The sequence below is a fragment of the Pseudomonas sp. JC1203 genome, from assembly GCF_056175065.1.
Window position 1 is genome coordinate 1 of record NZ_JBWCAM010000026.1, and the last position, 55,430, is coordinate 55,430.

Consider the following 55,430-nt stretch of genomic DNA (forward strand, 5'->3'; position numbering starts at 1 on the left):
AGCAATCGTTGGTTACATCTTTGATTTCTCGCGGAGTAACTTATGATGCTGATAATCTTTTTGACTATCAGTCTGAGTCACAAGCACCCACACGAATTGCTTGATTCAATTGTTAAAGAGCGGTTGGCTGATTCTTTCGTCTCAACCGAGGCGCGCATTCTACGCTTTCCTCAGAGTCTGTCAAGCGTTTATTTTGAAGTTTTTCAGAATTTCTCTTTCAGCTTCAACCACTTGACTCGCTTCGATCTCTCGTTAGCGGGAGGCGAATTCTACAGCAACCTGCGTTACTGTCAACCACCTTTTTCACCGCTTTCGACGTTAAGATCGAAACCTTTCGGAGCTGCTTACTTCGGTTAACTCTTTGAAACTCAAGGAGTTTTCCGTTTCGGTTGCGCCGGAAGTGGGGCGAATTATAGAGAGATCTGGGGGCAGGTCAAGGGTTAATTTCGAGGAATTGTCCTTAAAGTCAAAAGCATCCGGCAAACCACCGTATCAAGGCCACCAGGTGCATGCCGAGGGATCTTCAAGCCTCATGACATCGAGCGCCGCCCGCGCGGCGCGACCCGGCCTAACGGCCGGTGCTACCCGTTTGTTTCGGGCCAATTATGTCAGTGGCATCTCCCGGGTCCCCTTGGTGGTACTAATGGAGATTTGCAGTGACACAAAAAGGCGGGCCTCGCGGCCCGCCCTTCTCTTACCCTACAACCTTAGAGGCTGGGGAACGCAAACTGCGACGCCTCATGGCTCGCCCGCTGCGGCCAGCGCTGGGTGATTGCCTTGCGCCGAGTGTAGAAGCGCACCCCGTCCGGGCCATAGGCATGCAGGTCGCCAAACAGCGAGCGCTTCCAGCCGCCGAAGCTGTGGTATGCCACCGGCACCGGCAGCGGTACGTTCACGCCGACCATGCCCACTTCAATCTCGTCACAGAACAGGCGCGCCGCTTCACCGTCACGGGTGAAGATGCAGGTGCCATTGCCGTATTCGTGGTCGTTGATCAGCTTCATCGCCTCTTCCAGGCTGTCCACCCGCACGATGCACAGCACCGGGCCGAAGATCTCTTCCTTATAGATGCGCATTTCAGGGGTGACGTTGTCGAACAGGCAACCGCCCAGGAAGAAGCCGTCTTCATTACCCGGTACTACCAGGCTGCGGCCGTCCACCACCAGCGTGGCGCCAGCCTGCACGCCGTCTTCGACATAACCGGCAACCTTGTCACGGGCCTGGCCGGTGACCAGCGGGCCCATGTCCAGGCCGCAATTGGTGCCGGCACCGATTTTCAGCGCCTTGATTTGCGGCACCAGCTTCGCCACCAGGGCGTCAGCCACCTGGTCACCCACGCACACGGCTACCGAGATAGCCATGCAGCGCTCACCGCACGAGCCGTAGGCCGCGCCCATCAGCGCGCTGACGGCGTTGTCCAGGTCGGCGTCGGGCATCAGCACGGCGTGGTTCTTGGCGCCGCCCAGTGCCTGCACGCGTTTGCCGCGCTTGGTGCCTTCGCTATAGATGTACTCGGCGATTGGCGTCGAGCCTACGAAGCTCAGGGCTTTGACTTCCGGCGCCTGGATCAGCGCGTCCACCGCCACCTTGTCGCCGTGCACCACGTTCAGCACGCCAGCAGGCAAGCCGGCTTCCAGCAGCAGTTGGGCGATGAACAGCGTGGAGCTTGGGTCGCGCTCGGACGGCTTGAGGATGAAGCAGTTGCCGCAGGCGATGGCCAGCGGGTACATCCACAGCGGCACCATGGCCGGGAAGTTGAACGGGGTAATGCCGGCGACCACGCCCAGGGGCTGGAAGTCGGACCAGGCGTCGATGTTCGGGCCGACGTTGCGGCTGTACTCGCCCTTGAGAATTTCCGGCGCGGCGCTGGCGTACTCGACGTTCTCGATGCCGCGCTTCAATTCACCAGCGGCGTCTTCAAGCGTCTTGCCGTGCTCTTCGCTGATCAACTGCGAGATCTTCGCTTCGTTCTGCTCCAGCAACTGCTTGAAGCGGAACATGACCTGGGCGCGCTTGGCTGGCGGAGTGTTACGCCAGGCCGGGAACGCAGCCTTGGCCGAGTCGATGGCTTGCTGCACGGTTTGCAGGTCGGCCAGCTGGAGCTTGTGGATAACCTGGCCGGTCGATGGGTTGTAGACGTCGGCAGTACGGTCGCCGCCGGAAACCAGATCGCCATTGATCAGGTGCTGAATGCTGCTCATGTGAAACTCCTGGAATAGGTGCCAGGGAGCGGCTCGTGCCGCTCCCTATATATAGAGGGATCAGTCGATGGCGTTCAGGGCCTGGCCAACGGCATCGAACAGGCGGTCCATGTCCTGGGCCTTGGCGTTGAAGGTTGGCCCGAACTGCAGGGTGTCGCCGCCGAAGCGCACGTAGAAGCCTGCCTGCCACAGCTTCATCGACGCCTCGTAGGGGCGGACGATGGCGTCACCGTCGCGCGGGGCGATCTGGATGGCGCCGGCCAGGCCGAAGTTGCGGATGTCGACGACGTTCTTGCTGCCCTTGATGCCGTGCAAGGCTTTCTCGAAATGCGGCGCCAGTTCGGCGGCCTGCTGCACCAGGCTTTCCTTCTGCAATAGGTCCAGCGCGGCCAGGCCGGCGGCGCAGGCTACCGGGTGGGCCGAGTAGGTGTAGCCGTGGGGGAATTCCACCGCGTACTCGGGCGTGGCCTGGTTCATGAAGGTCTGGTAGATCTCGGTGCTGGCGATCACCGCGCCCATGGGGATGGCGCCGTTGGTGACTTGCTTGGCGATGCACATCAGGTCCGGGGTAACGCCGAAGGTGTCGGCACCGAACATGTTGCCGGTACGGCCGAAGCCGGTGATCACTTCGTCGAAGATCAGCAGGATGTTGTGCTGGGTGCAGATCTCGCGCAGGCGCTTCAGGTAACCCTTGGGCGGCGGCAGCACGCCGGCGGAACCGGCCATGGGCTCGACGATCACCGCGCCGATGTTCGAGGCATCGTGCAGCTCGATCAGCTTGAGCATTTCATCGGCCAGCGCAATGCCGCCCTCTTCCGGCGCGCCCTTGGAGAAGGCGTTGCTGGCCAGCAGGGTGTGCGGCAGGTGATCGACGTCCATCAATTGGCCGAACATCTTGCGGTTACCGTTCACGCCGCCCAGGCTGGTGCCGGCGACGTTCACGCCGTGGTAGCCACGGGCACGGCCGATCAGCTTGGTCTTGGTGGCCTGGCCTTTCAGGCGCCAGTAGGCACGCACGATTTTCACCGCTGTGTCGCAGCACTCGGAACCGGAGTTGGTGTAGAAGACGTGGTTCAGCTCGCCGGGGGTCAGCTCGGTGATTTTCTCGGCCAGCTGGAACGACAGCGGGTGGCCGTACTGGAACGCCGGGGAGTAGTCCAGCACGCCCAACTGGCGCGCCACCGCTTCCTGGATTTCCTTGCGGGTGTGGCCGGCGCCACAGGTCCACAGCCCGGACAGGCTGTCGTAGATCTTGCGGCCCTTGTCGTCCGTCAGGTAGCTGCCCTCGGCGGCGACGATGATACGCGGGTCGCGCTGGAAGCTGCGGTTGGCCGTGTAGGGCATCCAGTGCGCGTCGAGTTTCAGCTGGCTGGCGATTCCGTGCGGAGCGTTTTCGGGCAAGTTCATTCGTGCAAGACCTCGAATCGGAAGTAACGAGTGTTGTTGCAGCTACGTTGTCACGGCGATAAAGTCTGGAAAATCCTGTTTTTCCAATCTTTGGTTAGGCGATGACTAAACTATGAGCCGACGTCCCGATCCCCTGGCGCAGGTCAGCGATTTCGACATTCGCCTGCTGAAAATCTACCGCAGCGTGGTGGAATGCGGCGGCTTCTCTGCGGCCGAGAACGTGCTGGGCATTGGCCGCTCGGCCATCAGCCAGCAGATGAGCGACCTGGAGCAACGCCTGGGCCTGCGCCTGTGCCAGCGCGGCCGCGCCGGTTTTTCGCTGACCGAGGAAGGCCGCGAGGTCTACCACTCGGCGCTGCAACTGCTGAGCGCCATCGAAAGCTTTCGTACCGAGGTCAACGGCCTGCACCAGCACCTGCGCGGCGAGCTGAACATCGGCCTCACCGACAACCTGGTGACCCTGCCGCACATGCGCATTACCCACGCGCTGGCCCAGTTGAAGGACCGCGGCCCGGACGTACGCATCCAGATCCGCATGATCGCCCCCAGCCAGGTGGAACAAGGCGTGCTCGACGGCAGCCTGCACGTGGGCGTGGTGCCCCAGGCCAGCCCGCTGTCGGGACTGGAATACGCACCGCTGTATAGCGAGCGCTCGCTGCTGTACTGCGCGGTGGGCCACCCGCTGTTCTACGCCGCCGACGCCGACCTGGATGACCAGCGCCTGAACGCACAGGACGCTATCGCCCCGACCTTTCGCCTGCCGGCAGATATACAGGCGCACTACCAGGCGCTGCATTGCACCGCCAGCGCCTCGGACCGCGAGGGCATGGCGTTCCTGATTCTCACCGGGCGTTTCATCGGCTACCTGCCCGACCACTACGCCAGCTTCTGGGTGCAGCAAGGGCGGCTGCGCGCGCTTAAACCAGCGGAGCGGTTCTACGACTTGAGCCTGTCGTGGGTAACGCGCAAAGGCAGGCGCCCACATTTGGTGCTGGAGAGCTTCCTGGAAAGCCTGGCGGCCACACGCTAGTGCACGTTGCTAGCAACCGAGTGCCATTGGAACCTCGCCGACGCGGCCGTAAAAACTTTTAATCCGTTGATTTACAAGGGCTACAGGTTAAACAGCCATTTCAAACCTGAGCAGTTGGACAGCTTTTTGCAACAGGACGTGTCATCCGATACACGCCCCGTGCCGAGAGCTTCCCATGCCACCAGAATCATCGTCGCCCAACGAACTGATCTACGGTCTGAATGATCGCCCCAACCCCATGGCCGCCGTACTGGCCGCGCTGCAGCATGTGCTGGCCAGCTTCGTCGGCATCATCACCCCGCCGCTGATCATCGGCTCCGCCCTGGGCCTGACCGAGCACCTGCCCTATCTGATCAGCATGGCGCTGATGGTGTCGGGCGTAGGCACTTTCATCCAGGCACGTCGGCCATTCGGCATCGGCGCTGGCATGATCTGCCTGCAGGGCACCAGCTTCGCCTTCCTGGGCGCGGTGCTATCGGCCGGCTTCATGGTCAAGCAGCGCGGCGGCAGCCCCGAGGACATCATGGCGATGATTTTCGGCGTGTGCTTCTTCGGCGCCGCCGTGCAAATCGTACTCAGCCGCTTCATCGGCCAGTTGCGCCGGGTGATCACGCCACTGGTGACCGGCATCGTCATTACCCTGATCGGCATCAGCCTGATCAAGGTGGGCATGACCGACCTGGGCGGCGGCTTCAACGCGCCAGACTACGGCGCCCCCGGCAACCTGGCCCTGGGCGCGTTCGTGCTGCTGGTGATCATCCTGCTCAACCGTTCGAGCACGCCGTGGGTGCGCCTGTCGGCCATCATCATCGGCCTGGCAGTGGGCAGCATCGCCGCCTGGTTCACCGGCAAACTGGTGCCCCAGGCGCTACCGCCCCTGCCGCTGGTGAGCCTGCCGATCCCGTTCAAGTTCGGTTTCAATTTCGACTGGGCGGCGTTCTTCCCGGTGGCGCTGATCTACCTCATCAGCACCATCGAGACGGTCGGCGACCTGACCGCCAACTGCATGCTCTCGCGCCAGCCCATCAGCGGCCCCACCTACATTGCCCGGCTCAAGGGCGGCGTGTTGGGCGATGGCATCAGCTGCATGCTGGCGGCCACGTTCAGCGCCTTCCCCAACACCACCTTCGCCCAGAACAACGGCGTGATCCAGCTGACCGGTGTAGCCAGCCGCTACGTGGGCCTGTACATCGGCGCGATCCTGTTCCTGCTGGGCCTGGTGCCGGTGATTGGCGCAGTGCTGCAGCAGATCCCGAAACCGGTGCTGGGCGGCGCCACCCTGGTGATGTTCGGCAGCGTCGCCGCTGCGGGTGTGCGCATCCTGGCCCAGGGCCCGCTGGACCGCCGCAACATGCTGATCATCGCCACCTCGTTCGGCGTCGGCCTGGGCGTGGCGGCACAACCGACCCTGCTGCACCTGTTGCCCAAGCTTGTGCAGAACCTGTTCGATTCAGCCATCACCAGCGGCGGCATCACTGCCTTGGTCATGTGCCTGCTGCTGCCCGAGGGCAAGCCTGTGGCCACTACGCCGGCGGTTGAAAGCGAAGGACTTGAAACTCGCGTTTGAAGGTTTTCCGCGCCAGGCCTTGTCTGGATCGTGTGGGTGCGTTATCAACGCATCACGATGCACCCATACGATCTGTTCGGAACCGCCCATGACCCTCGAAGTCCCTGCGCACAGCGCCCATGCCACCGGCAAACCAGCCAGCCGTATCCGTCAGAAGAACGAAGACACCATCATCAAGGCCGCCGAGGACGAGTTCGCCCGCCACGGGTTCAAGGGCACCAGCATGAACACCATCGCCCTCAACGCCGGGCTGCCCAAGGCCAACCTGCACTACTACTTCACCAACAAACTGGGCCTGTACATCGCGGTGCTGAGCAACATCCTCGAACTATGGGACAGCACCTTCAACACACTGACCGTGGACGATGACCCGGCCCAGGCGCTGACCCGCTACATACGCGCAAAAATGGAGTTCTCCCGGCGCCAGCCGCAGGCTTCGCGTATTTTCGCCATGGAGATCATCAGTGGCGGCCAGTGCCTGAACGAATATTTCAGCCAGGACTACCGCGCCTGGTTCCAGGGCCGCGCCGGGGTGTTCCAGGCCTGGATCGACGCCGGCAAGATGGACCCGGTAGACCCCGTGCACCTGATTTTCCTGCTGTGGGGCAGCACCCAGCACTACGCCGACTTCGCCACCCAGATCTGCCGCGTCACCGGCCGCACGCGCCTGACCAAGCAGGACTTCGAAGAGGCCGGCGAGCAATTGACCCGTATAATCCTCAAAGGCTGTGGCCTCACCCCTGTCCAATGACTGTTTGCGCGGATTTGCCCTGAATGCCCTCGACCCTGCTCGGCCCTTGCGAATTTCGTGAAGAAATCCGCAAGAGCCGCTTCATCACCCTCGCCGCCCCCATCACCAGCGTGGCCGACGCCCAGGCGTTTCTCGACCAGCACAGCGTGCCCGACGCCACCCACAACTGCTGGGCCTGGAAGCTGGGCGAGCAATACCGTAGCAACGACGACGGCGAGCCAGGCGGCACAGCGGGCCGGCCGATACTTGCGGCTATCGAGGCGCAGGATTGCGACCAGGTGGTGGTGCTGGTGATTCGCTGGTACGGCGGCATCCAGCTGGGCACCGGTGGCCTGGCCCGCGCCTATGGGGGCGGCGCCAACAAGTGCCTGCAACAGGCGGAAAAGCGCGTGCTGGTGAGCCGCATCGCCGTGACCTGCTCGTGCAGCTTCAGTGAGTTGGCCCTGGTGAAGCTGCGCGTGGCCGAACTGGACGGGCTGGTGGTGCAGGAAGACTTCACCGCCAATGGCGTGGACCTGCAACTGGCCCTGGGCCGCGAGCTTGTACCGCGCTTGCAGCAGCAGCTGGCCGACCTGAGCCGCGGCCGTATCCTCCTGGAACTGCCCCCCACCCCGTAGCAGCTGCCGATGGCTGCGTCATGGCCCTGACGCGGCCTGCGGCCACTGCTACGTGGACTGAGTAAAACTGCCCACATCTACTGTGCACCCGGTTGTGGATAAGCTCTGCGCAACCAGCTCCAGCCCTTGTGGATCAAGGCCTGCAGGCTTCTGTACGTTATTTGATCAATTAGCTTATCCACAACGGAAAACAGCGCTCGATCAAACACTTATGCACAGTTATCGCCATTCGAAGATAGCCCGCCAGGGCTTATATCCAGCTTTTGCCCTTGCACACAAAAACTGTGGAGCACTCTGTGGATAACCCGTGCAAGCCTGCGCCAGCCGCAGGCTGCACGGCCTGCACAGGCAGCTGATCATTTTTTAACCAGCACGATTTCGATGCGCTCCTCCCTGCGCCGCCCTGGCTTGGTGCCCTCGCCTCAGGGTGAAAACCGCAGAAACGCAGGCGCCACGCTTTTCCTGACCCATTGGCCAGGAAATTGCTTATGCACCAGCGTCCCATTCCAACCGAGCCTGTCATGTCCAACCCTGCGAACACCCCGCGCCTGCAACTGCGCGCGATCAGCAAGCGTTACCCCGGCTGCCTGGCCAACGACAGCATTGACCTGAGCATCCAGCCCGGCGAGATCCGTGCGCTGCTGGGCGAGAACGGCGCCGGCAAAAGTACCCTGATGAAGATCATCTACGGCGTGACCCAGGCCGACAGCGGCAGCGTGCTGTGGCAAGGCCAGCCGGTGCACCTGCGCAACCCGGCCCAGGCGCGGCAACTGGGCATTGGCATGGTGTTCCAGCATTTCTCGCTGTTCGAGACCCTGACCGTGGCGCAGAACATCGCCCTGGCCATGGGCCCGGGGCAGACGCCGGCGCAACTGGAACCGAAGATTCGCGAGGTATCGGCACGCTACGGCATGCCGCTGGCCCCTGACCGCCTGGTGCACAGCCTGTCCATCGGCGAGCGCCAGCGCGTGGAGATCGTGCGCTGCCTGATGCAGGACATCCGCCTGCTGATTCTCGACGAGCCCACCTCGGTGCTCACCCCGCAGGAGGCCGACGACCTGTTCGTGACCCTGCGCCGCCTGGCCGCCGAGGGCTGCAGCATCCTGTTCATCAGCCACAAGCTGGGCGAGGTGCGTGCCTTGTGCCATAGCGCCACGGTGCTGCGCGGCGGCCGCGTGTCGGGCCACTGCGTGCCAGCCGAATGCAGCGACCTGGAACTGGCGCGGCTGATGGTGGGCGACGCCGAAGGCCTGGTGGCGCAGTACCCGAAAGCCGAGGGCGGGGCAGCGTTCCTCAACGTCACCCAACTGAACTGGAGCAACCTCGACCCGTTCGGCTGCTCGCTGCAAGGCGTCAGCCTGCAGGTGCGCAGCGGCGAGATCGTCGGCATCGCCGGTGTGGCCGGCAATGGCCAGGACGAACTGCTGGCCCTGCTCAGTGGCGAGCAGCGCCTGAAAAGCCGCGCCACTATCTGCTTCGGCGGCGAACCGGTGGCGCACCTGCGCCCGGACCAACGCCGTGCCCGCGGCCTGGCGTTCGTGCCAGCCGAGCGGCTGGGCCACGGCGCGGTGCCGGACATGAGCCTGGCGGACAATGCCCTGCTCACCGCCTTTCAACAGGGGCTGGTGAGCAAGGGCATGGTGCGCACCCGCAAGGTGCTGGCCCTGGCCGACGAAATCATCCGCCGCTTCGCTGTGAAAACCCCGGATGCACAGGCCGCCGCCCGCAGCCTGTCGGGCGGCAACCTGCAGAAATTCATCCTGGGCCGCGAGATTCTCCAGCAACCGCGCCTGCTGGTGGCCGCGCACCCCACCTGGGGCGTGGACGTGGGCGCGGCTGCCACCATTCACCGCGCGCTGATTGCCCTGCGCGATGCCGGCGCGGCGATCCTGGTGATCTCCGAAGACCTGGATGAACTGTTCCAGATCAGCGACCGCCTCGGCGCCCTCAGTGGCGGCCGCCTCAGCGCCCTGCAGGCCACGGCGCACACCACCCAGGTGGAACTGGGCGGCTGGATGGCCGGCCGCTTCGCCGACACCTCATCCCCCACCCCTGCCCTGGCCGGTTAACGGAGCCTTCCATGTTGCTTTCCCTCGAACCCCGCGGCCAGCAGTCACGCCTGATGCTCTGGTGCTCGCCGTTGCTGGCCGCGCTGCTCACCCTGGGCTGCGGCTCGCTGCTGTTCAGTGCCCTGGGCCTGGCGCCGCTGCATACCTTGCACACCCTGCTGATCGAACCCATCAGCGACCTTTATGGCGTCAGCGAACTGCTGGTGAAGGCGCTGCCCATCCTGATGTGCGCGCTGGGCCTGGCGGTGGCCTACCAGGCGCGCATCTGGAACATCGGCGCCGAAGGCCAACTGCTGATCGGCGCGTTGGGCGGCAGCGCCGTGGCGGTGAACATCATCGGCATGGACAGCCGCTGGGCGCTGGTGCTGGTGCTGCTGGCCGGCACCCTCGCCGGTGCCGCCTGGGCCGGGCTGACCGCCTGGCTGCGCACGCACTTCAACGCCAATGAAATCCTCACCAGCATCATGCTCAACTACATCGCGCTGAACCTGCTGCTGTATTTCGTCCACGGCCCACTGCGCGACCCCGCCGGGTTCAACTTCCCGCAATCGGCCATGTTCGGCGACGCCAGCCGCCTGCCGCTGGTGTTCGAAGGCGGGCGCCTGCACGCCGGGCTGTACTTCGCCCTGCTGGCGCTGGTGGCGGTGTGGGTGTTGCTGCAGAAAAGCTTCCTCGGCTTCCAGGTCAAGGTGCTGGGCCTGGACCAGCGCGCCGCCGGCTTCGTCGGCTTCCGCGAGAAGCGCCTGGTGTGGCTGGCGCTGTTGATCAGCGGTGCCCTGGCCGGCCTGGCCGGGGTGTGCGAAGTCACCGGGCCCATCGGCCAGCTGGTGCCGCAGGTGTCGCCCGGCTATGGCTACGCCGCTATCACCGTGGCCTTCCTTGGCCGTCTGAACCCCATCGGCATCGTGTTCTCCAGCCTGCTGATGGCGCTGCTGTACCTGGGCGGCGAGAACGCGCAGATGGCGATGAATCTGCCCCAGGCCATCACCGAACTGTTCCAGGGCCTGATGCTGTTCTTCCTGCTGGCCTGTGACGTGCTGATTCTCTACCGCCCGCGCCTGAACGTGCGCTGGGCCCGCCGTACCAATGCGGTCGCCACCGCTGGAGCGCTGTGATGGATATTGATCTGCTGAGCAACATTCTTTTCGCCATGGTGCGCTGCGGCACGCCGCTGCTGCTGGTGGCCCTGGGCGAATTGATCTGTGAAAAGAGCGGCGTGCTCAACCTGGGCCAGGAAGGCATGATGCTGTTCGGTGCGGTGGTGGGCTTTATCGTCGCCTTCAGCAGCGGCAACCTGTGGCTGGGCGTGGTGCTGGCGATGGTGGCCGGCATGCTGCTGTCGTCGTTGTTCGCGCTGGTGGCGCTGGTGTTCAACGCCAACCAGGTGGCCACCGGCCTGGCGCTGACGATTTTCGGCGTGGGCCTGTCGACCTTTGTCGGCGCCGGCTGGGTGGGCAAGCCGCTGACCGGCTTCGACCCGGTGGCGATTCCGTTCCTCAGCCACCTCCCACTGATCGGCCGCATGCTGTTCGCCCAGGACCTGCTGGTGTACCTGTCGTTCGCGCTGTTCGCGCTGGTGGCCTGGGTGGTGCTGAAGACCCGCGTGGGCCTGGTCATCCAGGCCGTGGGTGAAAGCCCCGACGCGGCCAGCGCCATGGGCCTGCCGGTGCTGCGCGTGCGCACCCTGGCGGTGCTGTTCGGCGGCGCCATGGCGGGGTTGGCGGGGGCGTACCTGTCGTTGGCGTACACGCCCATGTGGGCGGAAAACATGAGTGCCGGCCGTGGCTGGATTGCCCTGGCGCTGGTGGTGTTCGCCAGCTGGCGGGTGTGGCGCGTGCTGCTGGGCGCCTATCTGTTTGGCCTGGCGAGCATCCTGCACCTGGTGGCACAGGGGGTCGGCCTGTCGATTCCGTCGAACCTGCTGGCAATGCTGCCGTACGTGGCGACGATCGTCGTGCTGGTGCTGCTGTCCCGCGACGGTGTGCGCACGCGGTTGTATGCGCCGGTGTCGCTGGGGCAGCCCTGGCAGCCTGGGCGGTGATTGTGGGAGCTGGCTTGCCAGCGAGTTTTTAAAATCTCGCTGGCAAGCCAGCTCCCACAGATTATGCTGATGCTCTTTGCCTGCCAAAGGACATCCATCATGAGCAAGAACGCATTGATCATCGGCGCCTCGCGTGGCCTGGGCCTGGGGCTGGTGCAACGCCTGCGCGAAGACGGCTGGAACGTCACCGCCACGGTGCGCAACCTGCGCACCGCCGACGCCCTGCAGGCGGTGCCTGGCGTGCGCATCGAGAAGCTGGACATGGATGACGCCGGCCAGCTGGCGGCGCTGGCGCAGACGCTACAGGGCCAGACCTGGGACCTGCTGTTCGTCAACGCCGGGGTCAAGGGCCCCAACGACCAGAGCGTCGACAAGGTCAGCCCCGAAGACATCGGCGCGCTGTTCTACACCAATGCCGTGGCGCCGATCCGCCTGGCCAACCACTTCAAGGACCAGGTCCGGCCCCAGGGCGGCGTGATCGCCTTCATGAGCTCGGTGCTGGGCAGCGTGACCATGCCCGACGCGCCGGAACTGGCGCTGTACAAGGCCAGCAAGGCAGCGCTGAACTCCATGACCAGCACCTTCGTCGGCAGCCTGGGCGACACCGCGCTGACCGTGCTCAGCCTGCACCCGGGTTGGGTGAAAACCGACATGGGCGGCGAAGGCGCGGAAATCGACGTACAGACCAGCACCCGTGGCCTGGTAGACCAGGTCAATGCGTATGCCGGCAAGGGCGGCCATCACTTCGTGAACTATCGCGGCGAGACCATCCCTTGGTAATATGCCCACGCGCCTGACGGCGCCCCTGGATCAGCAGACAGGGCAATCACTGAGCTGGCTTACCTCAATCAACTGACAGAGGAGCCGGCTCATGCCCGCACCCCGTATCTGGATCAAGAACCCCCTGGCCCTGTTCACCGGCAACGACCTCGATGGCCGTGGCGGCCTGGTGCTGCAGGACGGCCTGATCCGTGAAGTATTGGCCGCCGGCCAGCAACCGTCGCAACCCTGCCAGCAGGTCTTCGACGCCCGCGAGCACGTGGTGCTGCCGGGGCTGATCAACACCCATCACCATTTCTACCAGACCCTGACCCGCGCCTGGGCGCCGGTGGTCAACGAGCCGTTGTTCCCCTGGCTGAAGACGCTGTACCCGGTATGGGCGCGGCTGACCCCGGAAAAGCTGGCGCTGGCCACCAAAGTGGCACTGGCCGAACTGCTGTTGTCGGGCTGCACCACGGCCGCCGACCACCACTACCTGTTCCCTGACGGCCTGGAGCAGGCCATCGACGTGCAGGTGGAGGTGGTGCGCGAGCTGGGCATGCGCGCCATGCTCACCCGCGGCTCCATGAGCTTGGGCGAAGCCGACGGCGGGCTGCCGCCGCAGCAGACGGTGCAACAGGGCGAAGTGATCCTGGCCGACAGCCAGCGGCTGATCCAGCGCTACCACCAGCGTGGCGCCGGCGCGCAGGTGCAGATCGCCCTGGCGCCCTGCTCGCCGTTCTCGGTCACCCCGGAAATCATGCGCGCCAGCGCCGAACTGGCCGAAGAACTTGACGTGCGCCTGCACACACACCTGGCGGAAACCCTGGACGAAGAGGACTTCTGCCTGCAGCGCTTCGGCCTGCGCACCGTCGACTACCTGGACAGCGTCGGCTGGCTGGGCCCACGCACCTGGCTGGCCCACGGCATTCATTTCAACCCCGACGAAATCGCCCGGCTGGGCGCCGCGGGCACCGGCATCTGCCATTGCCCCACGTCGAACATGCGCCTGGCCTCGGGCATCTGCCCCACCCTGGACCTGCTGGCGGCCGGCGCGCCGGTGGGCCTGGGCGTGGACGGTTCGGCGTCCAACGACGCCTCGAACATGATTCTGGAAGCGCGCCAGGCCTTGTACATCCAGCGCCTGCGCTACGGCGCCAAGGCCATCACCCCCGAGGGCGTGCTGGGCTGGGCCACCCGTGGTTCGGCGCGGCTGCTGGGGCGCGATGACATTGGCGAGCTGGCAGTGGGCAAGCAGGCCGACCTGGCGCTGTTCAAGCTGGACGAACTGCGTTTTTCCGGCAGCCATGACCCGTTGAGCGCGCTGTTGCTGTGCGCGGCGGACAAGGCCGACCGGGTAATGGTGGGCGGCGTGTGGCGGGTGGTCGATGGCCAGGTTGAAGGGCTGGATGTGCAGGGGCTGATCGCCGATCACCGCCAGGCGGCCGCGGCGTTGATTGGGTAAACCACCCCGCTAAAGCCCCAGGCACGCCAGCATGATGAACGTGGCGAACAGCACGAAGTGGGTCATGCCCTCGATCGCGTTGGTCTCGCCGTCGTTCAGGTTGATGGCGCTGACCACCAGGGTGATGGCTATCATCACCGTCTGCACCGGGGTCAGCGCCATCTGGAACGGCTGGCCGGTGTACAGCGCCATGGCCTCCATCACCGGCACGGTGAGGATCACCGTCGACAACGACGCCCCCAGCGCCACGTTGACGGTGGACTGCATGCGGTTGGCCAGGGCCGCCCGCAGGGCAGTCAGAATCTCGGGCGCCGCCGAGATGGCGGCGACGATAATCGCCATCAGCACTGGCGGTGCGCCGCTGCCTTCCAGGCCGTAATCCAGTGTCTTGGACATCACCTCGGCGAGCGCACCAATCACGAACACGCCGAAAATCAACGTGCCGATCGACAACGGCAGGTTCACCGGCGCCGGCTGCGCATTCGTGCCCTGGCGGCGTTTTTTCTTCGGGTAGCTGTAGCTGAAGAAATAACTGTGCGGGCCCACCTGCATGCGCAGGAACACCGTATACAGAATCACCGTGGCGCCAATGGTGAACGCCGAATAGAGCTTCCAGTTCGCTTCGGGAATGAACTCGGGCACCACCATGGAGATGCCCATGGCGGTCATGATCATCACCCCGTAGGAGCGTGCGGAATCGTCGTTGTACACCTGCTCGCCGTGCTTGATGCCGCCCATCAGCGCGCACAGGCCAAGGATGCCGTTGATGTCGAGCATCACCGCCGAATAGATGGTGTCGCGCACCAGGGTGGGCGAGGCCTCGTTGCTCATCATGATCGCCAGTATCACCACCTCCACCAGCACCGCCGACAGGGTCAGGATCATGGTGCCGTAGGGATCGCCAACCTTCTCGGCCAGCAGCTCGGCGTGCTGGGCCACCTGCACCGAGGCGCACACCACCGCCACCACCAGCACAATGCCGGCCAGCAGCGCCACGCCGTGGCCATGGCCCATCAGCCAGGGCTCCAGCGGGTAGGCCGCGCAGGTGACGATCAACGCCAGCAGCAGGTATTTCTCTTGCTTGAATAAGGTCAGCATCGGGGCGCCCGGCGTTTGTTCGTTGAGTAGTGACTGTAGACCGGGGCAGATGGTTTCCTTCGCACCAGTACAAAGCAGGCGGCAACAACCTGCACCGATGTGCTTCTGTGGGAGCTGGCTTGCCAGCGAGCGGTTGGGGGCCAAAAGCTCGCTGGCAAGCCAGCTCCCACAATCGCAGAGGCTTTGTTGTCCTGTTGGTCAATTTTTTGCATTGGCCTGCTGCACACACAACAACATGGAGCTTCGCCACACATGCACACACGCCCGTTGAAGACGCTGTTGGGGACACTGGCCGCCGCTATCGGCCTGGCCACCAGCCTGGCGGTCAGCGCCGCCGACCCGCTGAAGATCGGTTTCGTCTACGTGGGCCCTATCGGCGACCACGGCTGGACCTACCAGCACGAGCTGGCCCGCAAGCAACTGATGGAAAAGATGGGCGACAAGATCAACACCACCTACGTGGAGAACGTGCCTGAAGGCGCCGACGCCGAGCGCGTCATCCGCAACATGGCCAAGGACAAGTACGACCTGATCTTCAGCACCTCGTTCGGCTACATGAACCCCACCGCCAAGGTCGCCCAGCAGTTCCCCAACGTGATCTTCGAGCACGCCACCGGCTACAAGCAGGGCAAGAACCTGGGCACCTACCTGGCCCGCACCTATGAAGGCCGCTACGTGGGCGGTTTCCTGGCGGCGAAGATGACCAAGACCAAGAAGATCGGCTACGTGGCCTCGTTCCCGATCCCTGAGGTTATCCGCGACATCGACGCCATCCAACTGGCCCTGAACAAGTACAACCCGGGCACCGAGCTGAAAGTGGTGTGGGTCAATTCCTGGTTCGACCCGGGCAAGGAAGCCGACGCCGCCAACGCCCTGATCGACCAGGGCGCCGACGTGATATTCCAGCACACCGACAGCCCCGCGCCCATCCAGACCGCCGAACGCCGCGGTGTCTACGCAGTGGGCTACGCCTCGGACATGGCGCACTTCGGGCCCAAGGCCGTGCTGACCTCCATCGTCAACAACTGGACCCCGTATTACACCCAGACCACCCAGCACGTCATCGACCACAGCTGGAAGTCGGAAGACTACTGGGGCGGCCTTAAAGACGGCACCGTCGAACTGCCCATCAGCGACATCGTTCCCGCCGACGTGAAAGCCGAAGCCGAGAAGCTGATCGCCAGCATCAAGAGCGGCGAGTTCCAGCCCTTCACCGGCCCGATCAAGGACCAGACCGGCGCGCTGAAAATTCCTGCCGGCAGCTCCGCCACCCTGGCCGACCTTGCCGGCATGAACTACTACGTGGAAGGCCTGAGCGCCAAGCTGCCCCAATAACAATGAAGCGGGCCGCCCCGCCGGCGGCCCCACAGGACCCTGCAGATGGACACACTCCCGATCATCGACATTGCCCCGCTGTACGCCGCCGACCGCGACGGCTGGCTGGGCGTTGCCCAGGCCATCGACCGCGCCTGCCGCCAGTGGGGCTTCTTCTACATCAAGGGCCACCCCATCAGCCCGCAGCGCATCGAGGCGCTGCAACAGGCAGCGAAAACCTTCTTCGCCCAGCCCCTGGCCGACAAGCTCAGCATCGACATCACCCAGACCCGCCACCACCGAGGCTACGGCGCCATCGCCACCGAGCAGCTGGACCCCAGCCTGCCCAGCGACCTGAAGGAAACCTTCGACATGGGCCTGCACCTGCCGGCCGAGCACCCGGACGTGCTGGCGGAGAAACCCTTGCGCGGGCCCAACCGCCACCCGCAATTGCCAGGCTGGCAAGCGTTGATGGAAACCCACTACAGCGACATGCAGGCCCTGGCCCAGACCCTGCTGCGCGCCATCGCCCTGGCCCTGGACATTGACGAGGACTTTTTCGACCAGCGCTTCGAAGACCCGGTCAGCGTGCTGCGCATGATCCACTACCCGCCACGCCAGACCGCCAGCTCCCCCGAGCAACAGGGCGCCGGTGCCCATACCGACTATGGCTGCATCACGTTGCTGTACCAGGACAGCGCCGGCGGCCTGCAGGTGCGCAACGTCGATGGCCAGTGGATAGACGCGCCGCCCATCGACGGCACCTTCGTGGTCAACCTGGGCGACATGATGGCGCGCTGGAGCAACGACCAGTACGTCTCCACCCCGCACCGGGTGATCAGCCCGCTGGGCATCGACCGCTACTCCATGCCGTTCTTCGCCGAGCCCCACCCCGACACGCGCATCGAGTGCCTGCCCGGCTGCCAGGGCATCGGCCATCCGGCCAAATACCCGGCCACCACCTGCGCGGAATTCCTGCTGTCGCGCTTCGCCGACACCTACGCCTACCGGCGCGAGCAGGCCGAGGCGATCTGAACCGGCTGGTCAGGTTATCGCTCCAACGGGCGATAACCTCTGTAGAATGCGGCCCATTGCACCTTAAGAGACACCTTTATGTACGATTGGCTGAACGCCCTGCCCAAGGCAGAACTGCACCTTCACCTGGAAGGTTCGCTGGAACCCGAACTGCTGTTCGCCCTGGCCGAGCGCAACAAGATCGCCTTGCCGTGGAACGACGTGGAAACCCTGCGGGCGGCCTACGCCTTCAACAACCTGCAGGAATTCCTCGACCTGTACTACCAGGGCGCCGACGTGCTGCGCACCGAGCAGGACTTCTACGACCTGACCTGGGCCTACCTGCAGCGCTGCAAGGCGCAGAACGTGATTCACACCGAACCGTTCTTCGACCCGCAAACCCACACCGACCGTGGCATTCCCTTTGAAGTGGTGCTCAACGGCATCACCCACGCGCTGAAAGATGGCCGCGAGCAACTGGGCATCGGCAGCGGCCTGATCCTCAGCTTCCTGCGCCACTTGAGCGAAGAAGAAGCCGAGAAAACCCTGGACCAGGCGCTGCCGTTCCGTGACGCGTTCGTGGCCGTGGGCCTGGACAGCTCGGAAATGGGCCACCCGCCCAGCAAGTTCAAGCGCGTGTTCGACCGCGCCCGTGGCGAAGGCTTCCTGACCGTGGCCCACGCTGGCGAGGAAGGCCCGCCCGAGTACATCTGGGAAGCCCTGGACCTGCTGAAAATCCAGCGTATCGACCACGGCGTGCGCGCCATCGAGGACGAACGCCTGATGCAGCGCATCATCGACGAGCAGATCCCGCTCACCGTGTGCCCGCTGTCCAACACCAAGCTGTGCGTGTTCGACCACATGAGCCAGCACAACATTCTCGACATGCTCGAGCGTGGCGTGAAGGTCACCGTGAACTCGGACGACCCGGCCTACTTCGGCGGCTACGTGACCGAGAACTTCCATGCGCTGTACAAAGACCTGGGCATGACCCAGGACCAGGCCAAACGCCTGGCGCAGAACAGCCTGGACGCCCGCCTGGTCAAGCCGTGACCTGAGTGACTGCACGTAGCAGCGGCCGCCAGGCCGCGTCGGACGCAACGCGGTGTACCTGCTGCACCGCGTATACCAGACGCAGCCTGGCGGCAGCTGCTACGCGGTTTCGGTCAACTCTTCCAGGGTACGCCCACGCGTTTCCACGCCGAACAGCCACACCACCAGCGCTGCCAACGCAAAGCACAACGCCCCCAGCGCAAACACCCCGCCCTGCCCCGTCAACGGAAACACCAAGCCGGTGACCATCGGCCCCAGCAGCGAACCCACCCGGCCAACGGCCGAGGCGAAACCCGAGCCCGTCGCGCGCGCCGACGTGGGGTACAACTCGGGCGTGTAGGTGTAGAGCACCGCCCACATCCCGAACAGGAAGAACTGCATCAGCAGCCCCGAGCCCACCAACAGCCCGACGTTGCCACCGAACACCGCGCTCTGGCCGTAGACAAAGGCCATGGCCCCGCCCCCCAGCAAGGTCACCACACACGTGGGCTTGCGCCCCCAGCGCTCCACCAGCCACGCCGCCATCAGGAAGCCCGGGATACCGCCCAGGGAAATCAGCACGGTGTAATACACCGACTGCGTCACCGCGAAGCCCGACTGTTGCAACAGCGCCCCCAGCCACGACGTCAGCCCGTAGAAGCCCAGCAACGCAAAGAACCACAGGCTCCAGATCATCAGCGTGCGCTGGCGGTAATACGGCGACCACAAGGCGGTGAACGCGGCGAAGAAACCGGTGGCCGCCGCCGGCTGGCGCGGCAGGGCCACAGGTTCGGGCAGTGGCCCTGCGCCCAGCGAACGCTGGACCCTGGCCTCGATGTGGGTCAGCACTCGGTCAGCCTCATCGTGCTGCCCGGAATGCTCCAGCCAGCGTGGTGACTCGGGAATGAAGAAGCGCACCGCCAGCACGAACACCGCCGGCACCGCCAGCACCAGGAAAATATCCCGCCAGCCAATCATCGGCAGCAGCCAGTAGGACAATACCCCGGCGGCGACGAAGCCCAGCGGCCAGAAGCCGTCCATCAAGGCGATGTAGCGGCCACGCTGGCGCGCCGGTATCAACTCGGAAAGCATCGACTGGGCGATCGGAAACTCCATGCCCATGCCGAACCCCAGCAACACCCGGAACAGCGTCAGGCTGTCCAGGTGCTGGGCGGTGGAACACAGGTAACTGGCCAGCCCCCACAACACGATGCTCCACTGGAACACCGGCTTGCGGCCGAACCGGTCGGCGAGCATGCCCGACAGCGAGGCGCCCACCACCATGCCAAAGAAACTGGCACTGGCCAGCACACCGGCCTGGGCGCTGCTCAGGCCGAACTCGGTTTTGATGGACCCGAGCAGGAAGGTCATCATCGCCAGGTCCATGGAGTCGAACAGGAACGCCAGGGCGATGACAATGAAAACCAGGCGATGATAGCCGCTGACAGGCAGCCGCTCCAGGCGCTCCGCCGCGCTGAATCGGTGAATGGGCATGGGTGCTCCTCGATGCTGTAGGCCTGCACCGAGTGTGCGTGATCGCCATGGGCGGCAATGTCTGACAGCGACCCATTGTGCCGCTGTGAACGACGCCGACAGCTCTGGGCTGCGGGCGCCGCGGCGGTGACAGGGCTAAACCACGTCCGGCAGGGGCACCTCGCAGGCGATCTTGGCGATCTCGCGCACGCCCAGTTGGGTCACCTGCAGCACGCGGGTTTCATCACTGATGCGCAGCCAACCCGATTGCAGGAATAACCGCAACAAGCTGGCGCCCAGCGCCCCACCCAAGTGGGGCCTGCTGTTGCTCCAGTCGCAGCAGGTGCAGACAGCATGATCCTGCTGGCGCGCCAGGGCCTGGATGTAGATACCCTGGGCCGCCAGGCGTTCGACACCCTTCTGCGTGACTTCCAGGCGGCGGTCGTGCCGCTCAAGCCAGGCGGCTTCCAGCAGGCGCCGCAGCAGTTCGGCCGCCAACTCGCCCCCCAGGTGGTCATGGCACAAGCGTGCCCGGCGCATGGACGGCGGTGCCGGCGGCAGGCTTGCCAGGGCCAGCCCGGCAGGTATGTCCGCACGGCCGGCGCACACGCTGGCGAGTGCTTCCACTGCGGTACCCACCTGCGGGGTGGCCAGGCGGAAGAAGCGTTTGCGCCCGCGCGCTTCAAGTTTCAGCAGGCCCCCGGCTGCCAACCGCGCCAGGTGTGCGCTGGCCGAGGAAGGCGTCAACCCTGCGAGCCTTGCCAGTTCTTCCGACCCACGGGCAGAACCGTCGATCAATGCCCAGATCATGGCGCTGCGCTTGGGGTCGGCCAACAGCATAGCGATCTGGCTGATGCTCGGTGCATGTTCCATGTAATAACTCCCTGTCGAAACATTCGCTTATTGATCACTGCGATCAGCAATCATTGAAACAGCTCCAACGAAAGAGGTTACAAGCGCCAATAGTCGGTAAACTCCCGACTATTCTGTGAGCAAGTTATTCACAAAAAAATGCCGCTCAAATGAATGAGGCACTCAGCGCCAAGGCTGTCCTCTCCCGGTGGTAATGGCTGCCCAGCCATTATAAGCGTACGAATTTGTACAACTAGGTATAAGACCCGGAGCGACGCCTCGGCTGTTGCTGTGTAGCCCAAGCAGGGCAATGGAAAGAGGGGAAATAAAGTACAGGAAAGTTTTACCCAATGACTCACACATGAGTAATAACAATGCCTTCGCGCGCTGCGAGAAAGCCGCGCCTTTATTATCGGGTAGTAAATACCTACAGCAGAAGTCAAAAAAACCGGCGACAGCAGTCTACTTAAACTACGCCCCGGGATAACTTCCAGACAGTTCGGCACACCCTTTTCGCAGGGTGTCACGTAACAAGTTGACTGATTTGCTCAACTGCGCACGGTGGCCGCACAGCAGGTTCAGGGGGGTGCGCTCCCCGCAAAGATGCGGCATCAGCACCAGCAACCGCCCGGCCTGTACATCGGCGGCCACATCCAACCATGACTTGTAGGCGATGCCGACGCCCGCCAGCGCCCAGCGGCGCACCACGTCGGCATCATCGCTGAAGCGGTTGCCGGTCACCGTCAGGGCCAATTCACGCTTGCCGTCGCTGAAGCGCCAGTGATCATGCACACGGCCCCCCAGCATGAACAGCAGGCAATTATGCTGCGCCAACTGCTCCACCTGGTGCGGCTGGCCATGGGCCGCCACGTAGGCCGGCGACGCGCACAGCACGCGACGGTTGTCGGGGCTGATGGGCAACGCCACCAGGCTGGAGTCTTCCGGTTCGCCATAGCGCAGGGCTAGGTCCACCGGTTGGCGGAACAGATCGGCAATGCGGTCGCCCAGCAACAGGCGCACCGACAACCCAGGGTGCTGGTGCTGCAGTTCGTCCAGCCAGGGCAACAGCACGTTGCGGCCGAAGTCCGAAGGCGCCGACAGCTGCAGCACACCACTGACCTGCTCCTGGCTGCGCGCCAGCGCCTGGCGCCCTTCGTCAAGGCTGCTCAGCGCTGCCCGCGCATACTCCAGGAAATGCTCACCCTCGGCGGTCAGGCGCAGGCTGCGCGTGGAACGGGCCAGCAGGCGCGCACCCAGCTGCACTTCGATGCGTTTGAGCGCCGCGCTGGCGACAGCGGGCGACAAGTCCATGACCCGCGCGGCGGCAGACAGGCTGCCGAGGTCGGCGGCACGGACGAACAGTTGCAGGTCATCGAATCGCAGCATGGTCATTATCAAAGAAATATTGAAAGAGACTGTGCTTTTAGCCGGTTTCACCCCGATTGGAAATAGCCAATCATGGGCACACATTTCTGGAGAGTTACCATGAAAGCCATCGCCTACTACGCCTCGTTGCCCATCACCGATCCGCAATCGCTACAGGACATCGAACTTCCCGCGCCACAACCGGGCCCCCGTGACCTGCTGGTGGAGGTCAAGGCCATCTCGGTGAACCCGGTGGACACCAAGGTGCGCCAGAACATGGCCCCCGAAGGCGGCAACCCGAAAGTGCTGGGTTGGGACGTGGCCGGCGTGGTGCAGGCAGTGGGCGCGGACGTCAGCCTGTTCAAACCGGGCGACCGCGTGTACTACGCCGGCTCCATCGCCCGCGCGGGCGGCAACAGCGAGCTGCACGCCGTGGATGAACGCATTGTCGGGCGCATGCCGGCCAGCCTCGGCTTTGCCGAAGCGGCGGCGCTGCCGCTGACCGCCATCACCGCCTGGGAACTGCTGTTCGAACGCCTGCAAGTCCAGCCAGGGCATGTGGACGCCGGGCAAAGCCTGCTGATCGTCGGCGCCGCCGGTGGGGTGGGCTCGATCCTCACGCAACTGGCCAGCCAGCTGACCGGCCTGACCGTGATCGGCACTGCCTCACGCCCAGAAACCCAGGCCTGGGTGCGGGAACTGGGCGCCGACCACGTGCTGGACCATAGCCAACCGCTAAGTGCCGAGCTCAAGCGCCTGGGCCTGGGGCCGGTGACCCACGTCGCCAGCCTGACCCAGACCGACCAGCACCTCGCCGAACTGGTGGAAGCCCTTGCCCCCCAAGGCCGCCTGGCGCTGATCGATGACCCCAAAGCACTGGATGTCAGCCTGCTGAAGCGCAAGAGCCTGTCGCTGCATTGGGAATTCATGTACACCCGCTCGCTGTACGAGACGCCGGACATGATCGAGCAACACCACCTGCTCAACCGCGTGGCCGAGCTGATTGACGCCGGCACCCTGCGCACCACGGTAGGCGAGCACTTCGGCCGAATCGATGCGGCAAACCTGAAGCGCGCCCATGCCCTGCTGGAAAGCGGCAAGGCACGCGGCAAGATTGTGCTGGAAGGGTTTTGAGGTAATGCCTGTGGGAGCTGGCTTGCCAGCGAGCTTTTGAAGAACACCTCGCTGGCAAGCCAGCTCCCACGACCGTCAGTCCAAAGGTTGCGCTGAATCAATCCGCGCGCCTTGGGCGGCGCTACACTTGAGGCCTCTGACCCTGCGGAGGCATTCAGCCATGAAGATAGTGCTTACTGAACTGGCGAGGGAACACGGCAGCCAATGGCAGGTACGCCTCGATCAACATGTAGTGACCTTTCGTACCGAAGCCGAAGCCCGGGCGTTCATCGATACCCTGGAATCACGGCTGGCAGCCCCCCACCGGCTGCCGTACCGCCAACAACGCGCCGCTCAATGAGCCTGGCGTGACCGCCGCAGCCACTGGGTAACCAGCGCCAACATCACGGCCAACAGGCCACAACCGCTGATCACCAGTGCCATGGGAATGGCGCTGCCGTCGTACAGCGCGCCCACCAGTGACGCGGAACCGGCCGCCACGCTGAACTGCAGGCAGCCCAGCAGTGCCGAAGCGCTGCCGGCGCGCGCGCCCTGGCCATTCATGGCACAGGCCGAGGCGTTGGGAATGATGCAGCCCAGGCTGGCGATGCAGATGAACAACGGCACCAGCAATGGCCACAACGCTGCAGGGTGCAAGGCGCTGACGGCCAGCAGGCTGAGGGCCGCTGCCAGGTACACCCACACTGCCCGCGCCAGCATGTGCGCAGGGCCGCGCTTGGCCAGCAGGCGGGCATTCACCTGGGCCACCAGGATGAAGCCGGCGGCGTTGCTGCCGAACAACCAGCCGTAATGCTCGGCCGGCACGCCGTACAGCTTGATGAACACGAACGGCGAGCCCGCCACGTAGGCGAACATGCCTGCCATGGCTACGCCGCCGGTAAGGGCATTGCCCAGGAACTGCGGGTCTTTCAACAGGCTGAAATAACGCCCCACGGCGCCGCTGAGCGGCTGGCGCGGATGGTGCGCCGGCATGCTTTCCGGCAGGCCCAGGGCCACCGCCAGCCCGGCCAGCGCGCTGAAGCCGGTCAGCAGCAGGAAGATCCACTGCCAGCCCAGGGTATTTACCAGCAGGCCACCGAGCATCGGCGCCAAAATGGGCGCCAGGCCCATGACCAGCATCAGCTGCGAAAATACCTTGGCCGACCCCACCGCATCGCACTTGTCGCTGACGATTGCGCGCGACAGCACCATGCCCGCGCAGCCACCCAAAGCCTGGATGAAGCGCGCGCCGATCAGCCATTCCAGGCTGGGCGCAAAGGCGCAGGCAAGCGACGACAGGGTGAACAGCGTCACGCCCACCAGCAGTGGCACACGGCGGCCAAAGCGGTCGGCAATCGGCCCGTAGGCCAGTTGGCCGATGGACAGGCCCAGGAAGTACACCGCCAGTGTCAGCTGGATATGCTGTTCGTCGGTGCCGAAGGCCTGGGCCATGGCCGGAAAGCCCGGCAGGTAGAAGTCGATGGCCAGCGGCCCGAAAGCGCTGAGCGCGCCGAGAATGAGGATGGTTCTGAGGTTCATCAAGGATCCAGTGTGGTGCTGCGGACTAGGGCAACGGTACAGTTTAACCGCTCTGGATCCCTGGGGGCCAAAACCGCGACGCTATGTCACTAAGCGAGCAGCTTTCAGGCCACGGTATAGCCTTCTTCCTTGATGGCCTCGACGATGGCGGCCTGGGGTTGCTGGCTTTCCACGCGCACCTTGGCGTTGGCCAGGTCCACCTCGACCACGGCGGCCGGGTCCAGGGCCTGCACCGCCTGGGTGACGGCCCGCACGCAATGGCCGCAGGTCATGCCTTGTACAGTGAACTCTTGCATGGTGATGCCTCCTGAACGTGATGAAGGTATAGCTTCAACCTTGCCATCATGACAAGGTCAAGTTCTGGCGTTGCCTGCCGGGGTGGAAATTAATGGTCGCGTCCGCCAAGCTTGGGCATCGAAGATTTCCACAGCAGGAGAAGTGCGCCATGCGCAGGTCCGTTTCCCGCCTTCTGGGCGCCCTGGGTTTGTTGACCCTGTCGCTCGGAGCCTACGCCGAGAGCATCCAGGACTACAGCGTCCTGATCGTGTCCCGTGAACGCCTGGAGGTGGGTACGCCGTGCGAACTGGGCATCTACATCGGCGATAACAAGGTGGGGCGGCTGTTCCAGGAACAGGAAGTGTCATTCAACCTGCCACCTGGCAAAGTGGTGGTGCGGCTGATGCAGGAGCCCGGCCAGGTGGCCGGTTGTGCCCCCGGGTTGCCGGCGCCCAATGCCACCTCCATCGAACTGCGTGCGGGCGCGGTGCAGAAGTACCGTATCGCCAACGGGCCGAACGGGCTGTACCTGAAGCGCGCGCCGGAAGATCAATACTGATTGCTGGCGACGCTTGACCTTGCCAAGGTGGCAAGGTTGATTCTAGGGTCCTCTGCACAGGAGGACCTTTGATGCCCAACGCCCTTACCCTCGAACTGCCGATCAGCGGCATGACCTGCGCCAGCTGCGCGGGCCGGGTCGAACGCGCCCTGAACAAGCTGGACGGCGTCACCCTTGCCAGCGTCAACCTGGCCAATGAACGCGCCCACGTGGAACTGGCCAAGGCCATGGACCCAGCCACGCTGATTGCTGCCGTGGAGAAAGCCGGCTACAGCGCCAGCCTGCCCGACGCCCCGCCCGTGGACCCGGCCAAGGCCCTGCTGCGCGAACGCATCGCGCTGGTTGCCGCTTTGCTGTTGGCCCTGCCGTTGATCGCACCCATGCTGGCCCAGCCGTTCGGCCTGGACTGGATGCTGCCGGCCTGGCTGCAATGGGCGCTGGCAACCCCGGTGCAATTCATCCTTGGCGCACGCTTCTACCTGGCTGCGTTCAAGGCGGTGCGCGCAGGGGCCGGCAACATGGACCTGCTGGTAGCCCTGGGCACCAGCGCCGGTTATGGGCTGAGCCTGTATGAATGGGCGCGCACCCCGGTGGGCCACATGCCTCATCTGTATTTCGAGGCTTCGGCAGTGGTGATCGCCCTGGTGCTGCTGGGCAAATACCTCGAAAGCCGCGCCAAACGCCAGACCGCCAGCGCCATCCGCGCACTTGAACAGTTGCGCCCCGAGCGCGCCACCCGCCTGCGGGATGGCGTGGAACAGGAAGTGGCGATCGGCCAACTGCGCCTGGGCGACCAACTGGTGGTACGCCCTGGCGAACGCTTCGCGGTCGACGGCCAGGTGCTGGAAGGCCGCAGCCATGCCGATGAATCGCTGATCAGTGGGGAAAGCCTGCCGGTGGCAAAACAACCGGGCGACACCGTGGTCGGCGGCGCCATCAATGGCGAAGGCCGCCTGCTGGTGCAGGCTACGGCGCTGGGCAGCGAGGGCGTGCTGGCGAAAATCATCCGCCTGGTGGAAGACGCCCAGGCGGCCAAGGCGCCCATCCAGAAACTGGTGGACCGGGTGAGCCAGGTGTTCGTCCCCGCCGTGCTGGTGCTGGCGCTGCTGACCCTGGCGGGCTGGTGGCTGCACGGTGCACCGCTGGAGACTGCGATCATCAACGCCGTGGCCGTGCTGGTCATCGCCTGCCCCTGTGCGCTGGGCCTTGCCACCCCGGCGGCGATCATGGCCGGCACCGGCGTGGCTGCCCGCCATGGCATCCTGATCAAGGACGCCGAGGCGCTGGAGCGCGCCCATGCGGTAAACCGCGTGGTGTTCGACAAGACCGGCACTCTCACCTGCGGTACTCCGAGCCTGGTGCATTGGCAGGCCCTGGATATTGCCGAAGCCACCCTGCTGCAATGGGCCGGCAGCCTGCAGCGCGGCAGCGAACACCCGTTGGCCAAGGCGGTGCTGCAGGCCTGCGCCGAGCGCCAGCTGCCGCTGGAAATGCCTGCCGCCAGCCAGGCCCTGAGCGGCCGTGGCGTCAGCGGTACAGTGCAAGGCCAGCAGTTGGCGCTGGGCAACCGTCGGTTGCTGGAAGAGTTGGGGCTGACCAGCGACGGCCTGCCCGCCCAGGCCTGGGAAGCCGAGGGCCGGACCTTGTCCTGGTTGCTCGAGCTAGGGCCCACGGCACGCGTGCTGGGGCTGCTGGCCTTCGGCGACAGCCTCAAGCCCGGCGCGCTGGAGGCGGTGACGCAACTGCGCGCACGGCACATCAGCAGCCACCTGCTGACCGGCGACAACCAGGGCAGCGCCCGGGTGGTGGCCGAGGCCCTGGGCATACGCGACGTGCACGCCCAGGTGCTGCCCGCCGACAAGGCCGCCAAAGTGGCGCAGCTGAAAGCCGACGGCGTGGTCGCCATGGTGGGTGACGGCATCAATGACGCCCCGGCGCTGGCCGCCGCCGACATTGGCATCGCCATGGGCGGTGGCACCGACGTGGCCATGCAGGCCGCCGGCATCACCTTGATGCGTGGTGACCCGCGGCTGGTGCCGGCGGCGCTGGAGATCAGCCGCAAGACCTACGCGAAAATTCGCCAGAACCTGTTCTGGGCGTTTGTGTATAACCTGGTCGGCATACCGCTGGCCGCCTTTGGCCTGCTCAACCCGGTGCTGGCCGGCGCCGCCATGGCGCTGTCCAGCGTCAGCGTGGTCAGCAATGCGCTGCTGCTGAAAACCTGGCGCCCCAGCGGGCTGGATCACAAGGATTGAAAGCATGAACATGAATATCGGCCAGGCTGCGCGCCATAGCGGGCTAAGTGCCAAGATGATCCGCTATTACGAGGCCACCGGCCTGCTCAAACCGGCCCTACGCACCGACAGTGGTTACCGCCTGTACCAGGAGGACGACCTGCATACGCTGGCGTTCATCAAGCGCTCAAGGGACCTGGGGTTTTCACTGGAGGAAGTGGCACAGCTGCTGACCCTGTGGCAGGACCGCGGCCGCGCCAGCGCCGATGTGAAGGCACTGGCGCACCGGCACATCGACGATTTGAACCGGCGCATCGCCGAACTGACCGGGCTGCGCGACACCCTGCAGAACCTGGCGTCGCACTGCCAGGGCAACGACCGCCCCGACTGCCCGATCCTCGCGGACCTGGCGTCGGGTGGCTGCTGCAGTTGAAGGTGTAGCCGTTACTGCAACCACGGCGGTGGCGGTTCTTCAGCCTTCGACGGCGGTGCGTCGTCGGCGCTGCGTGCCGCCTGCCGGCGGGCTTCGTCCAGCCGCGCTGCCTCGATCTCGCGCATCACGCTGTTGACGTCGGCCACGCTGTCATCGTCGGCGAACTGGCCGGTCAGCACGCTGGCCGGGTGCAACTTGCCTTCTTCGTACAGCGCCCACATTTCCCGCGCATAACGGGTGTCACGCAGCTCCGGGGCGAAGCGCCCGAAGTAGCTGGCCATGTTGCCCACGTCGCGCTCCAGCATGCTGAAGGCGTGGTTGTTGCCCGCTGCATCCACCGCCTGGGGCAGGTCGATGATCACCGGGCCGTCCGGGCCCAGCAGCACGTTGAACTCCGACAGGTCACCGTGCACCAGGCCGGTGCAGAGCATCAGCACGATCTGGCGAATCAGGAACTCGTGGTATTCACGAGCCTGCTCGGCGTCCAGCTCGACGTCATTGAGCCGTGGCGCCGCATCGCCGTACTCGTCGGCCACCAGCTCCATCAGCAGCACGCCTTCAAGGAAGTCGAACGGCTTGGGCACGCGCACGCCAGCACTGGCCAGGCGGAACAGCGCAGCTACCTCGGCGTTCTGCCAGGCCTCCTCGGCTTCCTTGCGGCCAAACTTCGACCCCTTCGCCATGGCCCGGGCCTGGCGGCTGTTACGCACCTTGCGGCCTTCCTGGTACTCGGCCGCCTGACGAAAACTTCGTTTGTTCGCCTCCTTGTAGACCTTGGCGCAGCGCAGTTCCTTGCCACAGCGCACCACATAGACCGCCGCTTCTTTACCACTCATCAGTGGGCGCAGCACCTCGTCGACCAGACCGTCTTCGATCAGGGGTTCAATGCGTTTTGGAGTCTTCATCAGCTTTTATTGTGGGTCCTTTGTAACCAAACACGCGGGAATGCAATGGTTCGGCGGCCATCCTCTCACAGTGGCGCCACAATGCCGACTTTTCCGGAGCAAAGGCAATGCCAAGCACTGTAAGCAGTTTTGACGGCTGAAGCGTTTGACCCACCAGCGCGGAAAAATTCACCTCAATATTTTGGTATACCAGCCGACAATGGCTTGATGCAGGTTCCAAAAAAACCAACGCCTGCGGCATACGTTTTGTTTTCGATGAACTGCCCCTTTTTATATAAAAAAGATTCTGGAGCACGGATGAACATCAAACAGAAACTGACCTGGGCCTTCGCGGTGATCGCGTGTTTGCCGATAGTCCTGGTCGCCACCCTGGTCATCATGAATCTGCGCAGCGACGCCAGGTCCAACTTCGTCGACGGCAGCAGCCGCGAGATCCGCCAGGTGGCCAACGCCATGCAGCTGTTCTTCGAAGGTATCAGCCAGAACGTCGACTTCCTGGCCAACCACCCGCTGGTGAAGGCCGCCGACGCCAGCATCAAGAGCTACCAGGGCGCTGACGCGCCGAACATCCCCATGGGCGAGAAGGACAAGCAACTGTTCGATTTCTTCGCCAGCCTGGCCGCCAGCCACCCCAACTATTCCTACGTGTCGTACGGCACCAGCGCCGGTGGCTACGCGTTCTGGCCGGGCGACCCGAAGATGGCCAACTACGACCCGCGCCAGCGGCCCTGGTACAAGACTGCCATGGCCAACCCCGGCAAGACCCTGCGAACCTCGGCCTATTACTGGGCCGGCGACGACGCCGTGCTGGTCAGCACCGTGCGCGCCGTGGCCAACCAGTTGGGCAGCCAGGGCGGTGTGGTCAACATCGACGTCTCGCTCAAGGGCCTGACCGAAATCGTCAAGCAGATCAAACTGGGTGAAAGCGGCTACCTGATGCTGATGGAACGCGACGGCACCGTACTGGTCGACCCCAAGCAGCCGGAACACAACTTCAAGGCGCTGGGCAGCCTGGGTGACGGCTACGCGGAATTGGCCAAGGCCGGCCCGGGGCTTGTGGAGGTGCAGCTCAACGGCGAACGCTACATGGCCAACGTCTGGCCTTCGGAGCAGTTGGGCTGGACCTTCGTCGGCCTGATCAAGCAAAGCGAGGTAATGAGCGGCGCCACCCAGCTGACCTGGCTGATCGGCGGCATCGCCGCCGTGCTCGCGCTGATTTTCGCCGTGGTAGGCGCCAGCTTCGCCACCCTCATCGTGCGGCCGATCCGCAGCGTGGCCCGCGGCCTGGAAGGCATCGCCCAGGGCGAGGGCGACCTGACCCAGAACCTGGCGGTGCGCGGTAGCGATGAAACCGCACAGCTGGCCAATTGGTTCAACCAGTTCCTGGGGGCCATCCGCAGCCTGATCCAGAGCATCGGCGGCGCCGCGACGAAAATTCTCGCCAGCTCCAGCAGCTCTACCCAGGTGTCCGCCAACATGGCCGACGCCGCCGGGCGCCAGCGCGAGGCTGTGGACATGGTCTCCACGGCCTTCCACGAGATGGTCGCCACCGCCAACGAGGTAGCACGTTCGTGCAGCCAGGCCGCCGACTCCGCCGACAGCGGCCAGCGCCAGGCCCGTGAAGGCCAGCAGCAGATCGACGCGGCGGTGAACAGCGTGGACCGCCTGAGCCACGAGATCGAACAGTCGGCGCAGTCCATTGCGCAGCTGGAACGCGACAGCAACGACATCCAGTCGATTCTCGGCACCATCCGCTCCATCGCCGAACAAACCAACCTGCTGGCGTTGAACGCGGCCATCGAAGCCGCCCGCGCCGGCGAGCAGGGCCGCGGCTTTGCCGTGGTGGCCGATGAAGTAAGGGCGCTGGCCAAGCGCACCGCCGACTCCACCGCCGAAATCGACGGTTTACTCGGCAACCTGGCCCAGCGCACCAGCCAGGTGGCGCAGCAGATGCACGCAAGCCTCGAAGTGTCGCAACAGTCGGTGGAGCGTATTGGCCAGGCGCGCGCCAGCTTCGGGCAGATTCGCGAGTCGGTGGACGTGATCCGCGACATGAACACCCAGATCGCCACCGCAGCCGAGGAACAGCACCAGGTGGCCGAGGACATCAACCGGCACATCAGCCAGATTCATGGCGATGCGCAGTTGGTGGCCGAGCTGGCCAACACGGCGCGCAGCGATTCCCAGAGCCTGGCGGGGCTGTCGAACGAGCTGGATGCGCTGGTGCGCCGGTTCAGGACCTGAGGACGCGGCCTTTGGCCGCTGCTACGCGGTTCGTAGCAGCGGCCGAAGGCCGCGTCAAAGGCTCAGAACGCGTAGCGCATGCCCACGTTCAGCCCATAGGGCTGCTCAACGCGCTTGCCCTTCGCGTATTCGACATCGGCGTTGAGCTGTACCCGCTGCGACACCTGGGCGGCCAGGCCGACGCCGTATTCGTAGCGGCCACCGGCCAGGTCGTTGCGGTTACGGTCGCCGCCTACGAGCACTTCATTGGTATCGGCAAACTCCCGCGCGTAAGCCACCCGCGCGTACGGCTGCACGGCACCACCACCGGTGGTTTCAAGGTAGCGGCCCACCTGCAGGCCGGCTTTGCCTTGCATGGAATGGCTGTTCTCGGCGTGGCCCTGCAGCCCGTAGTTCAACTCGTGATCCTTGCCTTGCACCGCAACTGCGGCCATCTGCCCGAACGGCTTGAGGTACCAGCCTTCATCCAGCGTGACGACCTTGCCCGCCTCCACCGCAGCGCCCAACGCCAGGTTGCGATACTGGCCCTTGATGCGGTATTCGCCGTAGCTGGACTTCAGGTCGTTGCGCAGCTGGTTGGCCTTCACCAGGCCGTCGACGTAGTACCCCTCCTCGTTCATCCAGGTGCCGTAGGCGCCCAGGTAATAGCTGGACAAGTAGGCACTGTCGGGCCCTTTAATGCTGAGGGAAGAACGGCTGTAGCCGCCCATCAGCCCCACCCGTGCCTCTTCGCTGAGGCTGGCGTCGATACCCACGGTGAAACCGCCCTGGCGCTGGGTGTAGTCGGCGCCGCTGGTGGGTGAATACCGCGATTTGCTGTTGAGGGTGCGCACCCACAGGCCTTCCTGGCCGCCCTGGTTGCGCAGTTCATCGAAACGCCCGCGGATACCGGACAGCTCGCCGTACCAGGCCTGGGTGCCGGCGCTGGCGGCGGCCAGCATGGCGTGTTCGCCAGGATAATACGCAGGCGGGCCTTGCTCGGCTTGCGCTGCATTGCTGAGGGCTGCCGCGCTGGCGGCGAGTATGGCCAGAGTAAAAAGCTTGCTCATGTTCAACCTTCCTTAGTTGTGATTGCCGTTGGCCAAGACAAACTACGGAGGTCTGCAGCGTATGCATTTAGGACAGAGCCGGCGTGCTGCGCGGGAAAGGTCTGACAGTCGAGCCTGGGTCCTACAACCCTGACGTGGGAAAACCGCTGTTGCTAACGGAACAACTCCCCTGGCGTGATACCAAACAGGCCCTTGAACGCCGCAATGAACGCCGACGTGGAGTCGTAGCCACAGGACAACGCCGCCGTGGTCACGCTGTGGCCCTGTTCCAGGTTATCCAGCGACGACAGCAACCGCATGCGCTGGCGCCAGCCGCGAAAGCTCAGGCCGGTCTCGCGCTGGAACAGGCGCATCAGGGTTTTCTCCGAGGTGCCCATGCGGCTGGCCCAGTCACTGAGGGTGACGGCCTGCTCGGGGTTCTCGATCAGCTCGTTGCACAGCCCCAGCAGGCGCGAGTGGCGCGGCAAAGGCAGCGAGAAGCCGACTTCGGGCAGGCTGGCCAACTGGTCCAGCAGCACCTGCGCCAGGCGCGCTTCGGCGGTGTCGCCCTCGGGGTAGTCCACCGGCAGCTGGCAGAAGCCCTTGATCAGTTCGCGCGCCAGCGGCGTCACCTCCAGCACCCGGCAACGCGGCGACGCCCATAGCGCGTCCTCGCGGCGCACATACAGGCTGCGCATCTCGGCGCGCATGGAAGTCACCACTTCGTGTTCAAGGCCTGCGGGTATCCACACGCCCCACTGCGGCGGGGCGAAAAAGCTGCCCTCGGCGGTGTGCACACCCAGCACACCGCTGATGGCGTAGGAAAACTGCACCCAGTCGTGGCTGTGGCGTGGGGTCCAGGAACCGGCGTGCAAGCTCTCGGCCCGGGCATAAAGTGGCCGGGGCAACGCCAGCAGCTCGGGAATGCGCCGTGGCAGGCCTGTTTGTCCGTTAGTCGGCATCGATTGGCCTTGTGTCGCAAGACGGCAGAAGATTGCTCACGGTAATCTTTGCGACCAATGATTACAAATCCGTCCGCAGGATCCTGTTATGCAAGCGCTCAAACACCTTAAACGCGTAGTGACCGACTGGTTTCTGCTCGGCATGTTCCTGGCCACGCTGCTGGCCTACTTCTTCCCGCGCTTCGGCGCCAGCGGCGGTTCGATGCATGCCGAATACGTGATCAACGCCGGTGTGTTCATCGTGTTCTTCATGCACGGCATCAACCTGTCGGGCGAGCAGATTCGCCACGGGCTGAAGAACACCCGGCTGCATATCATGGTGCAAGTGTTCACGTTCGTGGTGTTCCCGCTGATCTGGCTGGCGTGCGACAAGCTGTTCGGCCACTTCGTGTCGCCGACGCTGATGCTGGGCTTCTTCTACCTGTGCGCGCTGCCCTCGACCATTTCCTCGTCGGTGGCGCTCACCGGCAGCGCCTCGGGCAACGTGCCGGCGGCCATTCTCAACGCCAGCCTGTCCAGCGTGCTGGGCATTTTCATCACGCCCTGGCTGGTGAGCCTGGTGGTGGGCACCGGCAGCGGCGGCATCGACCTGGGCAAGACCCTGCTCGACCTGTGCGCCATGCTGCTGCTACCGCTGGTGCTGGGCCAGCTGATGCGCCCGCTGCTGGGCAAGTTCTTCGCCCGCTACAAGAAATACACCAACGTCATCGACAAGCTGGTGATTCTGCTGCTGGTGTACGCCGCCTTCTGCAACTCCATGGTCTCGGGCATGTGGCAGCAGCAGGGCGACAGCGTGCTGGTGACCGCGTTCGTCGGCACCGCGATCCTGCTGGCGGTGATTTTGGTGCTGACCACCCGTAGCGCCAAGGCCCTGCATTTCAACCACGCCGATGAAGTGGCGGCAGTGTTCTGTGCCACCAAGAAATCACTGGCGGCCGGCGCGCCCATGGCAGCGCTGATTTTCGGCGCCAACCCGGGCCTGGGCCTGATTTTGCTACCGATCATGATCTACCACCCGCTGCAGTTGATCGTCTGCTCGGTGATCGCCGAAAGCTATTCGCACCGCATCAAGGCGCAGACCCTCGCCGAAATCGACGCCCAGGCGCCGGTCAGCGCTCGATAATCGCGGTAACCCCCTGGCCGCCAGCCGCGCAGATGGAAATCAGCCCGCGGCCGCTGCCGGCCTGGGCCAGCAACTTCGCCAGGTTGGCGACGATGCGCCCGCCGGTGGCGGCGAACGGGTGGCCGGCCGCCAACGAGCTGCCCTTGACGTTCAGCTTGCTGCGGTCGATGGCGCCCAACGGCGCGTCCAGGCCCAGGCGCGTGCGGCAGTAGCCCGGGTCTTCCCAGGCCTTCAGGGTGCACAGCACCTGGGCGGCGAACGCTTCGTGAATCTCGTAGTAGTCGAAATCCTGCAGGCTCAGGCCATTGCGCGCCAACAACCGCGGCACGGCGTAGGCCGGGGCCATCAGCAGGCCTTCCTGGCCCTTGACGAAATCCACCGCCGCCGTTTCGCCGTCGCGCAGGTACGCCAGCACCGGCAAGCCGCGCTCACGCGCCCAGTCTTCACTGCCCAGCAGCACCACCGAGGCGCCATCGGTCAGCGGCGTCGAGTTGCCCGCCGTCAGCGTGCCCTTGGCACTGCGCTCGAATACCGGCTTCAGGGCCGCCAGCTTTTCCAGCGTCAGGTCGGGGCGCAGGTTATTGTCGCGGGTCAGGCCCAGGAAAGGCGTCACCAGGTCGTCGTGCCAGCCGTCGCTGTAGGCCCTGGCCATATTCTGATGGCTGTGCAGGGCCAGCAGGTCCTGGGCTTCGCGCGGTATCTGCCAGGTTTGCGCCATCAGCTCGCAATGCTCGCCCATGGACAGCCCGGTGCGCGGCTCGCCGTTGCGCGGCAGTTCGGGCTTGAAATGGTGCGGGCGCAGCTGCAACAGCGCACGGACCTTGGCCGCCGTGCCCTTGGCGCGGTTGGCCTGCAAGAGAATCTGGCGCATGCCTTCGCTAACCGCTATGGGCGCGTCCGACGCGGTGTCGACGCCGCCGGCAATGCCGCAGTCAATCTGCCCCAGGGCGATTTTATTGGCCACCAGCAGCGCCGCTTCAAGGCCGGTGCCGCAGGCCTGGCTGACGTCATACGCCGGCGTCTGCGGCGACAGGCGCGAGCCCAGCACGCACTCGCGGGTCAGGTTGAAGTCGCGCGACAGCTTCAGCACCGCCCCGGCGGCCACCTCGCCCATGCGCAGGCCGTGCAGGCCGAAGCGCTCGATCAGGCCTTCCAGCGCCGCCGTGAGCATGGCCTGGTTGCTGGCCTTGGCGTAGGGGCCGTTGGCGCGGGCGAAAGGGATGCGGTTGCCACCGATGATGGCGACCCGGCGCGGTGCATTCATGTGAAGACTCCCTGTACGGCTGAACAAAGTGATTTGAGCGTAGGCGAAACGGTCGGTGGTCTCCCCGCGAAAATGGATATGTTCGAAATCGCCGAAGCGGGATACAGAATCGGTGAACATATCCATTACCGAGGGTGATGCAGAATCACCTTTTCGGCCTTACGCCGACTCACTTTTTTTCAGACGCCAAAAAAAGTAAGCAAAAAAGGCTTGCCCCTGCTTGGGCCCTCCGCTGCGCTACGGGTCCCCTCCTTCCGGCGTCGCTCAACGGGCAGACGGCACCCGCTAAAGAAGCCTGCGGGTTACCGTCTCTTCGGCCTGCGGCCTCGGCCCTTCGGGCAGCCCGTTGATCGACGCCTCCAGTCGGCCCGGGCGCTTTACGGGGCATACAATCAAGATCAAGAGCCAGATCAACAGCAGATCACAAGCCAGATCACAAGCCTGATCAAAGGCTGGATCACAAGCCGGTGGATCGACCGAACGACCAGGTCGTCAACGTGGTCCACACTTTGAACTCAATCTGCCGGAGAGCGTTCCATGTCCGACCGTTATATAGACTTCGCCAACTCCGACCTCGGCCGCCGCCTGGTGGGCGCGGTCGGGCTGCCCACGCCGGCGCGGCTGGAGCGTTGGCAGGCCGGGCGCCTGCGGCCCATCGACGGCACCCTGGTGGTGGGCGGCGGGCCCTTGGCGGCGCAAGTCGCCGAGTTGGCGCCGCGGCTTACCGACAGCGCCTTCGGCTTCGCCGGCGAAAACACCACCCTGCCGGCCTGGACCGCTGGCCTGGGGCCGAAGATCAAGGCCGTGGTGTTCGATGCCAGCCACATCAGCGACAGCGCCGAGCTCAAGCAGCTGCGCGAATTCTTCCAGCCGCTGATCAAGAGCCTCGACAGCAGCGCCCACCTGCTGATTCTGGGGCGCGTACCGGACGGCCTGGCGCCTGCCGCGCATATTGCGCAGAAGGCCATCGAGGGGTTCAGCCGCTCACTTACCAAGGAGCTGCGCAACGGCAGCGTGTTGCAACTGCTGCAGTTGGACGATGATGCCGAGCTGGAAGGCGCCCTGCGCTTCTTCCTCTCGCCGAAAAGCGCCTACGTCGACGGCCAGGTGCTGCGCCTCAGCCGCTGTGCCAGCCAAGTAGCGGACTGGACCCGGCCGCTGGCCGGCAAGAAGGCGTTGGTGACCGGCGCCGCCCGCGGCATTGGCGCGGCCATTGCCGAAACCCTCGCCCGGGACGGCGCCGAGGTGGTGCTGCTGGACGTGCCCCAGGCCAAGGCCGATCTCGACGCCCTGGCCGCGCGCCTGGGCGGCCGTACGGTGGACCTGGACATCTGCGCCAGCGACGCCGCGCAGCAGCTGACCGCGGCCCTGCCCGATGGCATCGACGTGGTGGTGCACAACGCCGGCATCACCCGCGACAAGACCCTGGTCAACATGACGCCCGAATATTGGGACTCGGTGCTGGCCGTGAACCTCAACGCCCCGCACTTGCTGACCCAGGCGCTGTTCGACAGTGGGACCCTGAAGGACAACGGCCGGGTCATCCTGCTGTCATCCACCAGCGGCATCGCCGGCAACCGCGGGCAAACCAACTATGCCGCCAGCAAGGCCGGGCTGATCGGCCTGGCGCAGGCCTTCGCGCCCACCCTGGCGGCACGCGGTGCCAGCATCAACGCGGTGGCGCCGGGCTTCATCGAAACCCACATGACCGCACAAATGCCCTTCGCCCTGCGCGAAGCCGGGCGGCGCATGAACGCCTTGGGCCAGGGCGGCCTGCCCCGGGACGTCGCCGAGGCCGTGGCCTGGCTGGCCCAACCAGGCAGCGGCGCGGTCAACGGCCAGGTGCTGCGCGTGTGCGGCCAAAGCGTGGTGGGGGCCTGAGCATGAGCGTGCATTGGCAAGACCTCGACCGCGTTGACGCCCTGTCGGGGCTGTACACCCGCGCGGCGCTGCGCCGCAAGATCAGCGGCACGCAGTTGCCCGACACCGGCCTGCGCGCCTGGCTGACGGTGGATAACGCGCGCCTGGCCGCCTACCGCCAGGTCTGCGGCTTCGGTGAAAGCGGCCTGCTGCCGGCCACTTATCCACACGTGATGGCCTTCGCCCTGCAGATGCAGCTGCTCACCAGCCACGAATTTCCCTTCCCCTTATTGGGGCTGGTGCACCTGAGCAACCGCATCCGCGTGCTGCGCCCGCTGGGCGGCCTGAGCCGGGTGCACGCCAGCGTGCATGTGGAAAACCTTGAGCCACACGAAAAAGGCGCAACCTTTGACCTGGTGACGCAGGTCGATGACGCCTTGGGGCCGTTGTGGGAAGAACACAGCGTGATGCTGTGCAAAGGCGTGAAACTGGACGGCACGCCCCCGGCAGAACTGCAGCCCAGCGTGGCGCCGCTGATCGAGCATTCGCGCTGGTACGCCGGCAACGACTGCGGCCGCCAGTACGCCAAGGTGTCTGGCGACTACAACCCCATCCACCTGAGCGCCGCCAGCGCCAGGCTGTTCGGTTTCCCCACGGCCATCGCCCACGGCATGTGGAGCCTGGCACGCTCGCTGGCGGCATTGCGCGAGCAGTTGCCTGCGGCCAACGTCGAGCTACACGCGCAGTTCCGCAAACCGGTGCGGCTGCCCAGCGAGCTGATCCTGTGGGCCAGCACCGGCGGTTCCAGCGGGCAGTTCGAACTCAAGGGCAAGGCCGAGCTACTGCACATGGAGGGCGGTTGGTCGCCCGTCGCCTGATGTCCCGGGGCTGCACAAAGCTTCTAGACAGCCCCCGGCGCGCGCGCGATAAGCTTGGGCCATGAACCCATCCAACTGGATCGACCTGGCCCAGGACCGCGAAACCGGCATCGAGACCCTGCGCGCCCACTTCTACAAAGGTCATGCCTACGACCCGCACTGGCATGACAGCTACCTTGTGGGCGTCACCGAGCAGGGCGTGCAGCGCTTCAACTGCCGGCGTACCCTGCACGACAGCACGCCGGGCAAGATCTTCCTGATCGAGCCGGGCGAGATCCACGACGGCGAAGCTCCCGATGACGCCGGCTTCACCTACCGCATGCTGTACCTGGACCCGCACTGGCTGGAGCGCGAACTGGCCAGCCTGTTCGAGGAAGCCCCGGCGAACCATGCCTTGAGCTTCGCCGAAACCCTGACCCAAGACCCGCGCCTGGCCCACGCCGCGCTGTTCGCCTTCAGCGCGCTGCACGGCCAGGAGCTGCGCATCGTGCGCCAAAGCGCGCTGGATGGCCTGCTGGAACGCCTGACCACCCACACCCAGTGGCGCCAGCGCCAGGGCAGCGACCCGCGCCTGCCACTGGTGGCCCAACGCGCCCGCGACTATTTGCACGGCAACTGCTTCCGCGACCTGGGCATGGACGAACTGGCCGTGGCCTGCGGCGTCGACCGTTTCCGCCTGACCCGCGCGTTCAAGGCCGCCTTCGGCCTGCCGCCCCACGCCTACCTGGTGCAGTTGCGCCTGGCCCGCGCCCGCCGCCTGCTGGCCGGGGGCGCCTGGCCGGCAGACGTCGCCAGCGACCTGGGTTTCGCCGACCAGAGCCACCTGGGGCGCTGGTTCATGCGCGCTTATGGCATGACTCCGGCGGCGTATCGTAAGCGCTGCTCAAACCTTCCAGACTGAGCCACGCACAACGTCGATCATGGCCACTTCCCGATTTCGGAGCCTGCCATGCTCGCCTTCATGCTGTTCGCCTTCGTCGCCTCCATCACCCCCGGCCCCACCAACATCCTGGTGCTGAGCAATAGCGCGCGCTTCGGCCTGCGCGCGGTGCTGCCGATCATCCTGGGCGCCTGCGCGGCGGCGGCGCTGATCGTGCTGGCGGTAGGCACTGGCCTGGGCCGCACGCTGATGACCCTGCCCTACGTGAAGCCGGCGATGACCGTGGCTGGCCTGCTGTGGCTGACCTCGCTGGCATGGAAAATCTGGGCAGCGCCGGCCAGCGCGGTGCACGCCGACGACGAGCGCCGCCTGGGCATGGCCAGCGCTGCCAGCCTGCAACTGGTGAACCCCAAGACCTGGATGATGGCGCTGGCGGTGGTCAGCGTGTTCAGCGCCCAGGGCCTGGCGGTGCAGTGGCTGGCCTTGGCGTTCTTCCTGGTGTCGTTGCCGTGCATGGGCTGTTGGGCGCTGCTGGGCGCAGGTTCGGCACGCTGGCTGCGCTCGCCCCGGGCCATGCAGCGCATGAACCGCACACTGGCGGTACTGCTGCTCATCTCCACCTGGCTCACCGTCATCCTGTAGAACCGCGTCGGGCGCGGACGCAGCCTGCGGCAGCTGCTACGAAGTCTGTAGCAGCGGCCAAAGGCCGCGTCCCAGGCGCCGCGCACAGGGAATTTGCATCGGTTTCAGCCACCATACAGATTTTCATTCGCGTCGCTCTTGCGCGCCGCGCGCCTGCGCCCCAAGCTTTAGGCACAGGAGAGCCCCATGAACCTCGAAGAATTGACCCAACGCCTGCATCGCATCCGCGATAACAATGACTGGCGTGGTTTCCACAGCCCCAAGAACCTGGCCATGGCTGCCAGCGTCGAGATGGCCGAGCTGGTGGAAATTTTCCAATGGCTGAGCGAAGACCAGTCGCGCCAGCTGTCGGCAGACCAGTTGGAGCATGCCGGCCAGGAAGTGGGCGACATCGTCCTCTACCTGTTGCTGCTGTGCAGCGAACTGGGCCTGGACATGGACGCCGTGGTGCGCGCCAAGCTCGCCCACAGCGAAGGGCGGTTCGCCAAATGAGCGACCGTCACTTCGATGAACTGGCCACCCGCTTCGCGGAAAAAATCTACGGTGGCGCCAAGGGCGCCATTCGCCTGGCCGTACTGCAGACCGACCTGACCGAAGCCTTGCCGCAACGCCCGCTGCGGGTGCTGGACATTGGCGCCGGCCTGGGCCACATGTCGCTGTGGCTGGCCCAGCAAGGCCACCAGGTAACCCTGGCCGAACCCGCCGAGCCCATGCTCGAAGGTGCGCGCCAGCGCTTTGCCGAGGCCGGCCTTGCCGCCACGTTCATCCAGGCGCCCTGGCAGGACCTGCCCGGCCTGCTGAGCGAGCAGTACGACCTGGTCATCTGCCACGCCGTGCTGGAATGGCTGGCCGAGCCCTTCACCATCCTGCCGGTGCTGCGCGCCCTGGTGGCGCCGGGCGGCTGGTTGTCGCTGGCGTTCTACAACCGTGACGCGCTGGTGTATCGCAACCTGCTCAAGGGCCATTTCCGCAAGTTGCGCAGCAACGACATGGCCGGTGAAAAGCAGAGCCTCACCCCGCAGATGCCCCTGGACCCGCGCGAGCTGCAAGCGCAACTCGACGGCCACTGGCAGGTCGAAAGTAGAAGCGGCGTGCGGGTTTTTCACGATTACATGCCGGTCGACTTCCAGAAGAAGGCCGCCCTGGATGACCTGGTGGAAATGGAACTGGCTTACCGTCGCCACCCGGCGTACGCGGGCCTGGGCCGCTATCTGCACTGGATCTGCCGTCCCGTCTGACGTTGTGGAGATCATCATGTACCGCCCACTTGCTCTGAGTCTGATGGTGCTGGCGCTGGCCGGCTGCGCCAGCCCCAACCCCTACACCGCCAGCTCCAACCCGCTGCCACCGGCTCCCCCGCAGGCCGCGCAGACCTTCGACCGCAGCGCCTACCCGGCGCAGCCACGGGACTTTGCCAGCTACCGCAGCTGGACCTGGTTCAACCACCAGTTACCGCCGGGTAGCCCGCTGGCTGAATCAGACCAGATCGCCGAAGCCGTCAGTGAAGGCCTGGACCAGCGCGGCCTGCGCCCCGCGCGCAATGGCCCGGCCGACCTGCTGGTGAGCACCGACGTGCGCATGGAGAAACGCCTGCGCCAGGTGCAGGAAGATTACGGCCCGGGTTACGGCCCCTATGGCGCCTATGGGCCATATGGCGGCTATCCTCCCGTAGTGCGCACTTATGAAGTACAGGTCATGGTGGTACGGATCAACCTGTTCGACGGCACCACCGGGCAACCGATATGGAGTGCCAGCGCAGAGACGGACGGCCAAGGCAGTACCAGTCGACGCGGCGATGCCCTGCGCAGCGCCGTGAACAAGGCCCTCGCGGCCTACCCCCCACGCTAGGCAACTGGAGAACATCATCATGTTCCGCCGTCTCGCATTACTGTCAGTGGTGGCGCTGCTGCTCAGCGCCTGTGAAAGCAACCAGGTCAACCACGACTTCGACGCCAGTCGTGACTTCGGCGCCTACCGCAGCTGGAGCTGGAAGGAGCCGGCCCTGCAATACCGCCCTGACGACCCACGCATCAAGAGCGACCTGACCGAGCAGCGCATTCGCGAGGCGGTGGCCAGCGAGCTCGACCAGCGCGGCCTGCGCCCAGCCCAGGCAGGTGCGCGGGGTGACCTCAGCGTGCAGACCTACCTGATTGTCGAGAACCGCCAGCAACAGATCACCACCAACTACGGCGGCGCCTGGGGCGGGTACTGGGGTGGCTATTGGGGCGGCCCGATGTACAACGAAACCCGCAGCGTGGACTACAAGGTAGCGACCATCCAGGTCGACCTGCTGGACGGCCGCGATGGCAAACTGGTGTGGCGCGGCAGCTCCGAGCAAATCATGAACAGCTACCCGCCCAGCCCGTCCGAACGTACTGCGGCCATCCAGAAGACCGTAACCAAGGTGCTGTCCACCTACCCCCCGAAATAACCCCCGTAGCAGCGGCCAAAGGCCGCGTCCCGCCGTGACCCGGCCCGGACGCGGCCGGTGGCCGCTGCTACAGGTGCAAGCGCGCCACCTGCTGCTACGCTGAAACACACCCACTGGACGTGACAGTGTCGGCAAGGAGTGCTCGATGGTCCCGCGCTTTGCTTCCCCGTACCGGCAACGCGGTGCGATCGGCCTGATGGCCGCCCTCACCCTGGGCATGGCCCTGCTGTTCATGCTGCTGGTGATCGACAGCGGCCGCCTGTACATGGAGCAGCGCAAGTTGCAGCGCGTGGTCGACGCCGCCGCTCTGGAAGCCTCCAACCGCAACGCCGTGTGCAGCGGCACTGGCGTCAACGCCCTCACCCAAGCCACCACCAGCGCCGCGCGCAACGGTTTCACCGTGGGCAGCGGCAACACCCTGACGGCCACCTGCGGCACGCTAAGCACCGGCAGCAACAACCTGCGCGCCTTTACCGCCAACGCCACGGCTACCCAGGCGATACAGGTGGTGGCGAACGAAACGGTGGCGACAAGTGTGGCGGCGGGGTTGTGGGGGATGGTGTCGGGTGGGGCATTTGCCACCACTACCGTGTTGCGGGCGCAGGCTACGGCGGGGTATGTGGGGGGGCCGTTGGCGCAGTTGAATATTCGCAGCACGTTGGCGACAGTGGATACTGCGCAATCCAACATCCTCAACCCCTTGTTTTCGGGGCTTTTGGGGGGAAGCGTAAATCTAAGTGTCGACGGCTGGAACGGCCTGGTTAAAACCGACGTCAACCTGCTGAGTTACCTCAACCAATTGGCGCTCAACCTTGGCGTCAGCGCAGGCAATTACACGCAATTGCTGGCGACCAACGTCTCTGTCGGGCAACTGGTACAAGCCGCCATTGATGTGTTGCCGCAGAACGGCAATACCGCAACCATCACCACTAGCCTGGCAGCCATACAATCGGCCGCTATCAACGTTCCAAATGTGACGTTGGGTAGCCTTCTGCAACTGCAGTCGGGCGCAACGACAGCAGGGCTGAACGCCAACATTCAATTGTTCCAGCTGATTCAGAGCTTCGTCCAACTGGCCAATAGTGCAAGCTCCGTAAGCGCTACGCTCCCGGTCAGCGTATTGGGGCTGGCCAACGTCACTACGCGGATAAAAGTCGTTGAACCGCCGCAGCTGTCCGCCGTAGGCAATCCAATTCTGGCTGTGGCCGATCCGACGCTGAACAACCCAAATCGAATTTATGTAAAAACGGCTCAAGTTCGCGCCTTGGTTTCCATCAACTTGCCAGTTCTCAATACGCTGTCAGGGTTGACAACGATCTTGACTGACTTAGTGTCGTCCTTGGCCAACGTGGTCGGTAGCTTGCTTCACCTTGACCTGGTTGCAACGCTAAATGCCCTCTCCTGCCTCTTTGGCGCTGGCTGCCAACAACTGGACCTGTTACCAATGCCTTCGCCAGAAATCGATATCGGCTTGGAGCTGGCAAGTGCCCAGAGCTACATCACAGCTTTCAGCTGCACACCAAACAAGTCAATTACGGCGCATACCCTGACGTCAGCAGCAACGCTGAAAATCGGGCAGATCGACGCCACCACAGCGTTCTCTTCATCGACTGAAATGACCGTAACCCCTCTACGGATAATCGATATCGGCACCGCGGTCTGCCATAAAGTAGTTGGCGTCGGTACGTGTGGCACCCGCACACCCGGAGTCGGTGGTGGGCTTGGCATTCTCGTGGATACCACGGTGGCAGGTAACACCAATGATCTCATCTTCAGTGGAAGTAGCGCCCCGCCTAACGTGGGCTTGGCGTCCAGCTACATGACTTTAAGCAACAGCAATATCGTCAACAGCCTGGCCAGCACCATTTCAGGCATTCAAGTTAAAGCGTACAAGCCGGTCACCAGTAACCTCCTGGGTGACTTGCTGGTAACCGTTAGCGGTGTGTTGGACGCACTGAATAATCTCTTGCTTCCCATAATCAAGGGTCTGCTAAGCCCCCTGCTGGATCCTTTGTTGAACAAACTGCTGAGCTCCCTTGGCATCGACCTGACCCAAGTCCAGGTGGGTGCCAACCTGACATGCCAGACCGGCCGCGCGCAGCTCGTGCTCTGACGCGGCCTGCGGCCGCTGCTACAGAAACCGTGTTGCCTGCATCGTGGTAGGAGCCGGCCTTGGCCGCGATGCAGGCAACGCGGTCCATAGGGTCTCCGCATTCGCGTAGCAGCTGCCGCAGGCTGCGTCCGGGGCCACACGGTTATTCCGGCCGGGCGATGGGCAACTCGATGCAGAACCGCGCGCCTTCGTCGGTGTTGGTCACGCTCAGGCGGCCGCCCATGTTTTCGATGATGCCGTAGCTCACCGACAACCCCAGCCCGGTGCCCACGCCGACGGGCTTGGTGGTGAAGAACGGTTCGAAGATTTTCTCCAGCAGGCGCGGCGGGATGCCGCCGCCGTTGTCTTGCACGTAGAGGCGCACGCGCTCGTCGTCGGCCTCGGCGGTGGTTTCGATCCAGGGCTCCAGTTCGCGGTTGCCTTCGCGCTTGGTCAACAGTGCGTCGCGGGCGTTGACCATCAGGTTGATCAGCACCTGTTCGAGCTGGTCGACGTGGCCGCGCACCACCACTTCCAGGTTTATTTCCGGCACCCGCAGCTCCACGCCCTTGCCCTTCATGCCCTCGGCCAGCAGCGACAGCGTGCCCTCCACCGCCACCTTGGGGTTGAACAGTTGCATCTCGATTTCCGAGCGGCGGCCGAACACCCGCATGTGGTCCACCACCCGCGCCGCGCGTTGCACCTGGGCGTCGATGCGGTTGAGTTTGTCCTGCAGGTAATCGATCTGCACGTCACCGTTGCCCAGGCGCTTGAGCACGTTGACGATGGCCATGCGCATCACGTTCAACGGCTGGTTGATCTCGTGGGCCAGGCCTGTGGCCATCTCGCCGAGGGTGGCCATTTTCGCGCTCTGGGTCAGTTGCTGCTGGGTGCGCCGCACCTCGGTGTTGTCGCGGCCCACGGCCTGGATTTCGATGAGTTGGCCGCGCTCGTCGAACACGCCACGGTCGGACCACACCCACCAGGCGTGCTCGCGGCCGGGCAGTTGCAGGGCGATTTCAGCGGCGCTCACCGGCTGCTGCGGGGTGAGGGTGGCCAGGCGCGCAATGAAGGCGTCGCGCTGCTCGTTGGACAGCCAGTTACCCAGATTGATGCCCGGCAGCTCCTCGGTGCTGCACTCAAGGTACTTCGCCAGCGGCAGGTTGCCGAAGGTCAGCGTCAGGTCGGGCCGGTAGCGGCAGATCATCGCCGGCGAGTCCTCCACCAGAATGCGGTAGCGCTCCTCGCTCTGGCGCACCAGTTCGCTGGCCACGGTGGCTTCGGTCACGTCCAGCCACAGGCCCACGGCCTCCACCGGCATGCCCAGGTCGTCGCGCAACAGCCGGGCTTCGTCCAGCACCCAGTGGTAATTGCCCTGGCGGTCGCGCAGGCGGTAGCGGCTGCGCACCGCACCTTCACGCAGCAGTTGGCGGGTGCGCTGGAAGTAGCCGTCGCGGTCGTCGGGGTGCACCCATTGCGCCATCTCGCCGGCCTGGCAGTCTTCCAGGGCCCAGCCCAGCAGCGGCCGCAGGCTGTCGCTGAAGAAAGTGGGCAGCAGCGCGCCTTCGGCGTAGCGCTGCACGTAGATCACCGCCGGCGAGCTGGCGATGACATTGTCCAGGCGCTTGTGGGCGGCGGCGGCTTGCTGCTGCTGGTTCTTGATGTCGCTGATGTCGAGCATCATGCCCACCACCCGGCGAATGCGGTCGCCCTCAAGCACCCGCCCCTGCACCCTGAACCACACCGGCGGGTCGCCCTTGTGCAGGCGCACGCTGAGGCTCAGTTCATGGCCGCGCTGCACGTCGCGCAGGCGGCTTTGCAATTCGGCGCGGTCGGCGGGGTGAATCAGCGCCAGCCAGTCCTGCAGCGGCAACTGCGCCGGCGCATCCAGGGCCTGCGCCAGGCCTGGGGCCAGTTGCAGGCTGTCGCGCTCGGGGAAGAACTCCCACCAGCCGGTGCCCATCAGCCCTTGCAAGGTTTCCAGGCGCTCCAGTTGATGACGGTGGCCGCGCTCGGCCAGGCGCGCGAGCACCGGCCCGGCCAGCGCCGCGAACAGCGCCAGGCCGTGCTCCTTCAGTGCGGCGGGCACCCCCGAGGGCGGCAGCACGCACAGCAACCAGGCGGCAACGCCGTGGTTTTCGCGGTACGGCACCAGGCAACCACGGGCCGGCGCCAGCAGGTCGCTGTCCAACAAGCCATGGCTGTCCAGGCCGGGCAGGCTGCGGTTCAAACGGGTCTCGGCCGGCCACACCGTCAGTTCGCCCGGGCGCAGCCAGTCGCTGAACACCTGCCACTGCGCCGCCTCGCCGCCGCGCAACAGCAAGGCCACACCGGGCAGCTGGCACTGGCTGGCGATGCCGTGCAACTGCTCTGCTATCACTTCATCCAGGCGTTCCAGGCTGCTGAGGCGCAGGCGCTCGGCAATTTGCCCCAGCAGGCGTTGGAACTGGCCGTGGGCCTGCTGCTGGCCGCGTTCGGCCAGCAGGTCGCCGACATCGAACACCTGCAGCACCCAGCCATCCGCCTGGTGCTGCACCCACCCGCGCGTGTGCAGGGTGGCATCGGTGCCCTTGAAGTCCAGGTCCAGGGTCTGGCCCTGCCAGTCAGCAGGCTCGCCCTCTACCACCACGCGGCTGTTGGGTTGCAGGTAGCCGGCCAGGTGGCGGTCGGCACTGGCCGGCAGGGCCAACTGGTGGCGCAGCGGGCCGCTGAGGCGCAGCACCTGGCCTTGAGGGTCAAGCAGCAGCTGCAGGCCGCTGGCAACCTGGGGTGCGACATCCAGCGCCACCGGCAGCACGGGCGTGGGCTGCGAGCGCCAGCGCCCGAACAGCTTCTCGCCGGCACTCAAAGCACAATGCTCGAGGCAACGGTGAGCGTGGCAGGCAGGTTTGGTATCTGGCCTACGCCGGGGAAGGTCAGGAACGGCAGAAGGTTGTTGATGTTGCTGGAAGGGTATTTGATGGTGACGGTCAGAATGCTACCCGCGCCGGTGTAGTTCGCAGTGATGTAGCTTTGCGAGAAGTTGAGCCCCGCAGGCAACCAGCCCAGCGCCTTGAACGCCTTGTCAATCGCAGTGGACCTGACCAGCGCGGCATACCCGGTACCCGTGGTGGTGGGATCCACCGCTACCGCCTGGCGCACGCCTTCAGCCGCCGCTTCGTTGAACGACTGCACCATCAGCAAGGGCAAGCTGTACGCCACTGCCCCGTAGAACACCGCGAAAAAGATGATGAACACCACCGCGAATTCAATCGCGGCCGCACCTTTTTGCTTGTGGGGGAGGCTTGCATTCATGATCGCGTCTACCCTGACAGTACACCTGTGTTAGAGCATAGAATCATTCGACGAAAAGGGACGTTTTTTACCGGATGCCAAGCCTAGTACTACTGATCTGGTTCACCCTCTGCGCCGAACAGGATATCCGTCAACGGCGGATTGCCAACGGACTGACTTTTGGCGGAGCCCTGTTTGCGCTGTTCTTTCTGTTCTACAGCGGCCACACGTGGCTGGGCGGCACTCCCGAGGAAGCCGGCCTGGCACTGGCCATCGCCATGGTACTGACCTTGCCCGGCTACATCAGCGGCCGCCTGGGCGCCGGCGACGTCAAGCTGCTGTGGGCGCTGGCCCTGGCCACCGACCGCATGCATGTACTGGCCACTTTCATCGGCGCCGGGGTAACGATGATTGCCTGGATGCTGCTGGGGCCCCGGGTGTGGAAACGCCTGAGCCCGCGCCTGCGCAAGCGCCTGCAGAACCTGCAACCGGATCCCCAGGCGAAGCCGCCCTTCGTGCCTTTCCTGCTGGCGGGGTTCCTTGCGTCGCTGTTGTGGATCCACTGATCGATAAACATCCGGCCATCTATGTACTTAGTCGGAAAGTACAGCTACCTTCAAATGAGTGTGGCTGGCCATCATGTGCCATCACCTCAAGGGACACATCCCCATCGGGTTGTCAGCAGGGAGTTGCGCGTGGACAAGCTTGTTTCATCGGTCAAGGTGCTGGTCGTCGACGACGAACCGGAAATCGTCGAATTGCTCTGTGAACTGCTGGAAAGCAGTGGCTACCGCTGCGTGCCCTGCACCACCAGTGCGCAGGCGCTGACGTGCTTTGCCCAGGACGCGGAGATCGGCCTGGTGCTGTGCGACCTGCACATGCCCGGCATGGATGGCATCGAGCTGGTACAGGAACTGCGGCGCGTGGCGGGCAAGGGGCGGCCTTTCGAGCCCATCATGATGACCGGCCGCGCCGACAAGCAGGACGTGATCAAGGCCCTGCGCGAGGGCTTTGTCGATTATTACCAGAAGCCGGTCGACGTCGACGAGTTGCTGGAAGGCCTGCAGCGCCATGAAGCCAACCTGGCCGAGCGGCAGCACAACTACCGGCAACTGGGCCACCTGAACGAAAAACTGCAATTTCTCGCCAGCTCCATCAACGACCTGTACCAGGACCTGGAGCAGGTACGCCGCCCCCCGCGTGAGCCCCGCCAGGACGCCCCGCTGGCAGACCTGGCACCGGCGCTGCCGCCCGCATTCGAGCAACTTTCACCCCGGCAGATGGCTGTGGCGCAACTGGTGGGCAAGGGCCAGACCAACTACCAGATCGCCTGCGAGCTGGGCATCACCGAGAACACGGTGAAACTCTACGTGAGCCAGGTGCTGCGCCTGACCCACATGCACAACCGCACGCAGCTGGCCCTGGCGCTGGCCCCCAACCAGCGCCAGCGGGCGAGTGCCTACTGAGGCTACTTGCTGATCTTTCCGGAGTCGTCCTCGGTGTACCACTGCGGAATTTTCAGCTTGTAGCTGTCCAGCCAGCGCTGCATCGCCGCCTCGTGTTCCACGGCGGTGGTCGCCTGCGGGTTGCGCGAGGCCAGCTGGCCGCTGCGCTGCAATTGCAGCCACTGCTCGGCGCCTTGCGACGCCGAGGTAGCTGGCGCCGGCTCAATGGCCCAGGCCGGGCCCGCGCCCAACGCCATCATCACTGCCAATACCCTGATGTGCATGCTGCCTCCTGACTATTTGACCGGCGTGGCCGGTGCCTCGATGGTGGCTACCACCTTGCCCCCGGTCTTGAGTTTGTCGGCCCGCGCCTGCGCCTCGCTGACCTGCTCGGGCGTCAGGTTGGCGCGGGTCGTGAGCTCGGCGGCCTGCTTCCAGTTGTCCTGGTAAATCAGCAAGGTCACCATGTTCACCGCCGCCAGGTTGTCCCCCTGCTTGAGCTCCATGGCGGTCAGGAATTCGAAGCGCGCGTCTTCTAGCCGCAGCTGGTTGAGGTAGACCACGCCCAGGTCATTGCGGATTTTCTCGTCGGTAGGCGACAGCCGCGCCGCACGCTGCAAATGGCTCATGGCCAGGCCGTTGTCGCCCTTGGCTGCGGCCAACTGGCCCAGGCCATGTTCGCCCTCGGCCGCCATGCAGGTGCCCAGCAGGCCGCGGTACAGCGGCTCGGCCTCGCTGCGCCCCAGCAGGCGCATCACCCGCGCCTTGCGCACGCGCACCTGCACCAGGTTGCCCGGCAGCCCCTCAAGGTTGGCCAGGCTGGCGTGCAGGCGGCCTTCGCTGGCCATGTCATCGGCCAGGTTCAGTGACAGGTCCTGCTCGGGCGTGGGCTTGGGGCACTGCCCGGGCTTGCCATTCAAGGCCTGCAGGTCGAAGCGGCCGTCCGCCGCGCAGCCCGTCAGGGCCAGCAGCAGGGTTGCCAGTAACAGTGCTTTCATCCGTGAGGCTCCGGTGGTCATTTGCCAAAGGCCCGGGAAATGGCCATCAGGCCAGGCCCCGCGAGTACGATCAACAAGGCCGGGAACAGAAAGACCATCATCACCACGGACATCTTTCCCGACAACTTCGATATGTATTCCTGCAGGGTCGTCAGGCGACGGTCATCCAGCAGTTGCTTGAGCGAAAGCAGCGACTTCATCGCGCCGCCGCCCTGGTTGATCAATTGGCGCAGGATCACGCAGGTGTCGGTGAATTCGTCGACGCTGATCAGGCGCGCGGCGACGTCCAGCTGCTCGCCCAGCTCCAGGCCCGAATCCACCCGGCTCAGCACCTGCCGCAGCTCGCCGCTGAGCACCGGCAGCAGGCCCTCGGACTCGTTGGTCAGCACCCGCAGCGCCTGCTCCACGGCCAGGCCCGATTCAAACAGAATGCGCAGCAGCGGAATGAAGGTCGAGACCTCGCGCGCCACCTGCTGCCTGCGGCGTTCGGCAGCCCAGGCCAGCACCCGCTTGGGCAAGATGTAGCCCATGCCCATGGCCACCAGCGGTGCGGTCACTTCGTGGTTGACCGGCAGGAAGAACAGGCGCTGCACGCTCCACACCACCACCAGCGCCACCAACGGTGCGCCCACCTGCCAGGCAGCGAACTGCGAACGCTGGCTGGCCTTGCGCCAACCAATGCGGTCCAGCAGCGCCTGGGTCTCGCTGTCCAGGCTGACCGCGCGCTGGCCCAAGCGGCTGTCACCCAGGCGCTGCCACAAGCCGCCGATGCGCCGGTCGACGTCCGCCTCGCCACGCAGGCGGCGCTCCACCAGGCGCTCGCGACGGCGCTGCTCGATAAACTGGTTGGCGAACATGCCGGCCGCCAGCAACAACAGCAATGCACTGAGCAACATGGCCATCTCAGATACTCCTCAGCATGCGCCACAACGCCAGGCAGCCCGTGACCTGCAAAACCATGGCGGCAATCAGCAAGTGCTGCCCGCTGGGGTCGTGCCACATCCTGCTCAGGTAGCTGGGGTTGGTGAGCAGGAAATACCCCGCCAGCAGCGCCGGCAAGCCCGCCAGCACCATGGCGGTCATGCGCGTCTCGCCGGTCATCGCTGCCAGCTGCCGCGCCGCCTGCTCGCGCTCGCGAATCAGCTTGATCAGGTTTTCCAGCAGCTCGCTGGCGTTGCCGCCAAAGCGCTGGTTGATGCGCAGGCCCAACGCGAACAGGCGAAATTCATCGCGCTCGTACAGTTCGGCGAAATCGTCCACGGCCTCATCCAGGGCCACCCCCAGGCGCACGTTGCGCTCAACGCGGGCCATGGCCTCGCGCAGCGGGTCATTGCTGGCTTCCATGGCGCCCAGCACCGCATCGGCCAAGGTGCGCCCCGACTTGAGGCTGCGCACGGTGTAGTCCAGCAACGATGGCAACTGCTGGATCATGCGCTGCACCCGGCGGCGGTAGCGCCAGCTGACGTACAGGCGCAGGCCCAGCGGTGGCAGCACCAGTGTCACCAGCACGCCGAACCATTGGCCGGACAAGGTGCCGACCAATACCAGCATGCCCCACACGGCCAGGAAAATACCGATGCGGTCGTTGGGCCGGCCCAGCCCCGCGCGCAGGAACCAGCGCTCCAGCCAACGCATCCACGGGCGTTCGCTGGGGGCGGCGGCCTGGCCCTGGCCCAGGCGGTCGAGCACGCGCTTGTCGCCGGTACGCCTTAAGCCTGTGTAGAAAAAACGCACCGACAGGCCCAGCAGGGCCAGGCTCAGCCCGCCCATCACGATCGCCCCGATCATGCTGGCAGCCCCCTCAATGCGCGTGGCTGAAGGTGTCGCGGCGCAGCTTGTCACCCGCGGGGTTGATGGCCTCGCGCACGAAGCCGTAACCGGTCTGGCGGTCGAGGCGGAACAAGGTGTTGGTCACGTACACGTCATCGCGCACGCCCACCACCTCCACCACCTCACTCACGCAACGACGGCCATCGGGGCGGCGGGTGAGCTGGATGATCACGTCCAGCGCAGCGACGATCATCTGCCGCAGGGTTTTCTCGGCCACGGTGCGGCCCGTCAGGCCCACCAGGGTTTCCAGGCGCAGCAACGCGTCCTGGGCGTTGTTGGCGTGCACGGTGCTCATGGAGCCGTCGTGGCCGGTGTTCATGGCGGTCAGCACGTCCACCACTTCCACGCCACGAATCTCGCCGAGGATAATGCGGTCGGGGCGCATCCGCAGGGCGTTGCGAATCAGGTCGGCAGATTTCACCTCGCCGTGGCCCTCGGCGTTGGGCGGCCGGGTTTCCAGGCGCACCACGTGGGGGTGGTCCAACTGCAGCTCGGCCACGTCCTCGATGGTGACCAGCCGCTCGTGGGGGCTGATCAACTGGCTGAGGATGTTCAGCATGGTGGTCTTGCCGGTACCGGTCCCGCCGCTGATGAGGATGTTGCAGCGTTTGCCCACGGCTTCCTGGATGAAGTCGTAGATGGCCTGGTCGATGGTTTGCGTGGCCATCAGGTCGGCGCTCTTGAGCATGTCCTTGCGAAACTTCCGGATCGACAGGCACGGCCCATCCAGGGCAATGGGCGGGATGATGGCGTTGACCCGGCTGCCGTCGGGCAGGCGCGCATCGACCATGGGCGAGGATTCGTCCAGGCGCCGGCCCAGGGGCGCGAGAATGCGTTGCATCACCCGCTCCACGTGGTGCGAGTCGATGAAGCGCAGGTCGGTGTGGTGCAGCACGCCCTGGCGTTCGACGAACACGCGGTGCGGGCCGTTGACCAGGATTTCGGTGACATTGGGGTCGCGCAGCAGCACTTCCAGCGGGCCGAAGCCGGTGAGTTCATCCACCAGTTCTTCCGCCAGCCGCTCCATTTCGTAGCGCGACACCGCCAGGTGGCGGCGGGCGATGTAATCGCTGACCCGGTCCATGACGAACTGGGCGAGCACCTGGCGCGAACCCTCCAGCAGGTTTTTGCCGGACTCCTCGATAGCGTCGATGATGAAGCGGTGCAGCACCAATTTCAGGCCCTGGGGGTCGGCACTGGAAGTCTGGCCACGCGGGCCGCCAAACAGTTTCTCGCTCATTCCTTGCTCCCCCACAGACGGTTGAACCAGCCCGCGCCCGGCGGTTTCACCGCTTCCGAGCGCTTGGCCAGGCGTTCGCCCAGGGCCTTCAGGCCGTTGGTCAGGGTTTCGCGCGGGGCCAGTTCAAACAGGCTGATGCCCTGGTTCTTGGCGTTCATGCGTATCTCGGGGCTGAACGGCAGCACCGACAGCACCGGCAGGCCGTAGCTTTTGCCCAGGGCGTCGGAGTCCGGTGCCACGGCGCGCAGGTAGCGGTCCACTAGCAGCCGCGCGTGTTGCAGCTTCATGCCCTTCTCGCGCCACAGGTTCAGCACCGCCAGGTTGCGCCGGCATTCCACCACGCTCTGGTCGGTGTACCACAGCAGCTTGTCGCAGTGGCTGACGAAGGTGCGCAGCGCCTCGCTGTCCGGCTGGCCCATGAGGTTCACCACGATGTGCTGGAAATGCTGGCGCAGGGCGCTGAGCAGCATGTACAGCTCGGCGGCGCTGGTGGCTTCCAGCGGCTCGTCGTTCTCGCCATAGGCAAGGATGCTCATGCCCGAGGGCGAGCGCGGGAAGGCGCTGTCGATCATGGTGCCGTCCAGGCGCCGCAGGTTGCGCAAGGCGTCGCCGAAGTGGAAGGTGGTCTCCAGGTTGAGCATCGCCAGGCTGGCCCCATGGGGCAGGCCCAGGTCCAGCAGCAGGGTGTGCTGTTTGCTGCGGTGCACCACCAGGCCCAGGTGCGCCGCCAGCAAGGCGCCGTCACCATCGGACTGGGCACCGTAGAGCACGGTCAGCGCGCCGAGGTTAGGGTTGGTGGCCACCGGCGGCAGGCGCTTGCTCAGGCGCCGCACCAGGCCGGCCACCTCGCTTGAGCGTGAACCGTAGGCAACAAAATCCCGGGCGCCGGCGCGCATGGCGTTGAGCACCAGCTGGTTGTCCATGCCGTCGCCCAGGGCCACCACCGCCAGCATCGGCTTGGCTTCCAGCGCGCCCTCGATCAGCGCGCACTGGTTGCTCACCTGGTCGCGGTCCAGGCCAATGAACACCAGGCTGGCGAAGGTCACATCGACCAGCGCCAGCAACTCGTCGAGGCTGCCGCTGGCGGCGCCCACTACCTGGCCCAGGGGCGCCAGGGCACCCTGCAGCCATTCCAGGTCACCGTCATTGCGGGTGATGGCCAGAAAAGTCTGGCTCAGGCTCTGGCTCATTTGGACAGCCCACTCATGCGGTCGAAGTTGCCATTTTCGAGGAAGTACATCCGGTACCAATTGGGGTCGTAGTTGCGCAGCTGCTCGCCAGGCAACCCCGGCAATCGCGCGTCGGCAGCCAGGGGCTTGACCAGGTGCGGGGTGACCACCATCAGCAGTTCCTTTTCTTCGCGGCTGATGGAGGTGCTGCGAAAGAACGCGCCCAGCACCGGGATGTCTCCCAGCCCGGGGAATTTGCTGACGTCGGAGGAGTTCTTGTTGCTGATCAGGCCGCTGATGACGAAGCTTTCACCGTCGGCCAGGGACACGCTGGTGTCCGTGCGGCGCACATTGAGCGCAGGCACCGTGGTGCCGGCAATGGTGACGCCTGCGGTGTAGTCGAGCTCGCTGACCTCGGGGGCCACTTTCAGCGAGATGCGGTCGCCGCTGACCACCGTAGGGGTCAGGGTCAGGCGAATGCCAAACTCCTTGTACTCGATGGAAATGCTGTCACTGCCCGAGCTGGGCACCGGGATAGGCACCTCGCCGCCGGCCAGGAAGCTTGCGCTCTGCCCGCTCAGGGCCACCAGGCTGGGGCGCGCCAGGGTGTAGGCGAAGCCGCTGCTTTCCAGCGCATTGATCAGGCCCAGCACCTTGCCGCCACCGAAGGCCAGGTTGAAGCTGCCGCTGGCCAACGTTGCCGCACCGGCCACGTCACCGATACCGCCGGGCGCCACGGTGCCGCTGACGGTGTTGGGCGAGCCGAACAGGAAGCTGGAACCCTTGCCGAAGATAGAGGTGCTGGCCTCCTTGAGCTTGGTGCGGCTGACTTCCACGAAGCGTACGTCGGTCTGCACCTGGCTGGGCAAATCGGGGTCGGCGGAAGGCGCGGCGCCGCGGCCGTCCATGCCGGCGCTGGCCACACCGCGAACAAACACCATGCTCTGGCGCGGCGCG

Annotated in this window: 52 protein-coding genes and 1 pseudogene (1 of these 53 running past the window's edge); 31 read left to right on the forward strand and 22 right to left on the reverse strand. The window is 65.0% G+C overall.

Annotated elements, in window-relative coordinates:
* Positions 1–707: 707 nt before the first annotated feature.
* Complete coding sequence (locus AC0SZ7_RS28510; protein WP_475507518.1) at positions 708–2,201, reverse strand: CoA-acylating methylmalonate-semialdehyde dehydrogenase; 1,494 nt, start codon at positions 2,199–2,201, stop codon at positions 708–710.
* Positions 2,202–2,261: 60 nt separating this feature from the next.
* On the reverse strand, positions 2,262–3,608 hold the full coding sequence (aptA, locus tag AC0SZ7_RS28515) for an omega-aminotransferase AptA (protein ID WP_475507519.1): 1,347 nt from the start codon (positions 3,606–3,608) through the stop codon (positions 2,262–2,264).
* 112 nt (positions 3,609–3,720) lie between these two features.
* Here aptA and AC0SZ7_RS28520 point away from each other — a divergent pair, with 112 nt between their 5' ends.
* The 9 genes from AC0SZ7_RS28520 (at position 3,721) to AC0SZ7_RS28560 (ending at position 13,907) form a co-directional block, all read left to right on the forward strand.
* Positions 3,721–4,638, forward strand: coding sequence for a LysR family transcriptional regulator (locus AC0SZ7_RS28520; protein ID WP_475507520.1), 918 nt, complete (start codon positions 3,721–3,723; stop codon positions 4,636–4,638).
* A gap of 175 nt (positions 4,639–4,813) precedes the next feature.
* Positions 4,814–6,205 (forward strand): uracil-xanthine permease family protein, encoded by a 1,392-nt coding sequence (locus tag AC0SZ7_RS28525; protein WP_475507521.1) that lies wholly within the window; start codon positions 4,814–4,816, stop codon positions 6,203–6,205.
* 88 nt (positions 6,206–6,293) lie between these two features.
* A complete protein-coding gene (locus AC0SZ7_RS28530) occupies positions 6,294–6,956 on the forward strand; it encodes a TetR/AcrR family transcriptional regulator (RefSeq protein WP_475507522.1) in 663 nt (220 codons plus the stop codon).
* A 23-nt stretch (positions 6,957–6,979) separates the two neighbouring features.
* The gene (locus AC0SZ7_RS28535) at positions 6,980–7,573 is read left to right on the forward strand and encodes an IMPACT family protein (protein ID WP_475507523.1); all 594 of its coding nucleotides are present in this window, start codon (positions 6,980–6,982) and stop codon (positions 7,571–7,573) included.
* Positions 7,574–8,094: 521 nt separating this feature from the next.
* On the forward strand, positions 8,095–9,642 hold the full coding sequence (locus tag AC0SZ7_RS28540; protein WP_475507524.1) for an ABC transporter ATP-binding protein: 1,548 nt from the start codon (positions 8,095–8,097) through the stop codon (positions 9,640–9,642).
* A gap of 11 nt (positions 9,643–9,653) precedes the next feature.
* Entirely contained in the window at positions 9,654–10,757 is a 1,104-nt protein-coding gene (locus AC0SZ7_RS28545; RefSeq protein ID WP_475507525.1) for an ABC transporter permease, read from the forward strand.
* Positions 10,757–11,683 (forward strand): ABC transporter permease, encoded by a 927-nt coding sequence (locus AC0SZ7_RS28550; protein ID WP_475507526.1) that lies wholly within the window; start codon positions 10,757–10,759, stop codon positions 11,681–11,683. The genes AC0SZ7_RS28545 and AC0SZ7_RS28550 overlap by 1 nt, the downstream gene beginning before the upstream one ends.
* Positions 11,684–11,782: 99 nt before the next feature.
* Positions 11,783–12,463: an SDR family oxidoreductase gene (locus AC0SZ7_RS28555; protein ID WP_475507527.1), complete on the forward strand. Its 681-nt coding sequence runs from the start codon at positions 11,783–11,785 to the stop codon at positions 12,461–12,463.
* Between the two features lie 91 nt (positions 12,464–12,554).
* Complete coding sequence (locus AC0SZ7_RS28560; RefSeq protein WP_475507528.1) at positions 12,555–13,907, forward strand: 8-oxoguanine deaminase; 1,353 nt, start codon at positions 12,555–12,557, stop codon at positions 13,905–13,907.
* 9 nt (positions 13,908–13,916) lie between these two features.
* Here AC0SZ7_RS28560 and AC0SZ7_RS28565 read toward each other — a convergent pair whose 3' ends face one another.
* Positions 13,917–15,005 (reverse strand): calcium:cation antiporter, encoded by a 1,089-nt coding sequence (locus AC0SZ7_RS28565; protein WP_475507529.1) that lies wholly within the window; start codon positions 15,003–15,005, stop codon positions 13,917–13,919.
* Positions 15,006–15,257: 252 nt separating this feature from the next.
* On the opposite strand from AC0SZ7_RS28565, the gene AC0SZ7_RS28570 reads away from it, so the two are divergent.
* The 3 genes from AC0SZ7_RS28570 to AC0SZ7_RS28580 all read left to right on the forward strand — a co-directional run bounded on the left by AC0SZ7_RS28570 (position 15,258) and on the right by AC0SZ7_RS28580 (position 18,386).
* Complete coding sequence (locus AC0SZ7_RS28570; protein ID WP_473005262.1) at positions 15,258–16,340, forward strand: BMP family ABC transporter substrate-binding protein; 1,083 nt, start codon at positions 15,258–15,260, stop codon at positions 16,338–16,340.
* A gap of 45 nt (positions 16,341–16,385) precedes the next feature.
* Complete coding sequence (locus AC0SZ7_RS28575) at positions 16,386–17,354, forward strand: isopenicillin N synthase family dioxygenase (RefSeq protein ID WP_475507530.1); 969 nt, start codon at positions 16,386–16,388, stop codon at positions 17,352–17,354.
* A gap of 78 nt (positions 17,355–17,432) precedes the next feature.
* The gene (locus tag AC0SZ7_RS28580; RefSeq protein ID WP_416422279.1) at positions 17,433–18,386 is read left to right on the forward strand and encodes an adenosine deaminase; all 954 of its coding nucleotides are present in this window, start codon (positions 17,433–17,435) and stop codon (positions 18,384–18,386) included.
* A gap of 99 nt (positions 18,387–18,485) precedes the next feature.
* Here the strand turns inward: AC0SZ7_RS28580 and AC0SZ7_RS28585 are convergent, their stop codons facing one another.
* The 3 genes from AC0SZ7_RS28585 to AC0SZ7_RS28595 all read right to left on the reverse strand — a co-directional run bounded on the left by AC0SZ7_RS28585 (position 18,486) and on the right by AC0SZ7_RS28595 (position 22,076).
* Positions 18,486–19,859: an MFS transporter gene (locus tag AC0SZ7_RS28585; RefSeq protein WP_475507531.1), complete on the reverse strand. Its 1,374-nt coding sequence runs from the start codon at positions 19,857–19,859 to the stop codon at positions 18,486–18,488.
* 135 nt (positions 19,860–19,994) lie between these two features.
* Complete coding sequence (locus AC0SZ7_RS28590) at positions 19,995–20,711, reverse strand: ArsR/SmtB family transcription factor (protein WP_475507532.1); 717 nt, start codon at positions 20,709–20,711, stop codon at positions 19,995–19,997.
* 450 nt (positions 20,712–21,161) lie between these two features.
* A complete protein-coding gene (locus AC0SZ7_RS28595; protein ID WP_475507533.1) occupies positions 21,162–22,076 on the reverse strand; it encodes a LysR family transcriptional regulator in 915 nt (304 codons plus the stop codon).
* 99 nt (positions 22,077–22,175) lie between these two features.
* On the opposite strand from AC0SZ7_RS28595, the gene AC0SZ7_RS28600 reads away from it, so the two are divergent.
* Both AC0SZ7_RS28600 and AC0SZ7_RS28605 read left to right on the forward strand, forming a co-directional pair.
* Positions 22,176–23,189: a zinc-binding alcohol dehydrogenase family protein gene (locus AC0SZ7_RS28600; RefSeq protein ID WP_475507534.1), complete on the forward strand. Its 1,014-nt coding sequence runs from the start codon at positions 22,176–22,178 to the stop codon at positions 23,187–23,189.
* Between the two features lie 160 nt (positions 23,190–23,349).
* Positions 23,350–23,529, forward strand: coding sequence for a hypothetical protein (locus AC0SZ7_RS28605; protein ID WP_475507535.1), 180 nt, complete (start codon positions 23,350–23,352; stop codon positions 23,527–23,529).
* On the opposite strand, the gene AC0SZ7_RS28610 is transcribed toward AC0SZ7_RS28605, so the two are convergent.
* Both AC0SZ7_RS28610 and AC0SZ7_RS28615 read right to left on the reverse strand, forming a co-directional pair.
* Entirely contained in the window at positions 23,523–24,707 is a 1,185-nt protein-coding gene (locus tag AC0SZ7_RS28610) for a multidrug effflux MFS transporter (RefSeq protein ID WP_475507536.1), read from the reverse strand. The genes AC0SZ7_RS28605 and AC0SZ7_RS28610 overlap by 7 nt on opposite strands.
* Before the next feature lie 104 nt (positions 24,708–24,811).
* Complete coding sequence (locus AC0SZ7_RS28615) at positions 24,812–25,003, reverse strand: heavy-metal-associated domain-containing protein (protein WP_475507537.1); 192 nt, start codon at positions 25,001–25,003, stop codon at positions 24,812–24,814.
* A 149-nt stretch (positions 25,004–25,152) separates the two neighbouring features.
* On the opposite strand from AC0SZ7_RS28615, the gene AC0SZ7_RS28620 reads away from it, so the two are divergent.
* From AC0SZ7_RS28620 to cueR, 3 genes are all read left to right on the forward strand, one after another.
* Positions 25,153–25,542, forward strand: a complete 390-nt coding sequence (locus AC0SZ7_RS28620; protein WP_475507538.1) for a hypothetical protein — start codon at positions 25,153–25,155, stop codon at positions 25,540–25,542.
* Between the two features lie 71 nt (positions 25,543–25,613).
* A complete protein-coding gene (locus AC0SZ7_RS28625) occupies positions 25,614–27,797 on the forward strand; it encodes a heavy metal translocating P-type ATPase (protein ID WP_475507539.1) in 2,184 nt (727 codons plus the stop codon).
* Between the two features lie 10 nt (positions 27,798–27,807).
* Entirely contained in the window at positions 27,808–28,209 is a 402-nt protein-coding gene (cueR, locus tag AC0SZ7_RS28630; protein WP_475507600.1) for a Cu(I)-responsive transcriptional regulator, read from the forward strand.
* An 11-nt stretch (positions 28,210–28,220) separates the two neighbouring features.
* On the opposite strand, the gene AC0SZ7_RS28635 is transcribed toward cueR, so the two are convergent.
* Together AC0SZ7_RS28635 and AC0SZ7_RS28640 are read right to left on the reverse strand one after the other, a co-directional pair.
* Positions 28,221–29,114 (reverse strand): PA4780 family RIO1-like protein kinase, encoded by an 894-nt coding sequence (locus tag AC0SZ7_RS28635; RefSeq protein WP_475507540.1) that lies wholly within the window; start codon positions 29,112–29,114, stop codon positions 28,221–28,223.
* The gene (locus tag AC0SZ7_RS28640) at positions 29,092–29,409 is read right to left on the reverse strand and encodes a hypothetical protein (protein WP_475507541.1); all 318 of its coding nucleotides are present in this window, start codon (positions 29,407–29,409) and stop codon (positions 29,092–29,094) included. The genes AC0SZ7_RS28635 and AC0SZ7_RS28640 overlap by 23 nt, the downstream gene beginning before the upstream one ends.
* A gap of 158 nt (positions 29,410–29,567) precedes the next feature.
* On the opposite strand from AC0SZ7_RS28640, the pseudogene AC0SZ7_RS28645 reads away from it, so the two are divergent.
* Positions 29,568–30,500 (forward strand): annotated as a pseudogene (locus AC0SZ7_RS28645) (cache domain-containing protein); the annotation flags it as partial.
* Between the two features lie 129 nt (positions 30,501–30,629).
* Entirely contained in the window at positions 30,630–31,358 is a 729-nt protein-coding gene (locus AC0SZ7_RS28650; RefSeq protein WP_475507601.1) for a methyl-accepting chemotaxis protein, read from the forward strand.
* Between the two features lie 62 nt (positions 31,359–31,420).
* Here the strand turns inward: AC0SZ7_RS28650 and AC0SZ7_RS28655 are convergent, their stop codons facing one another.
* Complete coding sequence (locus AC0SZ7_RS28655; RefSeq protein ID WP_475507542.1) at positions 31,421–32,407, reverse strand: autotransporter outer membrane beta-barrel domain-containing protein; 987 nt, start codon at positions 32,405–32,407, stop codon at positions 31,421–31,423.
* A 152-nt stretch (positions 32,408–32,559) separates the two neighbouring features.
* Positions 32,560–33,348 carry an AraC family transcriptional regulator gene (locus AC0SZ7_RS28660; protein WP_475507543.1) on the reverse strand — a complete coding sequence of 263 codons (789 nt, stop codon included), beginning with the start codon at positions 33,346–33,348 and terminating at the stop codon, positions 32,560–32,562.
* A gap of 88 nt (positions 33,349–33,436) precedes the next feature.
* Between AC0SZ7_RS28660 and AC0SZ7_RS28665 the strand changes: the two genes are divergently transcribed.
* Positions 33,437–34,471 carry a bile acid:sodium symporter family protein gene (locus tag AC0SZ7_RS28665; RefSeq protein WP_475507544.1) on the forward strand — a complete coding sequence of 345 codons (1,035 nt, stop codon included), beginning with the start codon at positions 33,437–33,439 and terminating at the stop codon, positions 34,469–34,471.
* On the opposite strand, the gene AC0SZ7_RS28670 is transcribed toward AC0SZ7_RS28665, so the two are convergent.
* A complete protein-coding gene (locus tag AC0SZ7_RS28670) occupies positions 34,458–35,735 on the reverse strand; it encodes an acetyl-CoA C-acetyltransferase (RefSeq protein ID WP_475507545.1) in 1,278 nt (425 codons plus the stop codon). The genes AC0SZ7_RS28665 and AC0SZ7_RS28670 overlap by 14 nt on opposite strands.
* Positions 35,736–36,272: 537 nt before the next feature.
* On the opposite strand from AC0SZ7_RS28670, the gene AC0SZ7_RS28675 reads away from it, so the two are divergent.
* The 9 genes from AC0SZ7_RS28675 to AC0SZ7_RS28715 all read left to right on the forward strand — a co-directional run bounded on the left by AC0SZ7_RS28675 (position 36,273) and on the right by AC0SZ7_RS28715 (position 44,539).
* Complete coding sequence (locus tag AC0SZ7_RS28675) at positions 36,273–37,616, forward strand: 3-oxoacyl-ACP reductase (RefSeq protein ID WP_475507546.1); 1,344 nt, start codon at positions 36,273–36,275, stop codon at positions 37,614–37,616.
* A 2-nt stretch (positions 37,617–37,618) separates the two neighbouring features.
* Positions 37,619–38,473 carry a MaoC family dehydratase gene (locus AC0SZ7_RS28680; protein ID WP_475507547.1) on the forward strand — a complete coding sequence of 285 codons (855 nt, stop codon included), beginning with the start codon at positions 37,619–37,621 and terminating at the stop codon, positions 38,471–38,473.
* A 61-nt stretch (positions 38,474–38,534) separates the two neighbouring features.
* On the forward strand, positions 38,535–39,374 hold the full coding sequence (locus tag AC0SZ7_RS28685; RefSeq protein ID WP_475507548.1) for an AraC family transcriptional regulator: 840 nt from the start codon (positions 38,535–38,537) through the stop codon (positions 39,372–39,374).
* Positions 39,375–39,422: 48 nt separating this feature from the next.
* Positions 39,423–39,995, forward strand: coding sequence for a LysE family translocator (locus AC0SZ7_RS28690; protein ID WP_475507549.1), 573 nt, complete (start codon positions 39,423–39,425; stop codon positions 39,993–39,995).
* 186 nt (positions 39,996–40,181) lie between these two features.
* Complete coding sequence (locus tag AC0SZ7_RS28695; RefSeq protein ID WP_475507550.1) at positions 40,182–40,487, forward strand: MazG-like family protein; 306 nt, start codon at positions 40,182–40,184, stop codon at positions 40,485–40,487.
* A complete protein-coding gene (locus AC0SZ7_RS28700; protein ID WP_475507551.1) occupies positions 40,484–41,233 on the forward strand; it encodes a methyltransferase domain-containing protein in 750 nt (249 codons plus the stop codon). Before AC0SZ7_RS28695 ends, AC0SZ7_RS28700 begins: the two co-directional genes overlap by 4 nt.
* A 16-nt stretch (positions 41,234–41,249) precedes the next feature.
* A complete protein-coding gene (locus AC0SZ7_RS28705; RefSeq protein ID WP_475507552.1) occupies positions 41,250–41,843 on the forward strand; it encodes a DUF4136 domain-containing protein in 594 nt (197 codons plus the stop codon).
* Between the two features lie 19 nt (positions 41,844–41,862).
* Positions 41,863–42,426, forward strand: coding sequence for a DUF4136 domain-containing protein (locus AC0SZ7_RS28710; RefSeq protein WP_475507553.1), 564 nt, complete (start codon positions 41,863–41,865; stop codon positions 42,424–42,426).
* Positions 42,427–42,571: 145 nt separating this feature from the next.
* A complete protein-coding gene (locus tag AC0SZ7_RS28715) occupies positions 42,572–44,539 on the forward strand; it encodes a pilus assembly protein TadG-related protein (RefSeq protein WP_475507554.1) in 1,968 nt (655 codons plus the stop codon).
* Between the two features lie 142 nt (positions 44,540–44,681).
* Here the strand turns inward: AC0SZ7_RS28715 and AC0SZ7_RS28720 are convergent, their stop codons facing one another.
* The gene (locus tag AC0SZ7_RS28720; RefSeq protein ID WP_475507555.1) at positions 44,682–47,366 is read right to left on the reverse strand and encodes a PAS domain-containing sensor histidine kinase; all 2,685 of its coding nucleotides are present in this window, start codon (positions 47,364–47,366) and stop codon (positions 44,682–44,684) included.
* Positions 47,363–47,812, reverse strand: coding sequence for a TadE/TadG family type IV pilus assembly protein (locus AC0SZ7_RS28725; RefSeq protein WP_475507556.1), 450 nt, complete (start codon positions 47,810–47,812; stop codon positions 47,363–47,365). The genes AC0SZ7_RS28720 and AC0SZ7_RS28725 overlap by 4 nt, the downstream gene beginning before the upstream one ends.
* A gap of 74 nt (positions 47,813–47,886) precedes the next feature.
* On the opposite strand from AC0SZ7_RS28725, the gene AC0SZ7_RS28730 reads away from it, so the two are divergent.
* Both AC0SZ7_RS28730 and AC0SZ7_RS28735 read left to right on the forward strand, forming a co-directional pair.
* On the forward strand, positions 47,887–48,357 hold the full coding sequence (locus AC0SZ7_RS28730; RefSeq protein ID WP_475507557.1) for a prepilin peptidase: 471 nt from the start codon (positions 47,887–47,889) through the stop codon (positions 48,355–48,357).
* 129 nt (positions 48,358–48,486) lie between these two features.
* A complete protein-coding gene (locus AC0SZ7_RS28735; RefSeq protein ID WP_475507558.1) occupies positions 48,487–49,257 on the forward strand; it encodes a response regulator transcription factor in 771 nt (256 codons plus the stop codon).
* 2 nt (positions 49,258–49,259) lie between these two features.
* On the opposite strand, the gene AC0SZ7_RS28740 is transcribed toward AC0SZ7_RS28735, so the two are convergent.
* The 7 genes in view from AC0SZ7_RS28740 to AC0SZ7_RS28770 are tightly spaced (at most 17 nt apart) and all read right to left on the reverse strand, a layout consistent with a single transcriptional unit that may run on beyond the window.
* Positions 49,260–49,520, reverse strand: a complete 261-nt coding sequence (locus AC0SZ7_RS28740; RefSeq protein WP_475507559.1) for a DUF3613 domain-containing protein — start codon at positions 49,518–49,520, stop codon at positions 49,260–49,262.
* A gap of 12 nt (positions 49,521–49,532) precedes the next feature.
* Positions 49,533–50,234, reverse strand: coding sequence for a hypothetical protein (locus tag AC0SZ7_RS28745; RefSeq protein WP_475507560.1), 702 nt, complete (start codon positions 50,232–50,234; stop codon positions 49,533–49,535).
* A gap of 17 nt (positions 50,235–50,251) precedes the next feature.
* On the reverse strand, positions 50,252–51,136 hold the full coding sequence (locus tag AC0SZ7_RS28750) for a type II secretion system F family protein (protein ID WP_475507561.1): 885 nt from the start codon (positions 51,134–51,136) through the stop codon (positions 50,252–50,254).
* A gap of 1 nt (position 51,137) precedes the next feature.
* Positions 51,138–52,022 (reverse strand): type II secretion system F family protein, encoded by an 885-nt coding sequence (locus tag AC0SZ7_RS28755; RefSeq protein WP_475507562.1) that lies wholly within the window; start codon positions 52,020–52,022, stop codon positions 51,138–51,140.
* A 13-nt stretch (positions 52,023–52,035) separates the two neighbouring features.
* A complete protein-coding gene (locus AC0SZ7_RS28760; protein ID WP_475507563.1) occupies positions 52,036–53,304 on the reverse strand; it encodes a CpaF family protein in 1,269 nt (422 codons plus the stop codon).
* A complete protein-coding gene (locus tag AC0SZ7_RS28765; RefSeq protein ID WP_475507564.1) occupies positions 53,301–54,494 on the reverse strand; it encodes a CpaE/TadZ family protein in 1,194 nt (397 codons plus the stop codon). The genes AC0SZ7_RS28760 and AC0SZ7_RS28765 overlap by 4 nt, the downstream gene beginning before the upstream one ends.
* Positions 54,491–55,430 carry the 3' portion of a type II and III secretion system protein family protein gene (locus AC0SZ7_RS28770; protein WP_475507565.1) on the reverse strand. It continues 299 nt past the right edge of the window, so 940 of the gene's 1,239 nt are visible here — the last part of the coding sequence; the start codon falls outside the window, past its right edge — the gene reads right to left on this strand; the stop codon is at positions 54,491–54,493. Before AC0SZ7_RS28770 ends, AC0SZ7_RS28765 begins: the two co-directional genes overlap by 4 nt.

What these genes read in the sequence shown, in the direction of transcription:
- AC0SZ7_RS28510 (WP_475507518.1), bottom strand. Translation starts at nt 2,201, where the DNA reads ATGAGCAGCATTCAGCACCTGATCAATGGCGATCTGGTTTCCGGCGGC.
- aptA (WP_475507519.1), bottom strand. Translation starts at nt 3,608, where the DNA reads ATGAACTTGCCCGAAAACGCTCCGCACGGAATCGCCAGCCAGCTGAAA.
- AC0SZ7_RS28520 (WP_475507520.1), top strand. Translation starts at nt 3,721, where the DNA reads ATGAGCCGACGTCCCGATCCCCTGGCGCAGGTCAGCGATTTCGACATT.
- AC0SZ7_RS28525 (WP_475507521.1), top strand. Translation starts at nt 4,814, where the DNA reads ATGCCACCAGAATCATCGTCGCCCAACGAACTGATCTACGGTCTGAAT.
- AC0SZ7_RS28530 (WP_475507522.1), top strand. Translation starts at nt 6,294, where the DNA reads ATGACCCTCGAAGTCCCTGCGCACAGCGCCCATGCCACCGGCAAACCA.
- AC0SZ7_RS28535 (WP_475507523.1), top strand. Translation starts at nt 6,980, where the DNA reads ATGCCCTCGACCCTGCTCGGCCCTTGCGAATTTCGTGAAGAAATCCGC.
- AC0SZ7_RS28540 (WP_475507524.1), top strand. Translation starts at nt 8,095, where the DNA reads ATGTCCAACCCTGCGAACACCCCGCGCCTGCAACTGCGCGCGATCAGC.
- AC0SZ7_RS28545 (WP_475507525.1), top strand. Translation starts at nt 9,654, where the DNA reads ATGTTGCTTTCCCTCGAACCCCGCGGCCAGCAGTCACGCCTGATGCTC.
- AC0SZ7_RS28550 (WP_475507526.1), top strand. Translation starts at nt 10,757, where the DNA reads ATGGATATTGATCTGCTGAGCAACATTCTTTTCGCCATGGTGCGCTGC.
- AC0SZ7_RS28555 (WP_475507527.1), top strand. Translation starts at nt 11,783, where the DNA reads ATGAGCAAGAACGCATTGATCATCGGCGCCTCGCGTGGCCTGGGCCTG.
- AC0SZ7_RS28560 (WP_475507528.1), top strand. Translation starts at nt 12,555, where the DNA reads ATGCCCGCACCCCGTATCTGGATCAAGAACCCCCTGGCCCTGTTCACC.
- AC0SZ7_RS28565 (WP_475507529.1), bottom strand. Translation starts at nt 15,005, where the DNA reads ATGCTGACCTTATTCAAGCAAGAGAAATACCTGCTGCTGGCGTTGATC.
- AC0SZ7_RS28570 (WP_473005262.1), top strand. Translation starts at nt 15,258, where the DNA reads ATGCACACACGCCCGTTGAAGACGCTGTTGGGGACACTGGCCGCCGCT.
- AC0SZ7_RS28575 (WP_475507530.1), top strand. Translation starts at nt 16,386, where the DNA reads ATGGACACACTCCCGATCATCGACATTGCCCCGCTGTACGCCGCCGAC.
- AC0SZ7_RS28580 (WP_416422279.1), top strand. Translation starts at nt 17,433, where the DNA reads ATGTACGATTGGCTGAACGCCCTGCCCAAGGCAGAACTGCACCTTCAC.
- AC0SZ7_RS28585 (WP_475507531.1), bottom strand. Translation starts at nt 19,859, where the DNA reads ATGCCCATTCACCGATTCAGCGCGGCGGAGCGCCTGGAGCGGCTGCCT.
- AC0SZ7_RS28590 (WP_475507532.1), bottom strand. Translation starts at nt 20,711, where the DNA reads ATGGAACATGCACCGAGCATCAGCCAGATCGCTATGCTGTTGGCCGAC.
- AC0SZ7_RS28595 (WP_475507533.1), bottom strand. Translation starts at nt 22,076, where the DNA reads ATGCTGCGATTCGATGACCTGCAACTGTTCGTCCGTGCCGCCGACCTC.
- AC0SZ7_RS28600 (WP_475507534.1), top strand. Translation starts at nt 22,176, where the DNA reads ATGAAAGCCATCGCCTACTACGCCTCGTTGCCCATCACCGATCCGCAA.
- AC0SZ7_RS28605 (WP_475507535.1), top strand. Translation starts at nt 23,350, where the DNA reads ATGAAGATAGTGCTTACTGAACTGGCGAGGGAACACGGCAGCCAATGG.
- AC0SZ7_RS28610 (WP_475507536.1), bottom strand. Translation starts at nt 24,707, where the DNA reads ATGAACCTCAGAACCATCCTCATTCTCGGCGCGCTCAGCGCTTTCGGG.
- AC0SZ7_RS28615 (WP_475507537.1), bottom strand. Translation starts at nt 25,003, where the DNA reads ATGCAAGAGTTCACTGTACAAGGCATGACCTGCGGCCATTGCGTGCGG.
- AC0SZ7_RS28620 (WP_475507538.1), top strand. Translation starts at nt 25,153, where the DNA reads ATGCGCAGGTCCGTTTCCCGCCTTCTGGGCGCCCTGGGTTTGTTGACC.
- AC0SZ7_RS28625 (WP_475507539.1), top strand. Translation starts at nt 25,614, where the DNA reads ATGCCCAACGCCCTTACCCTCGAACTGCCGATCAGCGGCATGACCTGC.
- cueR (WP_475507600.1), top strand. Translation starts at nt 27,808, where the DNA reads ATGAATATCGGCCAGGCTGCGCGCCATAGCGGGCTAAGTGCCAAGATG.
- AC0SZ7_RS28635 (WP_475507540.1), bottom strand. Translation starts at nt 29,114, where the DNA reads ATGAAGACTCCAAAACGCATTGAACCCCTGATCGAAGACGGTCTGGTC.
- AC0SZ7_RS28650 (WP_475507601.1), top strand. Translation starts at nt 30,630, where the DNA reads ATGGTCTCCACGGCCTTCCACGAGATGGTCGCCACCGCCAACGAGGTA.
- AC0SZ7_RS28655 (WP_475507542.1), bottom strand. Translation starts at nt 32,407, where the DNA reads ATGAGCAAGCTTTTTACTCTGGCCATACTCGCCGCCAGCGCGGCAGCC.
- AC0SZ7_RS28660 (WP_475507543.1), bottom strand. Translation starts at nt 33,348, where the DNA reads ATGCCGACTAACGGACAAACAGGCCTGCCACGGCGCATTCCCGAGCTG.
- AC0SZ7_RS28665 (WP_475507544.1), top strand. Translation starts at nt 33,437, where the DNA reads ATGCAAGCGCTCAAACACCTTAAACGCGTAGTGACCGACTGGTTTCTG.
- AC0SZ7_RS28670 (WP_475507545.1), bottom strand. Translation starts at nt 35,735, where the DNA reads ATGAATGCACCGCGCCGGGTCGCCATCATCGGTGGCAACCGCATCCCT.
- AC0SZ7_RS28675 (WP_475507546.1), top strand. Translation starts at nt 36,273, where the DNA reads ATGTCCGACCGTTATATAGACTTCGCCAACTCCGACCTCGGCCGCCGC.
- AC0SZ7_RS28680 (WP_475507547.1), top strand. Translation starts at nt 37,619, where the DNA reads ATGAGCGTGCATTGGCAAGACCTCGACCGCGTTGACGCCCTGTCGGGG.
- AC0SZ7_RS28685 (WP_475507548.1), top strand. Translation starts at nt 38,535, where the DNA reads ATGAACCCATCCAACTGGATCGACCTGGCCCAGGACCGCGAAACCGGC.
- AC0SZ7_RS28690 (WP_475507549.1), top strand. Translation starts at nt 39,423, where the DNA reads ATGCTCGCCTTCATGCTGTTCGCCTTCGTCGCCTCCATCACCCCCGGC.
- AC0SZ7_RS28695 (WP_475507550.1), top strand. Translation starts at nt 40,182, where the DNA reads ATGAACCTCGAAGAATTGACCCAACGCCTGCATCGCATCCGCGATAAC.
- AC0SZ7_RS28700 (WP_475507551.1), top strand. Translation starts at nt 40,484, where the DNA reads ATGAGCGACCGTCACTTCGATGAACTGGCCACCCGCTTCGCGGAAAAA.
- AC0SZ7_RS28705 (WP_475507552.1), top strand. Translation starts at nt 41,250, where the DNA reads ATGTACCGCCCACTTGCTCTGAGTCTGATGGTGCTGGCGCTGGCCGGC.
- AC0SZ7_RS28710 (WP_475507553.1), top strand. Translation starts at nt 41,863, where the DNA reads ATGTTCCGCCGTCTCGCATTACTGTCAGTGGTGGCGCTGCTGCTCAGC.
- AC0SZ7_RS28715 (WP_475507554.1), top strand. Translation starts at nt 42,572, where the DNA reads ATGGTCCCGCGCTTTGCTTCCCCGTACCGGCAACGCGGTGCGATCGGC.
- AC0SZ7_RS28725 (WP_475507556.1), bottom strand. Translation starts at nt 47,812, where the DNA reads ATGAATGCAAGCCTCCCCCACAAGCAAAAAGGTGCGGCCGCGATTGAA.
- AC0SZ7_RS28730 (WP_475507557.1), top strand. Translation starts at nt 47,887, where the DNA reads ATGCCAAGCCTAGTACTACTGATCTGGTTCACCCTCTGCGCCGAACAG.
- AC0SZ7_RS28740 (WP_475507559.1), bottom strand. Translation starts at nt 49,520, where the DNA reads ATGCACATCAGGGTATTGGCAGTGATGATGGCGTTGGGCGCGGGCCCG.
- AC0SZ7_RS28745 (WP_475507560.1), bottom strand. Translation starts at nt 50,234, where the DNA reads ATGAAAGCACTGTTACTGGCAACCCTGCTGCTGGCCCTGACGGGCTGC.
- AC0SZ7_RS28750 (WP_475507561.1), bottom strand. Translation starts at nt 51,136, where the DNA reads ATGGCCATGTTGCTCAGTGCATTGCTGTTGTTGCTGGCGGCCGGCATG.
- AC0SZ7_RS28755 (WP_475507562.1), bottom strand. Translation starts at nt 52,022, where the DNA reads ATGATCGGGGCGATCGTGATGGGCGGGCTGAGCCTGGCCCTGCTGGGC.
- AC0SZ7_RS28760 (WP_475507563.1), bottom strand. Translation starts at nt 53,304, where the DNA reads ATGAGCGAGAAACTGTTTGGCGGCCCGCGTGGCCAGACTTCCAGTGCC.
- AC0SZ7_RS28765 (WP_475507564.1), bottom strand. Translation starts at nt 54,494, where the DNA reads ATGAGCCAGAGCCTGAGCCAGACTTTTCTGGCCATCACCCGCAATGAC.